The following is a 54864-nucleotide window of genomic DNA, read 5'->3' as shown; positions in this document are numbered from 1 at the left end:
GCATGGACACAGACGATCGCAGGCTTGAGCCGGCCGAGTGCCGCGTAATCGAGCCCGAGTTTCGCTGGCTGGTCGCCGCGGGCATTGTTGGTGACGGCGTCCGCGGTTGCGACCAGCCGGTGGAGGATCTCCTGGCCTTCCGCGGTTTTGAGATCGAGGGTGAGCGAGCGCTTGCAGAGATTGAAGCTCTGGTAGAACAGGCTGTCGTCAGGCCCGAGGAAGAAGGGCCCGGTTGCCCGGCTGGAGTCGCCGCCCTTCGGCGGCTCGAGCTTGATGACCTCCGCCCCCATCTGGGCCAAGCACATGGTGCCATAGGGTCCGGCGCCATATTGCTCGAGGCTGAGGATGCGTAGCCCCGCAAGCGGCAGGTTCACGGACACGCCCCTCTATCGCCCTTTGCCCCGGCCGCGATCACACGGGGTTGCGCCGGAGCCACTGGCGCGCGACGATTATCCGCTGCATCTCGTTGGTGCCCTCGCCGATGCACATGAGAAGCGCGTCGCGGTAGAAGCGCTCGATCTCATATTCCTTGGAATAGGAATAGCCACCGAAGATGCGCATCGCCTCTTCGGCATTCCGGACTGCGGCTTCGCTTGCGAAATATTTGGCCATCCCGGCTTCCATGTCGCAGCGTTCGCCGCGGTCATAGGCCTGTGCTGCGTCGAAGGTGAGGAGCCGCGCGGCGCGGGCTCGCGTCACCATCTCGCCAAGCTTCAGCTGGATCGCCTGGTGCTCGGCGATCGGCTTGCCGAAGGTCCTCCGGACCTGGGCATATTCGGTTGCAAGCCGGAGCGCGCCTTCGGCCAGCCCGACCCCGCGCGCAGCGACATTGATCCGCCCGAGCTCAAGCCCGCCAGTTGCCTGCAAGAAGCCCTGGCCTTCCACGCCGCCGATCAGCTGGTCCGCCGGGATCCGGCAGTCCTCGAACACGAGTTCCGCCGAGTCGATTGCCTTGTAGCCCAGCTTCTCGATCTTCTTGCCAACGCGAAAGCCGGGCAGGGACTTGTCAGCGATGAACAAGCTCATGCCCTTGTAGCGCGGGTTGGCCTCGGGGTCGGTCTTGACCAGCAGGGCAAAGACATGGCCCTTGATGCCATTGGAAATCCAGGTCTTGGTGCCGTTGACGAGATAATGGTCGCCATCGCGCCGCCCAGTCATGCGGATGCCCTGGAGGTCGGTGCCGGCATCGGGCTCGGTGAGCGCCAGGCCGCCGCGCAGCTCGCCTGACGCCATCTTCGGCAGCCATTTCGCCTTCTGTGCGGCCGTGCCAAACTTCTCGATGGCCATGGCGCAGATGAGGTGCGAGTTGAAGATGCCGGTCGGTGCCATCCAGAAGGAGGCAATACGAGCAACGATGTTGGCATAGGTCGTTGCCGGCAGCCCAAGGCCGCCCCATTCCTGGCTGATGGTCGCGCCAAAGAGGCCAAGCTCGGTCATCTGCCGGACTGTCTCTTCGGGCCAGATGTCGCCATGGTCGTGCGCCATGATGACCGGCTTCAGGTCGCGTTCGATCCACTTGTCGATTGCGTCCATGAGCTGGTTCTCGAACGCGGAGTCGATGGGCCTTCTGTCGGTGGGCCTCATGTCATGCGCCGTTGCCATCGCCACTCCTCTCAGCTCTCGGACGGGCCGAAGCCCTTCTTCCAGATCAGCATCGTGCGCAGGAACTCGCACACCACGACGCCATGCTGGTTCTTGCCCACCGTCTTGATGGTGACAATGCCCTGCTCGGGCCGCGTGGCGCTCTCGCGCTTCTCGATGACTTCGCTTTCGGCATAGAGCGTGTCGCCAGCAAAGACAGGGGCAGTCAGCCGGATTTCCTTCCAGCCGAGATTGGCGACCGCCTTCTGGCTGACATCCGAGACACTCATGCCAACGAGGATGGCAACCGTCAGCGGCGAGGCAACCAGCGGCTTTCCGAACTCGGTCTTCTTCGCATATTCAGCATCAAAATGCGCCGGGTGCGTGTTCATGGTAAGAAGGGTGAACCAGATATTGTCGGTCTCGGTGATGGTCCGCCCCGGGCGATGCTCATAGACATCGCCCACGGTGAACTCCTCATAGTAGCGCCCGAACGTCTCCCGGTAGCGCTGCGGCCCGACTTCAATGACTCCAGGGCGCATCCTTGCTCCTTTCCGGCTTGACCCACCGGCTATTTGTCCGGACAAATTGGCTGTCAAGCGCAGGTCGGGAGAAAGCGATGCGGCTCTTGGTCATTGCAGCCATGTTGGCAGGCGTGGGCGGGGCAGCCGATGCCCAACGCCTGCGGCTGGACAATCCCGACCAGGCGGTCGCCATGTTCCGCAAGATCCAGTGTTCAACCCGCGACAATGAGCCCATCGTCTTCCACTGGTCGGGCCGGGTTTGGTCGAGAGTTCAGGGCGAGCCCGATCGCCATCTCTGGAATGTCGAGGGCATGAACATCCGCCAGTGCGTGACGGTCACAGATCCGGTGCGCGGGATGGGCGTGCGCATGGTCAGCCGCGAGCTCATGTTCTATCTCGACCCGAAGACCGGCACCGTGCTCGATGAATGGACCAATCCGTGGACCGGCAAGGTGAACCGCATCTTCCATGTCGCGAACGATCCCGTGAACCAGCGCCCCATCTTCCCGCGTGGCGCCGACGGCACGCCCTATCGCCTTCCGCTCCGGGTGGAGGACGGCCGCGCCTTCTGGAACATCGAAGTGCCCCTCTTCTATGAGAACCCGCTCGGCGGCGATTTCCAAGCCTATGCCGGCAACCACTATCATGCGATGGAGATCTTCAATTTCGTCGTCGATGCAAACGCGCTGATGGACCCGAAGCGCCGCAACGCCAAGGCCGCTGTCTCCTGGGTCAGGATTTCGGGCTGGATGCCCTTCATGGAGATGGGCTCGCGCCCCGGCTCCCTCGTCTTCAATGCAACTGGCCAGGTGGTTGCGGGAATCGCGGCCTTGCCCAAGGTGGTGCAGGACCAGATCGCCCGCCGCTACCCCGAGTATCGCGTCCCGCCCCCGGGCGACGACAGCCGCCCCAACGCCACCACCTGGACCGAGTTCCGCCGCTTCATCGAGGCCGAGCGGCGGGCAAAATGATCGCAGCGCTCCTGCTGCTTTCCGGCATCTGGACCAACGAGGAGCAGGTCCGTTTCGCCGAGGAGGCCGGAAGGGTGCCGCCGCCATGGGTCGCACTCCGGGTCCTCGATGGCAGGGTCCACCCCATCGACGCCTATGGCGCGGCGGTCGGGGAGGGGAGGGCGCTGACGGCAGACGAGGTGAAGGCCGGCCGGCCCCTCGTCCCCGGCGCCGAGCTTCGCAAGGCCCGGCCCTTCGCCTGCTGGGCGGCGATCCCGAAGGCGGATGGCGGCTGGTGGGGTGGGCGCGACCTCGCCCTCCACGACCAGGGTGGCATGGCGCGCTTGGCAACCGACGAGCCGGTCCCGCAGCGCTTCGAGCTTCGGCTGCGCAACGTCGTGTGGCCCTCCGGGCCCAACCGCCCCAGCCTCGTCCTCTATGTCCATGAGCCCGGCAACCCCAGGGCCATCGCCTATGCCTGGGCCAACCCGGAGGCAACGCGCGTCGGCCTCAACCTCCGCGCCGTGCAGGCGAGCTGCACCCTGGCCGAACCCTAGAAGAAGGCCTCGAGCGCGCTTGCGACATAGATGCTCGACCGGCCTGGTGCGGCGCCTTCGAGCACGCCGCGCCGGGCGAGCCCGGTCACATTGAGGTCAGCGCGGAGCGTTCGCGGCACCAGCCACAGGCGCAGCCTGCTGTCCACCTGCACGCCGGCGAATCGCCCGGAGGCGCCATCGGCATCGCGAACACCGCACGCTGAAAAGAAGTCGGTCGCGCTCGCCGCCCAGAGACCCCGGGCGATGATCCAGCCATCGGCACGGCCGCTTTGGTTGATCGAAAGCCGGATCCCTGGGGATGTCAAATTGGCCCGCCCCAGCACGCCATAGACCGACGATGGCCCGAACTCGAACCGTCGCGCTCCAAACAGCTGGTCGAACCGGCCGTAGCGGGCGCCTGGCCCGTCGCCCGAGACATGGTCGAACTCGAGAGCAAGCCGCGGCGACAGCTCGCCGCGCCAGCTGTAGCCAATGAGTGCGCGCACCATGCCAGCACGCACGGGCACGGCTTCGCCGAGCGGCTGGTCGAGCGGTGCGGCGTGCCCGCCCTGGACAAAGGCCTCCACATCAAAATCCACTTCGCCTGCAGCTGGCTGCTTCAGGAAGCGCGGGCCAAGGGTCCAGAGTCGGCGGTCCCTGGTCGCAAATCCCGGCCGGTCCCGCTCGGAAAGACCCACGACCGTCAGGCCGAGCTCGACACCGCGCCCGCCAACGGGCCCGAGCACGGAAAGACCGAAGATCTGCTGCGCCAGCCGTTCGCGGTCGAGCGCCGGCTTGTTCGCCAGCACTGCTGCCCGACGGTCGGGTGCACGGGTCTGCGGCAGCATCCAGAATAGCTCGAGGTCGGTGCCGCCGCGGCTCTCGAGGGTTGCATCAATGCCCGTGAAGAAGAAGGCAGCGTTGCGATAGTCCCCGGTTGCCAGCAGCCGGCGCGAGCCGAACTGCATCTCGGTGCGCCCCATCGTGAGCCGCAGCCTGGTGCCCTCGCCGGCAAGGTCGCCGAGATCGAGGCTGGCGCGAAGCTGCACTGGCTCGAGCGTGTTCACGTCCCCTGCCACCAGCGCGGTGTCCGAAGGCTTGCCATAGGCGCGGCTGTCGCGCAGTTCGGCAAAAAGGGTGGCAGGGCCCGACGTTAGGGTTGCGTTGACAATCGTGCGCAGCTCGAGGACTGCTTCCGAGGTCGCAGCACCAGGCCGCACTTGCCCGTCGACGAGTCCAGGCCGGACCCGGATCGCACCCGTGACCTCTATGGCTGCGGCTGCAGGCGCGCCACAGGGCAGGACAAGGGCGAAGACCGCAAGGATGACCTGCTGCTGCATCTTGCCCCGCGCCGGGGGTCAGTCAGTGAGCGAGAGATCGCCGGTCAGGATGGTGAGGCCCGCCTCGTTCACCTCGGCAAGGCCGCCGTCCACCTCGATCCGCTCCGGTTGCGCACCGGCCTCGCGGAACACCTCGATGATGCCGGGGCGAATGGTCGAAAGCACCGGCGCGTGGCCTGCGAGCACGCCGAAATCACCTTCGGTCCCCGGCACCACCACCATGTGCACGGAGCCCGAGTCGATCCGCGTAACAGGGGTCACAATGTCGAGATGGAACTTCGCCATCATGCACCGTCCATGAGTTTGCGGCCCTTTTCAACTGCGTCCTCGATGGTGCCCACCATGTAGAAGGCAGCTTCGGGCAGATGGTCGTATTCGCCATCCACGATGGCCTTGAAGCCCTTGATGGTGTCTGCAAGCTCGACGAACACACCAGGCGTGCCTGTGAAGACCTCAGCAACATGGAAGGGCTGCGAGAGGAAGCGCTGGATCTTGCGCGCCCTTGCCACCACCAGCTTGTCGTCTTCGGAAAGCTCGTCCATCCCGAGAATGGCGATAATGTCCTGGAGCGACTTGTAGCGCTGCAGCGTCTTCTGGACCGCGCGGGCGGTTTCATAATGTTCCTTGCCCACGGTTCCGGGCTCGAGCACACGGCTGGTCGAATCGAGCGGATCGACCGCCGGGTAGATGCCAAGCTCGGCGATCTGCCGGCTGAGCACGGTTGTTGCGTCGAGGTGGGCGAAGCTCGTTGCCGGCGCTGGGTCGGTCAAGTCGTCGGCGGGCACGTAGATCGCCTGCACCGAGGTGATCGAGCCCTTCCGGGTCGAGGTAATGCGCTCCTGGAGCGCGCCCATGTCGGTCGCAAGCGTGGGCTGGTAGCCGACGGCAGACGGAATGCGGCCAAGAAGGGCCGACACTTCCGAGCCGGCCTGGGTGAAACGGAAGATATTGTCGATGAAGAAGAGCACATCCTGGCCTTCCACATCACGGAAATATTCCGCAATCGTCAGGCCTGAGAGGGCAACGCGCGCCCGCGCGCCGGGAGGCTCGTTCATCTGCCCATAGACGAGTGCCACCTTCGAGCCTTCGGAAATGGCATTGCCCTCAGCATCCGACGCAATCACACCGGCTTCCAGAAACTCGTGGTAAAGGTCATTGCCTTCCCGTGTCCGCTCGCCCACGCCAGCGAAGACCGAGAAGCCGCCATGGCCCTTGGCGACATTGTTGATGAGCTCTTGGATGAGCACGGTCTTGCCAACGCCGGCACCGCCAAAGAGGCCGATCTTGCCTCCCTTCGCATAAGGCGCGAGGAGATCGATCACCTTGATGCCCGTCACCAGGATCGAACTTTCGGTCGACTGGTCGACAAACTCCGGCGCCTTGGCGTGGATGGGGGCAGTGGTCGCAGCCCCGATGGGGCCACGCTCGTCAATGGGCTCGCCCACCACATTCATGATGCGGCCCAGCGTCTCGCGCCCGACTGGCATGCGGATCTGGCCGCCAGTGTCCACCACTTCCTGGCCACGCACGAGGCCGTCGGTTGAGTCCATGGCAATCGTGCGGACCACATTCTCACCCGTGTGCTGCGCCACTTCAAGGACCAGGCGGCGGTCTTCGACGCGGGTTTCAAGGGCAGTCAGGATCTCGGGCAGCTCGGTCTCGAAGGCGACATCGACGACAGCGCCGATGACCTGCGTCACGCGGCCGATATTGTTGGTGGTGGTGGCCATTGCGGTGTTCCTCTAGCTTATCACGCCAAAGTGACGGAGGGCGTCTTCAATTGCAGGACGCTTTTCGGGTGGACAAGGGACCATCCGAGTCTGCGGCGATGCACGGTTGGGCGCTGTGCGCATCGGCAACCCATGCAGGGATTTCACATGGGCAATCCAGCAGGTCTTCGGGACGAACCCATGAGTCTGCTTCACATAGGTCTGGATGGCCGCGTAAGTAGACATGCTACAGTGCCTCCGCGCCCGAGATGATCTCGATGAGTTCCTTGGTGATCGCTGCCTGCCGGGTGCGGTTGTAGGTGAGCGTCAGGCGCCCGATCATGTCGCCAGCGTTGCGGCTTGCCGCATCCATCGCCGTCATCCGCGCTCCTTCCTCGGAGGCCCGGCTCTCGAGCAGCGACTGGTAGACATGGACGGCGACCGCGCGCGGCAGAAGCTCGGTCAGGATCGCTTCGGCCGAAGGCTCGAAAGTGATCGCAGCCGGAAGCCGCGCCGTATCCGCCATCTCGGGCCGCCTGACCGGGATGAGCCGCTCATCGGTTGGGATTTGCGTCAGCGCTGACTGGTAGCGCGCAAAGAGAATGTGCGCGACATCGAATGCACCAGCGTGGAATCGCGCCACCACATCATCGGATACGGCCTTCGCTTCCTCGAAGGTCAGCATCTTCCGCCCCTCGAGCGAGCGGGTCTCGACGATGTGCTTGCCATGGCTGCGGATAAGCTGGGCCCGGCCCTTTTTGCCGATGATGTAGAGCTTGACCGTCTTGCCCTCGGCCAGCAGGGAATCGGCCTTGCGCCGGGCAAGCTTCACGATGTTGGAATTATAGGCTCCGCACAGCCCTCGCTCGGAAGTGATGACAAGGAGCAGATGGGTCTGGTCGCGCCCAGTTCCCGTGAGCAGCTTCGGTGCCTCGGGCCCCACCATGTTGAGAGCAAGATTGCCGATGACTCGCGCCGCGCCTTCGGCGAACGGCCGGCCGGAGATGGCAGCCGCTTGAGCGCCGCGCAGCTTGGCGGTCGCGACCAGGTTCATCGCTTTCGTGATCTTCTGGGTCGACTTGACCGAGGAGATCCGCGTTTTCAGAGACTTCAAGGAGGGCATTGCAAAAGCGTCCGAGCCTCAGGCAACAAAGGTGCGGGCATAGCCCTCGATCGCGGCCCTGAGCTTGTCGCGGGTTGCATCGCCAAGGTCGCGGGTGTCGCGGATCTCGGCCAAAATGTCAGCGTGCTTCGAGCGGAAGGTCTCAAGCAGCCCGGCCTCGAACCGCACCACGTCAGGAACAGCCACGGGATCGAGATAGCCGTTGACGCCAGCGAAGATGGCAACGACTTGCTCTTCAAACGGCAGCGGCTGGTACTGCGGCTGCTTCAAGAGCTCGGTCAGCCGCTGGCCGCGGGCCAAGAGCTTCTGGGTTGCGGCATCGAGGTCGGAGCCGAACTGGGCGAAGGCCGCCATCTCGCGATATTGCGCAAGCTCGAGCTTGATCGAGCCTGCCACCTTCTTCATCGCCTTGGTCTGTGCTGCTGAGCCCACGCGGGAAACCGAGAGGCCGACATTGATGGCAGGCCGGATGCCCTGGTAGAAGAGCTCGCTTTCAAGGAAGATCTGCCCGTCGGTAATCGAGATGACGTTGGTCGGAATATAGGCGGAGACGTCGCCGGCCTGCGTTTCGATGACTGGGAGCGCGGTCAGCGAGCCGCCGCCATTGGCATCGTTGAGCTTGGCTGCGCGCTCGAGCAGGCGCGAGTGGAGGTAGAAGACGTCGCCGGGATAGGCCTCACGGCCCGGCGGGCGCCGCAGCAGCAGCGACATCTGCCGGTAAGCGACTGCCTGCTTGGAAAGATCGTCATAGGCGATGACGGCGTGCATGCCATTGTCGCGGAAGTATTCGCCCATGGTGCAGCCCGTGTAGGGCGCCAGATACTGGAGCGGCGCCGGGTCGGAAGCAGTTGCCGCTACCACGATCGTATATTCCATCGCGCCTGCTTCTTCGAGCTTCCTGACCAGCTGGGCAACCGTCGAGCGCTTCTGGCCGATGGCGACATAGATGCAGTAAAGCTTCACCTTCTCGTCGCCGCTGGCATTTATCCCCTTCTGGTTGATGAAGGTGTCGAGGATGACGGCGGTCTTGCCCGTCTGGCGGTCACCGATGATGAGCTCACGCTGGCCGCGGCCGATCGGGACCAGGGCATCAAGGGCCTTCAGTCCCGTCTGCATCGGCTCGCTCACGGACTTCCTTGGAATGATGCCCGGCGCTTTCACTTCCACCCGGCGGCGCTCGGTTGACTCGATTGGGCCCTTGCCGTCGAGCGGGTTGCCGAGCGCGTCGACCACCCGGCCAAGCAGGCCCTTGCCAACAGGTACGTCGACAATCGCATTGGTGCGGCGCACGGTGTCGCCTTCGCGCACAGCAGTATCATCGCCAAAGATGACGACCCCGACATTGTCGACTTCGAGGTTCAGGGCCATGCCCTTGAGGCCGCCGGCGAATTCGACCATTTCGCCGGCTTGCACACGGTCGAGGCCATGCACTCGGGCGATGCCATCCCCCACCGAGAGCACCTGGCCAACTTCCGAGACTTCCACCTCGGTGCCAAAGCCCGCGATCTGCTCGCGGATGACGCGCGAAATTTCCGCTGCGCGAATGTCCATCAGGTGAGGCCTTTCATCCTGGCGCCCAGCCGCTCGAGCCGGGTCTTCACAGACGTATCGATTTGTTCAGAGCCAAGCCGCACGATCAGCCCGCCGAGGATGGCAGGATCCACCGTCACGTCGAGCGCCATGTCGCGGCCGGTTCGGGCCTTCAGCTTGGCAGCGAGCGCTTTTTCCTGCGCAGCGGTCAGCTTGTGGGCAGCGATGACCTTGGCGGTTGCTTCGCCCCTGTGGCTTGCCAGCCGCTCGCGGAAGGCGCGGATGACGTCAGGCAAAAGCGCAGCACGGCCATTGGCGGCGAGCACGCCAAGAAAATTGGCGACAAGCTTCGGCAAATCGAGCTCGGCTGCCACTGCGGCAAGCCCGGCACCGACGTCGGCGCGGCGCATCAGGCGATTGCCGATGAGCGCCTTCAGCTCTGCAGACGTCGCAAGCAGGGCTTCCAGCCCGGCGAGCGCTTCCATCACGGCATCGAGCGTCTTGTCGCTCTCGGCGAGATCGAACAGCGCGGCCGCATAGCGCCCGGCAAGGCTGTTGGCTGTTCCCACGCGCACCTCGACTGCCCTGCCGGCGGCACTCCGGGGCAAGGCCCGTGCGCAGCGTGCCGGCACATTGCGGAAACCCACGGCGGAAATCCCACCCGCGGTGGAAGGGGCGCTAGCATGGGGGTTTCGCCCACGCAAGGCCAGGCGGGCGCGCATCCTTTGTGCATTGCCGGCATGAGATCGCGGCATGGATGCGCGCATCCGCTCTCAGCTGCTGTTGGTTCGGCTCCGCTTGAGCACCAAATAGACGGCACCGGCGCCGCCGTGGCGCGGGTGCGCGCGGCGGACGGCGGCGATGCGCGATGAAAGCGAAGGTAAAGCAAGCCAGCGTGGCAGCTCGGCGCGAATGGCGCCGCGCCCGGGCCTTTCGCCCATGAGGTCTGCGGGCGCTGGCCCGGGCATGTTCCCCTTGCCAGTGATCACCAGTAGCAGCCGTTCCCCGCGGTCGGCCGCAGCGAGGATGCTCCGCTCAAGATAGTGGCGCGCTGCCTCCCGCGCGAAGCCATGCAGGTCGATCACCCGGTCCGGCCTCGCCTTGCCCGATGCCAGCCGCTTGTCCCAGGTCGAATCGAGCGTTTCCCTCGGGCTTGCCGAGGCATGCACTGGAGCGCGGGGAGGCAGCCGGGCTTTCCTTGCCCCAACGCCAGTCCGGTCCGGCCGTGGGTCCAGTGCCGGCGGCCGAGCTTCCGGTGTGTCCGGGATTTCGGGTAGCGGCTTGAAGGCCTTGACCGTTGCTGCCACTTGCTGCCACAGCGCAATCTCTGCCGCCGTCAGACGCCGGTTCATGGCATGCTGCGGGGCAGCAGCAGAACGGCTCTTGCCCTGGCTTGCTGGCCTCCAGCCAGCCGGCCTGCTGCGGCACCCTCCCCGAAATAGATGTCAAATCGGTTCGCGCCCCGGATCGCTGCACCGGTATCCGCCGCCACCAGCACCCGGCGGAATGGTGTGCCGTCGGCCAGCTGTGTCTCCAGCCGGACGAGGGCGCCCATCGGCACATGCGCCGGGTCCACCGCGACGCTGGCTCCTGCCACCAGCCGGGCGCCGAGCGCCCCCACCGGAAAGGGCGCGTCCTGCGCCAGCCGGCGGAAAAAAATGTAGCGCGGGTTGGCAGCAAGAAGCTGCTCCCGCTCGGCCGGGTGGGAAGCAAGCCAGGCGCGGATCTCCGCCATGCCAGCACCGGCGGCCAGCGCCCCCCGCGCTCGGAGCAACTGGCCGATTGCGACATAGGGATGACCATTGTGGCCAGCGAAGGCGAGTTTTGCGCGTGCGCCATTGGGCAGGCGGGCAATCCCCGAGCCCTGCACCTGCAGGAAGAAGAGATCGACTGGGTCCATCCACAAGAGCGTCTCGGCCCGTCCCGCGAGAGCACCACCCATGATCTCGGCCCGGGTGGGGCAGGGCGCTTGGCTGCAGTCGCGCCCCGAAGGCGGCGCCAGCACGGGCACGAGGCCAGGCGCTGCTTTTGCTTGTGCCTGATATTCGGGCAGGAAATAGCCGGTCGCAAAGCCCTGACCGTCGCCGAGCCGGACTTCGCGAAAATGGGTGCGCTGGAAGGTTTCGAAGCTGGCCGCCGTGGTCGTTTCTGCGGCGGCGCAGGGCGCCACCCAGTCCGCTGCGGTTGTCAGCCCGGAGGCGTCGCGCCAGGCCGGCAGCCTCGTACAGGCAGCGCGGAAGGCCTCGAGCGCGGCCGCGGCGCCCGCTTGGGCATCAGCGAGGACGGGGAGCGGCTCCCGGTTCCCGGCGCAGCCGGCGAGCGCCAGGCCGAGCATGACGGCAATTGCCAGCACAGGCACGGCCGGCGCAACTCCAGCCTATTCGGCGACGTCGGTCCCGACGATCAGCCAGGCTGGATCGGGCGAGGTCACATGCCGGCTGAAAGTCCACACATCGTGGGTCTCGACACTTGCCTCCGGATTTCCGTCCACAAGGGCGCCGGTGGAATCGCGAGTGGCAGCCACGATCTCGGCGTCGAACTGGACTGTCACTTCGGCCATGGAGCCGTTCATGCGTGCACCGACAATCTGCACCTGGTCGACTTCGAGCAGGCGGTTCTCCAGCCGCAGGCCGGCGGCCCGCCGCTCGGCAAGTGCATGGCGGAAATTCTCCATAACCTCATCCGAGACGAGCTCAGCCAGCTCCTCCTCGTCGCCGCGCCAGAAGGCTTCCAGGACCATCTGATAGGCGCCACGCGCGCCGGCGATGAAGCGGTCGATATCAAAGCTGCGGTCCGCGTTGCGGATGGCATCCAGGCCCTGGCGCACGCTTGGGCCGATGTTGGCCGGAAGCTCGGGAAGTGGCACAGGCTCGGCTTCGCGCAACGTGCCAGAAGCGGTGGGCCTGGCCACTTCCGCGCCAGCGCCGCGGAATGGGTCGGCAACCGGCTTCTCATGCCCGGTGCGCCGGCCCAGCACCTGATAGAGCCTGAGCCCAATGAAGCCGGCAAGCATCGCCAGGAAGACAATCTCGATCAGTCCGTTCTGCATCACATCCCGCGCCTTGCTGCCTGCCCATGGCATGCTGCCTGCCCATCATGACGGAGGCCGGCCCTGCCGATTGAACGCCAATATCAACCTTGGCACAAGATAGGGCTTCGGGCGAGGGAGAAAAGAGTGAGACCTGCGCCTTGCCCGCAAAGCTGCTTCTTGCCGCACGCGGGCCCGGCTGCTAGCCGCCCGGACGGTCCCCGAACTCCGTGTCCGAACCGAAAGTCCGCTCATGGCCAGCATCACCCCGGAAGACGCCGAAGCCCTTGCCAATGGCGCTGATCTTGCGCCGCAGGCCGGAATCCTCGCCCAATATGTGAAGGACCTTTCCTTCGAGAACCCGAACGCGCCGGGTTCGCTCCAGGGCCAGGGCCAGCCCAAGCTCGAAATTGCCGTCAATGTGAATGCGCGCGCCGGCGAGAACGACATGTTCGAAGTCGAGCTCAAGATTTCCGCCAACGCCAAGAACCAGGAGGACAAGGCGCTGTTCGCTGTCGAGCTCCTCTACGCCGGTCTGTTCCGCCTTGCCGGCGCTCCGCGCGAGGCCATCGAACCCTTCCTGCTGGTCGAGGCGCCGCGCATCCTCTTCCCCTTTGCGCGCCGAGTGATTGCCGATGCCGTGCGCGATGGCGGCTTTCCACCGCTCATGCTTGACCCGATCGACTTTGGCGGCCTTTATGTCCAGCAGCTTGAGGCCCGCCGCAGCGGCTCCGGCGAGGGCAACATCGTCGGCAACGCCTGAGTAGCGCGCGGACCAGCGGATAAGGTCCGGCAGTGGCCCTGATACGCGCCGCCTCGACAGTCGGGTCCTTGACCCTCGTCTCCCGCATTCTCGGATTTACGCGCGATCTCCTGATGGCGCGCTACCTCGGCGCTGGCCTTGCTGCGGATGCCTTCCTTGTTGCCTTCCGCCTGCCCAACCTGTTCCGCTCGCTGTTTGCGGAAGGAGCGTTCGCTGCCGCCTTTGTGCCCATGGCCGCCGAACGCCTCGGGCAGCCGGATGGCCGCACCGCCGCCCGCCGCTTCACGGAGCAGGCACTCGCCTTTTTGCTTCCCATCCTCCTGGCCTTTACGGCCCTCATGCTGATTGCGGCCGGGCCCGTGGTTCTGGCGATGACGGGCGGTTTCCGCGATGCCGGCCCGGAAAAACTTGCCCTCACCGTCGAGCTCACCCGGCTGACCTTCCCCTATCTCATGCTCATTTCCCTCGTCGCCCTTCTTGGCGGCGTCCTCAATGCGATTGGCCGCTTCGCTGCCATGGCTGCTGCCCCCGTGCTCCTCAACATCGCCCTCATTACCGCCCTTCTTGCCTTCCGCGGGGACACAAGTGTTGCAACAGCCCGCGCGCTCGCCGTTGCCGTCACCGTCGCTGGCCTCGCCCAGTTCCTCTGGCTTCTCGCCTTCGTCCGCCGGGCCGGCATGGCGCCACGCCTCGTCTTTCCCCGCTTCTCGCCGGAAATCCGCACCCTTTTGCGCCGCATCGGGCCAGCGGCCATTGGCGCCGGTGCAACGCAGCTCAACCTGCTGGTCTCGACCATCCTTGCTGCGCGTCTCCTCCCGGAGGGATCGGTCAGCTACCTCTACTATGCCGACCGCCTGAACCAGCTTCCCCTCGGCCTCATCGGCGTCGGCGTTGGCGTTGCTCTTCTGCCCACCCTTGCCCGCCTCATCGGTGCCGGCCGCGAAGACGCCGCGCTTCACCAGCAGAACCGCGCGCTTGAATTCGCCCTGTTCCTTGCCATCCCGGCGGCAACCGCGCTCGTCGTTGCTGCCCATCCCATCATCACAGCGCTGTTCCAGCATGGCCGCTTCACAGCCGAGAACAGCGCCATGGCGGCCCGCGCGCTCATGGCCTTCTCGCTTGGTCTTCCAGCCTATATCCTCGTCAAGGTTCTCACGCCGGGCTACCATGCCCGTGGCGACACGCGCACGCCCATGCATTTCGCGCTGGTGGCAATTGCCGCCAATCTTGTCGGCAATGTCCTTCTCATCTGGCCGCTCCAGCATGTCGGCATTGCGCTTGCGACTGCGCTTTCGGCCTGGCTCAATGTTGCACTTCTTGCCCGCGGCCTTGCGCGCAGGGGCCGGCTTGTGCCCGATGCTGCGCTCCGCCGCGCCGTCCCGCGCATGCTGGTGGCAGCGATCGCCGTTGTCGCCGTGCTGCTTGTGCTCCACCCCCTGGTCCTCCCGCTTGCAGCTGGGTCGGGTCTTGCGCGGGTGGCAGCGATGGTTGCCCTGGTGGGCAGCGGCGCAGCCGTCTACCTCGGACTTGCCACTCTCATCGGGGCCTGGCAGCCACGCATGCTCCTTGCCGCGCTCCGCCGCCCGGCTGCCACCTGAGAAGGCCCGCCATGACGGCCCCGACAGCCCCTCTTGCCGGCAAGCGAATCGTCTCAGGGATCCAGCCCACGGGCCAGCTCCACCTTGGCAACTGGCTCGGCGCCATCCGGAACTGGGTTCGCATGCAGGACGCGCTCGGCCCGGATGACCAGGCCTTCTTCTTCATTGCCGACCTGCACGCCATCACGCTTGCCCAGGATCCCGCCGAGCTTCGCTGCTCCACCCGCGAGATTGCCGCTGCGCTGATGGCCGCCGGGATCGATCCTGCGCGTTCGGTCCTCTTCAACCAGGCCCAGGTTCCCGAACATGCAGAGCTTGCCTGGGTGCTTTCCTGCACGGCCCGCATGGGCTGGCTCAACCGCATGACCCAGTTCAAGGAAAAGTCGGGCAAGGACCGCGAGGGGGCCTCGGTCGGCCTGTTCACCTACCCCGTGCTCCAGGCCGCTGATGTCCTTGTCTACAAGGCCACCCATGTCCCCGTCGGCGAGGACCAGAAGCAGCATCTCGAACTCGCCCGCGACATCGCCATCAAGTTCAATACCGACCACGGAGTCGAGCTGCTCATTCCGCCCGATCCCATCATCCCGCCAGAAGCGCCGCGCATCCGCTCGCTTCGTGACGGCACGGCCAAGATGTCGAAGTCCGACCCTTCCGACCAGTCGCGCATCAACCTGACCGATACGGCCGACGCAATCCGCCAGAAGATCCGCCGCGCCAAGACGGACCCGGAGCCGCTGCCGGAGTCAGCCGAAGGGCTCGCTGGCCGGCCCGAAGCACAGAACCTGGTGCAAATCTTCGCTGCCCTGACAGGCAGGTCTGTCGATTCGATTTGCACCGAGTTCGCGGGCCAGGGCTTTGCCCGCTTCAAGCCTGCGCTGGCCGACCTTCTGGTCGCAAGCCTGGAGCCGATCTCCGCCCGTCTGCGCGCCCTTCTTGCCGAGCCGCAGGCAATCGATGCCGCGCTTGCGACGGGTGCTGCCCGGGCGCGCCAATTGGCCGCACAGACGGTTGCGCAAGTGCACGAGGCGGTCGGCTTCCTGAAGCCATGAGCGAGAGCACAGACTCCTGGCTTGCCGGCCTTGCCGTTGGCCACGCCCAGTGCGCGATGGTCCGCACTGGTGTGACCGTCATCCTTCCCGAGGCGCCGGCAGTGATGGCCGTTGATATCCGCGGCGGCGGCCCCGGCACGCGCGAGACCGACGCGCTTGCCCCCGAAAATCTCGTCGAGCGGGCCCACGCCATCGTTCTCGCCGGTGGCAGTGTCTTCGGCCTTGCTGCAGCAGATGAAGTGGCGCTTGCGCTCGCGCGAGCGGGCAGGGGCCTTGCCCTTGGCACCGGTGCGGCAGCGCTCCATGTTCCCATCGTGCCGGCGGCCATCCTGTTCGACCTTCTCAATGGCGGCGACAAGGGCTTCCTCCGCGCCAATGGCCCCGAGCCGCCCTATCGTCGCCTCGCCCGCGAGGCGCTCGCCGCAGCCGGCCCGGCACCCTTGACGGGCCAGGTCGGCGCGGCTTTCGGTGCCCGCGCCGGCAGCCGCGCTGGCGGCTTCGGCTGGGCCTCGGTACCCCTCGACGATGGCGGCCTCGTCCTCGCGCTCGTCGCCGTCAACTGCTTCGGCGAAGTCGAGCCTGGTGCGCCTCCCACATCGGGACCAGTGCCCATGCCCAAGCACCACCCCATGGCTGGGCTTGCGCCTTCTGATGCCCTCGCCAACACCACGCTTGCCGTCGTTGCAACGGATGCCCCGCTCACCCGCGCTGCGGCCCGCCGCCTTGCGCTCATGGCCCACGATGGTCTTGCGCGCGCAATCCGCCCCATCCATACGCCCTTCGATGGCGACACGGTGTTTGCGCTGTCGGTTGCCCCGCAAATGCCTGCTGCCGTCAGCCCCGTCCTCTTGGCCGAACTTGGCACACGCGCTGCCGATTGCCTTGCGCGTGCCATCCGCCGCGCTGTCCCTCACCCTTGAAGCGCAGGCCCTTCTCAGCCAAATGACCAGGGGAGAGGCGCGCCATGCTCATTGAGACCGAATCCACACCCAATCCTGCCACCCTCAAGTTCCTGCCCGGCCGGACTGTGGCTGGACCTGCGACCTATGATTTTGCCGATCCCGACGCTGCCGAAGCTTCCCCGCTTGCTCGCGCCCTGTTCGCGCTTGGTGATGTGGAGCGGGTCTTCTTCGGCCGGGATTTCGTGGCGGTCACGCTCGCCTCGGGCGGGGCGGACTGGGCCAGCCTCAAGCCCGACGTGCTCGCCATCATCGCCGACCATTTCGCAAGTGGCGCGCCGCTTGTCACCTCTGCCCTCACCGAGGCCGAGACCTTCGACAACCCCGAAGATGCCGAAATTGTCGCCCAGATCCGCGATCTCCTCGACACCCGAGTCCGCCCTGCGGTCGCCAGTGACGGCGGCGACATCATCTATCGCGGCTTTGATCGTGGCATCGTCTATCTCCACCTGCAGGGAAGCTGCGCTGGCTGCCCCTCGTCGACAGCAACGCTCAAGGGCGGGATCGAGAATCTGCTCCGCCACTATGTGCCCGAAGTGGTGGAAGTCCGCGCCATCTGATGGCCGATCCCCCACCCGCCGCTCTCGCCGGAGCTGCTCTCGACCAGCTGTTCCGGGAGGCCCGAACCCAGTATGACTGGGACTGTCGGCCACTGCCAGAAGGCACCATTGAAGCGCTCTACGATCTTCTGAAGCTCGGCCCCACGTCGGCCAATTGCTCGCCGGCCCGCTTCCTGTTCTGCGCCAGCGCGGAGGCCAGGGCGCGTCTTGCTGCCTGCGTTGCCGAAGGCAATCGTGCCAAGGTGCTGGCCGCCCCCGTCACCGTCATCATCGGCATGGACATGGCCTTTCCAGAACACCTTCCCTTCCTTTTCCCCCATGCGGATGCGAAAAGCTGGTTTGAAGGCAATGCCGCGCTCATCCGTGATACCGCCTTCCGCAATGCTTCGCTCCAGGGCGGCTATCTGATCCTTGCTGCGCGCGCGCTTGGCCTTGACTGCGGGCCGATGTCAGGTTTCGACAAGGCCGCCGTCGATGCCGCCTTCTGGGCCGGCACCTCGGTTGAGACCAACTTCCTCTGTTCCCTCGGCTATGGCACGGGGAAGAATGTCTTCCCGCGCGCGCCCCGCCTGCCGTTTGACGAGGCATGCCAGATCCTCTGACCGGGGAGGCTGACGCAAGCGCGCCTTCGCGCCGGACAACGCTTGCCGTTGCCACCGGTCACGCCCTGTCGCTGGCGCTGCTGCAAGGGCCAACGCTTTGCGCCTTCCACCACGAACCCATGGCCCGAGGCCATGCCGAAGCACTCATCCCGGTGCTTCGCACCCTCCTTGCCGGCCAGCCGCGCCCGGCCGAAATCCGAGTCGAAACCGGCCCTGGCAGCTTCACGGGATTGCGCGTGGGCATTGCCGCTGCGCGCGCACTTGCGCTCGCCTGGAATTGCCCTGTCCATGGGGTGACATCGATGCAGCTCGTCGCCGCCGCCGCCAAGGCCCGTGGCCATCAGGGCCCCCTCCTGGTCCTACTTGCGGCACCCCGGGGCCAGCTTTGGGTCCAGCCACTTGATGACTGCGATGCCCTCGCCCCGCCAGTCGCCCTTGATCCCGCCCAGGCCCGCGCGCGCATGTTGGCATGGAAGGGTGCGGCAACTGGCTCGGGCCTTACTCTGCTTGGCCTTCCGGCCCTGGAGCAGGAGCCAGATGCCCGCTTTGCCGGCATGGTCGCGCCTCCAAGGCTCGGCCCGCCACTCCCACTCTATATTCGGCCGCAGCCAGACCGGCAGGCTGCCTGATGGCAACGGCGCGTGACCAATCCTGGCAGCTGCTGCAGGGCTCCGCAGCCGATGCGACAGCCGTTGAGAAGCTCTCGGCGACTGCGTTTGATCCGGCCTTCCGCGAGGCGTGGAGCGCACAGCAGCTGGTGCGCGGCCTTGAAGATCCTGGCGCTTTCCTGCTGCTCGCCAGCACCATGGAGGGTGAACTTCTCGGCTTTGCCCTGACCCGCGCAACGGCCGGCGAGGCAGAACTCCTCTTGTGTGCCATCGCGCCCGGCTGGCGCCGCCGTGGGCTTGCCTCAGGTCTCGTGGCAGCCGCCATGGCCGAGGCCCGCAACCGCGGTGCCCGCCGGCTCTATCTCGAGGTGCGCGAGAACAATGTTGGGGCACGCAGTCTCTATGAAAGCCTCGGGTTTCGGCCGGTTGGGTCAAGGCCCGGCTATTACAAATCTGTAACTGGAGGTACTGCAACCGCGATTACCCTCAGTCGTTCGCTCGACTGACATCGACCGAACATTGCCCGAGATCAGGGTTTCGGTGTCTGCATCCAAGTTTCGGCTTGCATCTCTTCTCACATTTCGGGCATTAGGGAAGGGGGGGTCGCTGAATGGCATGTTGCCCAACGGTGCGTGCCCACCCCGGAGCGCATTCCGCGCCAAAATAGGAAAGCAACAAATGTCTGAGTCCATAGCTGAGAATGATCTGCTGGCGCTCACGTCCGACATCGTGTCGAGCCATGTCGCCAACAACAGTGTGGCGGTCGGCGATGTGCCGCAACTGATCCAGAGCGTCTATGCGGCACTTGCTGCTCTCGCCCGGCCGGAGGCCGCGCCTGCGCCCCGGCCCGAACCCGCCGTTCCAATCCGCTCCTCGGTCAAGCCCGATTACATCGTCTGCCTCGAGGACGGGAAGAAGCTGAAGATGCTGAAGCGGCACTTGATGACCGCCTATGGCATGACGCCCGAGCAGTATCGGGCCAAGTGGGGCCTGCCGGCAGACTATCCGATGGTCGCACCCAACTATGCCGAGGCCCGGCGTGCGCTTGCCAAGCAGATCGGGCTTGGCACGTCGCGGACCTCGCGGCGCAAGAAGTAGCCAAGGCAGCGCTGCCCGCTTTCAGCTGCGCCTTGCCGGTTTGGTGTGCAGCAGCTATCAAAAAGCCTGGCTCTGGTTGTTCCGGAGCCAGGCTTTATCGGGAACCGGCGTGCCAGGAACCATCGATATCGAGGCCTTGTGCCAGGCCAAGGGTCTTCGCATCACCGAGCAGCGTCGGGTCATTGCCCGCGTCTTGTCAGACGCAACTGACCATCCCGATGTCGAAGAACTGCATCGCCGCGCCTCGGCCATTGACAAGGGCATATCGATTGCGACTGTCTATCGCACAGTGCGCTTGTTTGAGGATGCTGGCATTCTTGAGCGGCATGATTTCCGCGATGGCCGCGCGCGCTATGAACCAACACCCGATGAGCATCACGACCATCTGATCGATATCGAATCGGGTGAGGTCATCGAATTCAGCGATCCGCGCATCGAGGCACTGCAGGCCGAGATCGCCGAACGACTCGGCTATCGCCTTGTCGATCACCGGCTAGAGCTCTACGGCGTGCGGCAAAAGGGGCAGGACTAAACTCGGCATGCCGCGCCGTGCTTTGCCGTTGCGCGCCCATGCGGGCGCTCGCGCGTCCTTGAATGCGCCGCACGCCACCGGGATGCGGGGCGAGCTCTTGGCGCCGGGGCGCAACCTGGTGCGCAGCAGCAGCCTGCGCCGGCCGCGCGCCTTTCGGCCAAGTGGACCAGTCACGTCGATGGCAAGTGCGATTGCCGCAACCGGCACGCTCGTTCCTGCCTTTGTTGCTTTGCGCACCCTTGCGCCTGCTGCCAGCGTCCGGATCCCCGAGCTCTACTGTGCCATTGTCGCCCGTGCTCTTGGTGTAGAGGTCAGGCTGCGTGGCGAGCTTGCCAAGGGCTCTGTCCTCTACGTTGCCAACCATCTGTCCTGGCTTGATATACTTGTGCTCGGTGCGCGCCTTGAAGGGGCCTTCGTGGCAAAACACGAAGTCCGCCAGATGGCGCTCGTCAACACGCTCGCCCGGCTGCGCGAGACCATCTTTGTCGAGCGCGAGCGGCGCAGCCGCGCTGCCTCCCAGGCAAGCGAGGTGGCAACCCGGCTGCAGCGCGGCGGCAATGTCATCCTGTTTCCCGAAGGCACCTCAAACGACGGGGTGCGCATCCTGCCCTTCAAGTCCACCCTGTTTGCAGGGCTCGACGCTGCGCCGGGAGCTCGGGTCCAGCCGTTGACGCTTGCCTACACGCAGTTGAACGGCCTGCCGCTGACGCGCAGCCGACTTCTGGAGCTTGCCTGGATTGGCGACATGGACCTTGCCCCCCATGCGCTTGACATGAGCCGGATCGGCCGGGTCCGGGCCGAAATCGTCTGTCATCCCCCAGTCAGGCCGTCTGATTTTGGCGACCGCAAGGCTCTTGCCCGCCACTGCCATCAGGCCATTGCGACCAGCTACCGCCGCCTTGTCCGCGGCGAGCGGGAGCTTCCGGCATGAGCCACCACAGCTTTACCATCCGCTCCTATGGCTGCCAGATGAATGTCTATGACAGCGAGCGGATGGCCGAGCTCTTGCAGGCCTGTGGCCTGGTCGAGGCTGCAGACAATGCCACAGCCGACATCGCGATCCTCAACACCTGCCACATTCGCGAGAAGGCAACCGAGAAGCTCTACTCCGACATCGGCCGGATCCGTGCTGCTGCCCGCGCCGAAGGCCGCCGCCCGACCGTCGTCGTCGCCGGCTGCGTTGCCCAGGCCGAAGGCGAGGAAATCCGCACACGCGCGCCTGTCGATGTCGTCGTCGGTCCGCAGGCCTACCACCGCCTGCCGCAGCTTCTTGCACAGGCGGCATCGGGCGACGGGCTGGTCCTTGATACCGACATGCCCGCGGTTGCGAAATTCGTCCATCTCCCGCCGCGGGAGGCGCGCCGGCGGGCCTCCGCCTTCCTCACCATCCAGGAAGGGTGCGACAAATTCTGCACCTTCTGTGTCGTCCCCTATACCCGCGGGGCTGAAGCATCGCGGCCGGCGGCCGACATCCTCGCCGAGGCAAGGAGGTTGCTCCAGGCTGGCGCCGTCGAGCTCACCCTTCTTGGACAGAATGTGAATGGCTGGGTTGAGCCCACGGATTCTTCACACGACTTCGCCTGGCTTTTGGAAGAGGTCGGGGCGCTTCCGGGCCTTCGTCGCCTCCGCTACACGACCAGCCACCCGCGCGATGTGAGTGATGCCATGATCAAGGCCCACGCGCGCGTCGAAGCGCTGATGCCCTTCGTCCATCTTCCAGTCCAGTCCGGCTCGGACCGGATCCTTGCTGCGATGAACCGCCGTCACACGCGCGCCCAATATCTCGATCTCGTCGCCCGGTTCCGCGCCGCCCGGCCCGATCTTGCCCTCTCTTCCGACTTCATCACCGGGTTTCCTGGCGAGACGGAGGCGGATTTTGCGGAGACCCTCGCCCTTGTCGAGGAGGTCGGCTTTGCCCAGGCCTACAGCTTCCGCTATTCGCCCCGGCCGGGAACGCCTGCTGCAGACCGGCGAGATCAAGTGCCAGCCGCGATCGGTGCCGAGCGTCTCGCCCGGCTGCAAGCGCTTCTTGCCAGCCAGCAGCTTGCCTTCAATCGCGCCCACCTCGGCACCGAGACGGATATTCTCGTGGAGAAGCCCGGCCGTCATCCCGGCCAGTGGATTGGCAAGTCGCCCTGGCTGCAGTCTGTCGTGGTCGAGGAGCCGGGGCTTGCGCCCGGCCGCCTCGTCCGGGTTGCCATCACTGCTGCCGGGCCCAACAGCCTTGCCGGCCGCCTTGTCGGCGCCCGCGCAGCGTGAAGAAGCCGCCTGGCAGGCCTGTTGCCCCGCCCATGCGCGAGCCCGCCCTGCCGCGCGCGCGCGTCGAGCTGGAATTCGAGCGCGCCAACTTGCTCGGCACCCTCTTCGGCCAGTTTGACCAGAACCTCATCACGATTGAGAACCGGCTTGGAGTCTATATTGCCGCCCGCGGCACCCGGGTTGCCGTCGAAGGCGAGCCAACTGCGATTGCGCGCGCCCGTGACGTCCTCTTGCTGCTCTATGGCCGGCTTGAACGCGGCCAGCCGCTCGAGCCAGCCGATGTCGAAGCTGCGATTGGTGCGACCGAGACTGCCGCACTCGATGGCTTGCTTCCCGGTCCCAGCGGCGAAACGCCAGCAATCCGCACTCGGCGCAAGACCATCTTTGCGCGCAATGCCGCCCAAGCCCGCTATATCGAAGCGCTCGCGGCCACGGACATCATCTTCGCCCTTGGTCCGGCTGGCACTGGCAAGACCTATCTCGCCGTCGCCCAGGCCGTCTCGCAGCTCATCTCCGGGTCGGTCGACCGGCTCATCCTCTCCCGCCCCGCGGTTGAGGCCGGTGAGCGGCTTGGCTTCCTTCCTGGCGACATGCGCGAGAAGGTTGATCCCTATCTGCGGCCACTCTATGATGCCCTTTACGACATGCTGCCGTCGGAGCAGGTCGAGCGTCGTATCGCTTCAGGCGAGATCGAGATTGCGCCGCTTGCCTTCATGCGTGGCCGGACGCTTTCGTCGGCCTTCATCATCCTTGATGAAGCCCAGAACACCACGCCCTTGCAGATGAAGATGTTCCTGACCCGCTTCGGCGAGGGCAGCCGCATGGTCATCTGCGGGGATCCGAACCAAGTCGATCTTCCCGAGCCCGAACGCAGCGGCCTTGCCGATGCCGTCCATCGGCTCGAGGCCATCAAGGGTATCGGCACCATCCGCTTTGGCGCACGCGACGTCGTCCGCCATCCGCTCGTTGGCCGTATCGTCGAGGCGTATGAGGGACCCCAGTCCTGAGTTTCATGTCCATCGCCATGCTTGAGGTCGCAGTCGAAGTCACGACCCCCGAGTGGGATGAGCGGATCGCCCCAGAGGCGCTTGCGCGCTGTGCCGTTGCAGCCGCGCTCGAAGGGGCTGGCGCAGCGCCGCTCATCACAGCCCCTGCACTCGACCTTGAAGTCTCGATTTTATTTACCGACGATGCCGAGCTCCAGCGCCTCAATCGCGACTATCGCGGCTGTGACCGGCCAACCAACATACTCTCCTTCCCCATGCTTGACACCCAGGGCCTTGCGGCCTTGCGCGCGCGCCCGGAAGGCGCCCATCTCTTGGGGGATCTCGCGCTCGGCCTTGAGACCATTGCAAGCGAGGCCGCCACGCAGCGCAAACCCTTCGCCGACCATGTGACCCACCTGCTGGTCCACGGCACGCTGCATCTTCTCGGCCACGACCATGCCGAGGATCATGCTGCGGAAGCGATGGAAGCTCTCGAATGCGCCATTCTTGCCAAACTGGGGATTGCAGATCCCTATCGTCGGGAGGCGGCCGGCTGATGGGAGACCCGTCGAGTCCGGCGCCGCCGCGGCTGTGGCAGGCACTTCGCGCGCTCCTGCCCCTTCGCACCCGTGAGGCAAGTCTTCGAGAAAGCCTCGAGGAAGCCATCGAGGAGCATGAGGAGGAACGGGCTGCGGCGGATGATCTCGACGCGGAAGAGCGCGAGATGCTGAAAAACATGCTCGATGCCGGTGACCGCACGGCAGCCGACATCGCCACACCCCGCGCCGACATCCAGGCGCTGCCCGAGGACTGCCCGTTCGCAGAAGCCGTCGCCTATCTCCGCGATTCGGGCCACAGCCGAATCCCGCTCTATCGCGGCTCACTCGACAATGTGTCGGGCATGATCCACATGAAGGACCTGTTCATGATCCTCGCTGGCGCTGGCACACCTCCGGAAACGGTTGCGCCCCTGTGCCGCCCGGTCCTGTTCGTGCCGCCGGGCAAGCCTGCCCTCGACTTGCTGACCGACATGCGCAAGTCGCGCACCCACTTGGCCATCGTCGTCGACGAATTCGGTGGCACCGACGGCCTCGTCACCATCGAGGACATCGTCGAGGAAATCGTCGGCGAGATCGAAGACGAGCATGACGAGGACGCAGCCGAGTTGCTGCGCGCGACGCCCGAAGGCTTCGAGGCCGATGCCCGCCTGCTGCTTGAGGAACTCGAGGCACGGCTTGCGGTCTCCTTCACCGACGCCGATCTGGCCGACGAAGTTGACACCTTGGGCGGCCTTGCCGTTCTCCTTGCCGGCAAGGTTCCAGCACCAGGCGAGACGATCACCCATCCCAATGGCTGGATGCTCGAGATCCGCGCTGGCGATGACCGGAAGCTCGAGCGGCTCCTGCTCCGCCCGCCGCCATCGGCAGAGCCATGACTCGTCTCCTGTGGGGATGCTGGCCAGGGCAGCCGAGCTCCTGCCGGCTGCTAGGCGGGCGCGTCAGCGGTCTCGCCGAGCATCCCGTGCCGGCGCAGGGCATGGCGCAGCTGGTCGTAGGAGAGGCCGAGAAGAACGGCTGCCCGCCGCTGGTTGTGCCGCGCCCGTTCCATCGCTGCGGCAAGCAGCCACCGCTCATGCTCGCGCACAGAGGCGCGGAAATCGGCCGGAAGCATCGGCGCCACAGGATCCGCAGCATCAGCGTTCGAGACCACAAGTCCGCCGGGCCCCTGCGGCCGCCACGGGCTTGCAAACGGGTCGATTGCGATTGCCCCCACCGGCCGGTTGGGGTCTCCTGAGCGATAGACCGACCGTTCGACGACATTGCGCAGCTCGCGCACATTGCCTGGCCAGTCATGGGCAAGCAGCGCATCCATCGCCTCTTTCGTGAAGCCGGGAAAGCCTTGCCAGCCCACTTCGCTTGCCATCCGCCGGCCGAAGAAGTCGGCGAGCAGCGGAATGTCCTCACGCCGGTGCCGCAACGGCGGCAAGGTGATCACTTCGAACGACAGCCGGTCAAGAAGGTCAGCACGGAACTGGCCGCGCGCGACGAGGGCCGGCAAATCCGCATTCGTCGCTGCCACGACCCGCACATCGACAGAAATGGCCCGGCTGCTCCCCAGCCGCACAAGCTCGCCATATTCGATCACGCGCAAAAGCCGCTCTTGCCCAGCTGCAGTCAGGGTTGCGATCTCGTCCAGGAACAGCGTGCCGCCATCCGCTTCCTCAAACCGGCCAGCTCGCGCACGACCGGCGCCAGTGAAAGCCCCCGCCTCATGGCCGAACAGTTCAGCATCAAGAAGCGATTCCGGGAGTGCAGCGCAATTGACGGCTACCAGCGGCTCCTCCCAGCGCGGCGACAGGCGATGCAGCCGCTCGGCGATCATCTCCTTGCCGGTGCCCCGCTCGCCCACCACCAGCACCGGCCGGTTGAGCGCTGCAACTGCGCTTGCCCGCTCGACCGCATCAAGAAAGGCCGAGGCCTGCCCGACAAGCTGGGTTGGTTTCGCGACCACATTCTGCCCCTAGCAGGCCTGGCAGATTTTGCCAACTCTTAGGAAAATCTTCGAAGCAGTCCCTCGATATCGCCAGGCAAGGGCTTGAATCGCCATCATGCGCCAATCTGGCACAGCATTTGCAAAGCGCCATTGGCATCCCATGACCAACGCTTCCTTTCCCCCCTCGCTTGCAAACGCGCCTGAGGCCCTGACTGGGCCGGAGGCAGGTGAAGCTGTGGGCGGTGTCTGCTGCCAGTCCTCGGAGCATGCTCCGTTGTGGATGCCGCCTCAAGCCCGGGCAGCGTCTAAGCCCCTCAGGGTGCGGAGACCTGCCGCCGCTGCCCGGGCCCCCTTTTCGTCCCTGCGCGAAGTGCGCACCTTCGTGCCAACCACCAAGGAGACCATTTCCATGGGCATCTTCTCCCGCGCCCGCGACATTATCCAGGCCAATGTGTCCGACTTGCTCGAGCGCGCCGAGGATCCGGCCAAGACCATCCGCCTTGCCATCATGGAGATGGAGGAAACGCTCGTTGAAGTCCGCGCTTCGGCTGCGCGCACCATCGCTGACCAGAAAGAGATGCGCCGCACCATCTTGAAGATCGAGCAGGCCCAGGAAGGCTGGGCAGAGAAAGCCGAGCTTGCGCTTTCCAAGGGTCGCGAGGATCTTGCAGCTGCAGCGCTTGCTGAAAAGCAGAAGGTCAAGGCGATCGCCGAGCAGATGCACGAGGAATTGGACCTGCTCACCAATCAGCTGGCTGGCTACGAGGATGATATTCTAAAGCTCGAGGCCAAGCTGCGCGAAGCGCGCGCTCGCCAGGCCTCGCTCCTTGCGCGGCTGGAGACGGCGCAGAAGCGCGCGCGGGTCCGTGCCATGACGCAGGGGCAGCGAGTCGAGGATGCCTTCTCCCGCTTCGAGATCCTCGAGCGGCGGGTCGACCTCGCGGAAGGCCGCGCCGAGAGCTATGATCTCGGCACGCCCCGCAAGTCGCTCGAAGAGGAGATCGCCGAGCTGCGTGCGTCAGATGCTGTCCGGGCCGAACTTGAAGCAATGAAGCGTCGCCTGACATCTGCAAAGGAGGGCTGAGCCTTGGAAGATTTCCTCATCCCGCTGATCGCCATCCTTGCCCTCTTCGTCGGGCTGCCATGGCTTGTCTTGCATTATATCACCAAGTGGAAGCAGGCCTCAACGCTCACGCTTGAAGACGAGAATCTGCTCGACGAGCTGCACGAGCTTGCCCGCAAGCTCGATGAGCGCGTGACGGTCATTGAGCGGATCCACGCTGCCGACCGCGCGCTCGAAGCGCCCGACGAGACCCCGCGCATTGCAGCCATCCGGCCCCGCGCGCTTGGAAAGGATGTCTGACATGGCTCGCCGCACTGGCTTTTATCTCGACAAGCGCAACGCGAAGTTCCTGGGCGTGTGTGCCGGCATTGCGGACTACACGGGCATTGACGTGCTCTGGATCCGAGTCGCCATGGTCTCTGGCACCTTGCTCGGCGCTGGCTTCCTGGTCCTCCTCTATCTTGTCATCGGCTTCATGGCGGAAGCGAAGCCCGCCGAGCTCTACGCTGGCGAAGTAAACCCCGAAGACCGCGCCTTCTGGCAGAAGACCCGCGTTGCCCCGGGCCGCAGCATCCGCGAAGTCCGCTCCTCCTTCCGCGACATCGACCGGCGGCTGCGCGATATCGAAGCCTCGGTCACTTCAAAGAACAACCGGCTTGCGCAAGAGATCGACGAGCTTCGCCACAGCTGAACCGCAGAATCACATGAACAAGAGGAACTGCCACCATGGTCCGCGAACTCGGGGTCTTGGTCCCCATCCTTGCCCTCATGATCCCGATCGTCGCCATCATCATGCGGTTTTGGAAAAGCGTGAAGATGCGTGAGCTCGATCTTCTCGAGAAATCCCGCACCACCCTGGATGGCGAGTCCCGCCAGCGCCTTGCGCGGCTTGAGGAACGAGTCCAGGTCCTCGAGCGGATTGTGACCGACCGCCAGCATGATCTGGCCGACGAAATCCGGCGCCTGGACGAAAGGTAAGCCGCCGAACTCTCAGCGATCAAGGAGCGGCTCGTCACCCTCGAGCGGATCGCAACCGACAGCGGCTTGCGGCTTGCGCGCGAAATCGACAAGCTCCGGCACTGAACCCTGCCACGGGGGAGACATCCGTGGACATCAACGTCTTCGGAGCCGTCATCATTGCGATTGCCTGGATGGTCTGGAACGTGATGAAGGGCAGCCGCTGGAACCGCGAGACCTGCCGCTGGGAGCGCCACTCGCCAGACAATCCTTACGTCAAGGCCGGGACTGCCATCGGCGAGGACTTGCGCGCCAGGAAGGAGCTGGAGGATCTCCGCCGGCGGGTGGCAACCCTCGAGCGTCTTGCCACCGACCCGACGACCAGACTCGATGCCGAGATTGCGAAGCTTAGCGACACCCCGGAGCGCCGCCCGGGGGCCTGACCCCTTCCCCCCGACTGCCGGGAGAGGCTAGGGCAGGCCGCATGTCCTTTGCCGACTTCGAAGCCGAGTGGGCCGCAGCGCTCGACACCGAAGACCGCTACCGGGCGCTGATCGCCTTTGGCGAAACGCTTCCGCCAATGGACCCGGCGCTCAAGACATCGGCGACCAAGGTGCCTGGCTGCTCCGCCAATGTCTGGGTCTATCCTCTTGCCGAAGGCGGCACCCTGCGCTTCCAGGCCGACAGCGATGCCGCGATCACCAAGGGGATCGTCGCCGTCATCGTCGCACTGGCCGACGGTCGCACGCCTCAAGATGTGCTCACGACCGACTTTGAGGGTGCCATCGCCCGCCTCGGGCTTCGCGCCCACCTCTCGTCCAACCGGACGCAGGGACTCCCCAACATGATCGCGCGCGTTCGCGAGGCTGCCACCCGGCTTGCTGCATGAGAAGCCCTGCTGAAGCAGCGGAGCGCCAGAAGGCCTTCATCGGCCGTTTCCTCGGCCATGTGCCCCACCTTGCCGCACTTGGGATCCGCTATCGCGCCCACGGGCCCGACTGGGCCGAGCTGGAGATGCCCTATGCCCCCCAGCTCGTCGCCTATCCGGAGTCGGGGGTCATCGCCTCGGGTGCCATCTTCTCGCTCATGGACACGGCCTCGGGCCTTGCAGTTGTCATGCGCATGGCCGAGCTCCAGCCCCATGCGACACTCGATTTGCGGTGCGATTATCTGCGCCCCGCCGAGCCAGGCAAGACGGTGGTCGGGCGCGCCGAGTGCTACAAGATGACTCGTCGCGTCGCCTTTGTCCGCGGCATCGCCCATGATGGCGACGAGGGCCATCCGGTTGCCCATGTTGCTGGCACCTTCATGCTGACGGCTGCCGCCTGAGCCATGCTGCCTGCGCTTCCCCCCTATGCCATCACACTTGGCCTCGTTGCCAATGCCGATGGCAGCTTCACCATGCCATTTGCGCCTTCGCTCATCGGCGCACCCGGCCGGCTCCACGGCGGTGCTCTTGCAGGCCTGCTTGAGCTTGCAGCGCTGCGCGCTGTCCTTGCCGCACTCGAGCTTGGTGCGACAGCGAAGCCCATCAATGTCACGGTCGATTATCTCCGCGAAGGCCGCATGGAAGATACGCATGCCAAGGCCACCATCACGCGCCTTGGGCGCCGGGTCGCCAATGTCCGTGCGGAGGCCTGGCAGGAAAGCCCGGACCGACTCGTCGTTGCTGCCCGCCTCAACATCCTGCTCGACCGCCCCCCGCCCCCCGGCAATTGAAGCCCGGCCTCTTGCTGCCTATGACCCCGGCGCATGAAAAGGGTCGAACTGGAATTGAAGGCGGGGCTTGCGCCTGCGGACTTTGCGCAGCTGTCGCGCCGGCTTGCGCGCACGCATGGCACATCTTCCCCGGCGATGCTGACAACCCGCTACCTCGACACTGCTGACGGCCGGCTTGCGCAGGCAGGTGTGGCGCTCCGGCTGCGGAGCATGGCGGGAACGCATCTCCTCTCCGTCAAATCGGCGCGCACCACAGTCGGCGGTTTCCAGCAGGCCCGCGAGATCGAAGTGCCACTCCCTGGGGCTCGAGTGGAGCTTGCAACACTGCCAGAGCGCGCGCTTGCTGCCGAACTCGCAGCCCTCTCCGGCTCGGCCGCGCTTGCACCCCGCTTCGAGACCCGGGTCCGACGCAAGCTTATCCGGATTGCCCGTCCCCATGGCATGGTCGACGTCGCGCTCGACCGCGGCCAAATCCGCGCTGGTGCAAGCTCTGAACCCGTTTGCGAAGCCGAGTTCGAACTCGCCGCCGGTTCGCCCGAGGCCATCTTCGAAGTGGCGGAATCGCTCCTGGCCAGGATTCCAGCCCGGCTTGATCTCCCAAGCAAGGCGGCACGGGGCGAAGCTCTTGCCAGACACGCTCCCCTGCTGCCCCCGCCGCTTGTCGACAAGCCCCTGGCGCCCGCGCGCGGCACGCCGGCGGCTGAGGCCTTCGAGAGCCGCCTTGCCCATCTTGCGCCTGTCATCGCTCGTACCGTCTTTGCAACGCTCACCGACGATGCTCCCGAAGGCCCACATCAGCTCCGGGTTGCGCTCCGCCGCCTGCGGGTGGCCCTTCGCCTGTTCCGCCCCATCCTCGCGCCTGAGGATGCCCGCGCGCTTGCTGCAACTGCGCGCACGCTTGGTCGCCTTGTCTCCCCCTTGCGCGATGCAGACGTGCTCGTGGGCGATCTTCTCCTTCCCTTGGCCACAAGCGAGGATCCGGAGCTCGCGCAAGCACTTGCGAGCTGGCATGGGCAAACCCGCGCGAATGTGCGCGCCCAACTCCGCGCGGCCGGCGCCACGGGCTTTGCCATCCGCTTGCTCCGGCTTGCCTCCCTCGGCGGCTGGCAGCGCCCGGGCGCACGTGCCCGCCTTGCCATGCCGTTTGAGACCGTACTCGCACCTGGGCTTGAGCGGCTGTGGAAGACCATCCGCCACCGCGGCCGCCGCCTCGCCGAGCTTGATCCAGAGACACGCCACGAGCTCAGGAAAGACCTGAAGAAACTCCGCTACGGGACGGAATATGCAGGGGAAAGGGAAGAGGCAAAGGCATTCCTTTCGGCCTTGAAGCGGCTTCAGGAGGATCTTGGTGCGATCAACGATCTCGCCGTTCTTGTCGGGTTCGCGCCCGAGCTGCCAGCCGAAGTGGCCGCGCGATTTGCAGCGCTTGCCGAGCGCTTGCACAAGCGCGACAAGGCCCGTGCGGACACTCTCATGGGCCGCGCCTGCCGCCACTGGAGGGCGCTCGCTTCGACCGAGCCCTGGTGGCGGCATGCAGCGACTCCAGCGCCTCCCGCGCTGGCGGCACCGAGTCCGTAAAGAGCCCGTCGATCCCAGCAGCCAGAAACACGCGGATCTCGCCTGCCAAATCGCCGCGCGCCGCCGGTTGACCGGCGCCCTTCAATCCTTCGGGGAGAAAAAAGTTCTCCGGCCGGAAGGTCCAGACGTGGAGGCGCAGCCCCGCCTTGCGGGCGCGGGCGGCAAGATTGGTCGGCGCTTGCAGCCGGCCGTCAGCGCCGCGTGGCACGACAAGCGGTTTCTCCACGCCGATCGCGTCGGCATAGGTCGAGATTGTCCGAAGCCCGGAGTCGGTCAGCATGTCGGCATAGGTCGTGCCGGGCCGGTCAGCTGGGCCTCCGGCCGAGGCGATGAGCTGCACCAGCGGCAGTCGAGTCTTTTCCCTCAGGGCCTGAAGATTTCCCACTTCGAAGCTCTGGATGAACACGCGCGCAGCCGAGAAACCATGGCGCTTGAGCACGGCAAGGAGCGCATCCTCCATCGGCAGCCCGAGGCTCCGGAAATAGGACGGATGCTTGGTTTCAGGATAGACTCCAACCGCCCGCGGTGCCGCCTTAGCGAGTGCGACCACTTCATCAAAGGTCGGGATGGTCTCGGTGCCATCGAACGCCTGGTTTGCTGGCCGCAGCTGCGGCAAGCGCTCGCGCGCACGCAGAGTCTTGAGCTCGGCAAGCGTGAAATCCTCGGTGAACCAGCCAGTGACCGGCTTGCCGTCGATAACCTTGGTCGCCTTGCGCGCTGCGAACTCCGGCCGGTCGGCGACATCGGTCGTCTCGGAAATCTCGTTCTCGTGCCGGGCAACCAGCACGCCGTCCTTCGTCATCACGAGATCGGGCTCGATGAAATCCGCGCCTTGTTCAATGGCAAGTCGATAGGCAGCGAGCGTGTGCTCGGGCCGTTCGGCCGAGGCACCGCGATGGGCAATGACAAGCGGCGCATCGGGTTGGGGAAGGGCAGGCTGGGCGTTCGCCATGGCTCCTTGTGCCAGCAGCAGCACGAGGAAGCGAGGCACGGGTGCCATCAGGGAAAGCGCTTGCGCACGGTCAGGAACCACTGGCGCGGCGCGCCAGCAAGAAGCGTCTGGTTGTCGCCACTGTTCCCGAAGCCGTTGGAGCCGATGGTCGCCACATACTCCTCGTCGAACAGGTTGGTGACCGAAACCTGCGCTTCAAAGCCGGAAAAAGGTCCGGCCTGGGCTCCAAAGCGATAGCCGGCTGTTGCATCGACAAGAACCCGCCCCGGGACCGACTGGTCGTTGGTGAAGGTGAAGAAGCGCCGGGAAGCATAGTTGAGACCGACTTGGCCGAACAGTCCTTCGGCGGCATCCCATGCCATATCGACCTTGAACAGATGCTTGGGCGTGTCGACGGTCTGCTTGCCCTCGATCCGCGCCAGCACCACGCCGGCGGCGTTCACCACATCATCCTCGTATGTCGAGCGGTTGAAGCTGTAGCTGCCAGCAATGCTCAGGTCGCCGATGGGCTGCCAGACAGCACCCGTCTCGAACCCGACCGAGCGGACTGCACCCACATTCTGCAACACCACGGGGTTGCCGACGATCCCGGCGCCAGTCGTAATCCCGAGCAGCCGGTCGCGGAACTTGACGTGGTAGAGCGCAAGCACGCCCTGCAACTCGCCAAAGCCGAAGCGCCAGCCGCCCTCGAGCGTCTTTGACGTCTCAGGGGCGAGCGTATCCCGGATTGCATCGAACCCGGCCTGGGTGGTTGCAAAAGGCGACACACCGGTCGCCGCAGACGTGAAGGCCCTGCGGTTCTCCGTGTAGCTCAAGAACAGTTCCTGCCGCTCCCCGGCCCGGAACAGGAGGCCTGCCTGCGGCATGAACCAGTCCGCACTCTCGATGTCCCCTTCAGCTGGCGACGTTCCTGGCACCAGCCGGCGGGCGCTGTTCTCTACGCGGTTGCCCTTGAACCCGAGGTTGAGCACGAGCGACTCGCTCACTTCGATCCGGTCCTGGAGATAGGCTTGGATGGTCCGGGTGTTGAAGTCGAACCGCCACTGGGTGAAGAAGGGGTCGCGCTTGAACTTGAGACTCTGCCGCGACGGGCGGTCAGCCGTGTTGGCAAGGCCGTAGAAACGCCGCGCCTGAATGAAATCATTGTCTTCAAACCAGAGCCCGAAGGCGATGTCGTGGCGGCCAAGGTCGAGGCCAGTGTCAACCAGAAGCCCGCCGCGCTGGATGTCATATTCGGTGGTCCTGACCGAGATCGGTGCGCCACCTGGCGTGCGGCGGTACGGCGTGTACCAGATGCCTTGGCCATCGTTCTGGTGCCAGTAGGGTGTGAGTTTCAGGGTAAGCGGGTCCGCCGCGAAGGCAAGGGTGGCCCCCGCGAGCCAATCCCGCCGCAGTCCGGAGGCATCATAATAGGCATCATCGACCGATGTGATCGGCGCGGGATAGACTGTCCCGGCGGCCGGGTTCGAAGGCCCGCCACCAACATCACCCCGGTTCTGGGCAATCTGTGCAACGAGCACTGCAAGCGGCCAGTCAGGCGCGAAATTGTCCCACTTGTAGCCAAGCCGCCGGATCATCTCGAGCGAGAGATCCTGATAGTCATTCTCACGGCGGTCCGAGAAGTTGAGAAATCCGGAAGCGACCAGTCGCTCACCAACATTGGCAGCCAGGCGGAGATTGGCCTGGTGATGGCGCTGGGCGCCATCGCCTTTCCACTTGCCGGCATCGAGCAATGCGTAGGAGAGCGAGGCGGCAACTGGCCCGATCCGGCCGGTTTCGGCGCGGGCGAACAGGCGAAGCGTGTTGGAAGCGCCGTAGGTCGCGTTGGCGTCGAGCATCGCTGACTCGGCGGGGCTGCGCGAGAGAAACTCGATGGTGCCGCCAAGGTTTGACGTGCTCGCCGTAGCAAGCGCGCCTGCCCCCTGGGAAACGCGTGTGACAGCGATGTTGTCGGAGATGATCGCCCGGCTGATGTGGAGGCCATTGGTATTGCCATAGCTCATGTCGCCGAGCGGAATTCCATCAAGGGTGAAGCCGAGCTGGTTCTGGTTGAAGCCGCGCAGAGTGATCCGGGTCGACCATTCATAGGCACCGAACGGGTCGGCGGAATGGAAATTCACACCCGGCAGCCGGTCGATCGCCTTGAAGGGGGAGGAGCCTGGAACCTCGAGCCGCAGCGCCTCCTGCCCCACTTCGGTGACTTGCCGCACCTGGCCAATCCCGAAGACGAGGATTTCCTCTGTCTCCGGACCAGGCTCGGCAATGGCAGCAGGGGGCTGCTGGGCCGCAACCGACCCTGCCGCGCACAGAAGGCCGAAGGCAGAATAACGAAGCCGCATGGATGATGCCCCCTTTTGGAATCGGAACCCTGTCCCTTGCGCTGCTGCCAACGACTTGTGACACGCCCATGATTGAATTGTGAAACGGTGCTGACAGGAAGCCGGGCGCCCGGGGGCAAGGGCTCAGCTGCGGCCGGTCTCGACCATCGATTGTGCGGCCTTGCTGAAGGCTTCGGCGGCCTTCGCATCCATCACGTCTGGCATGGGCGCCGGCACGGCAAGTCCGCGCACCACCGCGGGCCGCGCCTTGATGGCCTCGTGCCAGCGGCGCATGTGGGCATAGGGTTCCGGATCCACGCCTGACCAGCGCGCCGTTCGGGTCCAGCACCAGGTCGCAATATCGGCAATCGAATAGTCGCCGGCCAGATATTCGTTCCTTTCGAGCTGCCGATCGAGCACGCCGAACAGCCGCCGGACCTCGCCTTGATAGCGATCGATTGCCGGCTTTATCTTTTCAGGAAAGTAGCGGAAGAAGACATTGGCTTGGCCCATCATCGGCCCGATGCCGCCCATCTGGAACATGAGCCACTGGACGACGCGGCTGCGGCCCTTGGAGTCGGTCGGGCACAGCATTCCCGTCTTCTCCGCAAGATAAAGGAGGATGGCGCCGCTCTCAAAGACGGCAAAGCCATCGTCCTCGATGGCCGGGATCCGCCCATTGGGGCAGATCTTCAGGAACCATTCCGCCTTCTGCTCGCCTTTCAGGAGATCAAGTGCTCGCACCTCATAGGCAAGCCCCATTTCCTCGAGCGCAACCGAGACTTTGTGGCCATTGGGGGTGGCGGCGGTATAGAGCGTGATCACGGGCGACTCCGGCGTTTGCCTGCCGCCTCTAGCGCAACTGGTCGAGGCCGCCACCCTTGGCGCGTGGGCCTTGGGCTTCAGGCGGGAAGAGTGTGAGTCTTGCGCCGCATGGCAAGTCCCATGACGCCAAAGCCCAGAACCAGCGTGGCCCAGGTGCTGGGCTCGGGCACGGCGCTGGGCCCCAGCACCAGCTGGAACCGGTCCCCTGCGTCAAGCGTTCCCGGTGCGATGAGAAAATCGGTCCCGCCGCCGAAGACATTGCCGAGCAGCAAGCCGACACCCTCGCCGGCTGGCCGGAACAGGATCCGCAGCGAGGAAGCCCCGGCGCTGCCGCCGACCACCGGGCTCGAGAAGAAAGCCGAGACGTCGCCGATGACCGCAAAAGTCGGCCCGCCAAGAAGCGTCACATCAAGTGCACCCAGGGTCTGCCCAAGGGTGACGCCAGTGAACACCTCGAGCAGGCTGTTGAAGTGGATCCCGCCCTCGTCACCGGCTTCGAGCGCAAGATCAACCGTGATGGGCGAAAACGCATTCAAGGTGAAATCGACCTGGAGCCGCCCCGGACCAGTTGCAAAGACGGTGCCAGCATTGCCTCCGGGAGCCATGATCCCAGTGACATGCACGGCAGCTGCAGGCGCAGCCGCCGTCAGGGCAGCGACGGCGAGAAGGGCAGGAAGTTTCCGCATGTTCGATCCCCTTGTTGAACAGGCGGGGCAGCGCCCTGCCGCCCCGCCCGCTGTGGTTTAGAGGTTGCCAAGACCCCAGGGCCCGGTGATCGCGAACGTGATGCCGGGCGTGTAATTGTTCACATAGAGCACGCGGCCCGTCGGGTCGAAAGTCGCGCCTGCGAATTCGGCCCCGCGATAGTCGCCAGGAGCGAACTGGCCCGTACGGCCGATCGCAGCGATGTCGGAAGCTGTGAAGAGGACGTTCGACTTGGCGAAGATGTAGGCCAAGCCCTGGGCATTATAGCCCATCAGCCGCTGGCCCGGGCCAAAGGCATCAACCACCGCCGAGCCATCGTCGCAAGTCAGGACTCCGCCGCGCGGGCTGATCGTCACATTGTCGATATTGTTGCCGGCAATCCGCGCCGCACCTGCATAGACGAGGGTGAGCGTGCCACGATCCGGATTGCTCCGGCTCGGCGCATAGCGCCAGATGCAGCCGAGGCCCCGGCCGGCCCGGCGGCTGCCGCCGGCCTCGTAGCCAAAGCTCGTGTCCGCAATGAAGAAGGACTGGGTGCGGTTGTCCCACCAGATGCCTTCGCCCCGGCTCATCCGGAGCGCACCCGCCTCGCGCGCCTGGCGGAACGGGCCCGAGACATTGCGGGTGCCGGTATCCGGATTGTCAGGGCCGACTTCCGTGTAGTTCACCGGGCTGGCATCCGGGTCGGGGATGTCAACCCACTCGATCGGGAGTGTCTGGCCCACCCGCTGCACTTGGCTCGGCCGGATTCCCTCGAGCGCGAGCAGGTTGGCGCGGTCAACGCCCACCACCTTGGCGGCCTGGAGGCGCCCGCCGGCCAAGAGGGCGCCGTAGCGGCGCGAGCGGTCATTGGGGAGAAAGCGGTAGAAGCCGGCTTCGTTGCGGACATCCTCGGTCTCATAGATGTAGCCAGTTACCGGATCGAAGGCGATTGCCTCGTGGGCGAAGCGGCCCATGTCGCGGATGGGCTCGGCAATTGTCTGCAGCGGGTCGGCTGCAACATCGAACACATAGCCATGGCGCTTGCCGCCCGATGATCCCAGATCGACTTCGGTTTCCTCGCAGGTCAGCCAGCTGCCCCAGGGTGTCGCACCGCCTGCGCAGTTCACGAGCGTTCCGCCAATATTGGCCTTGTGCTCGACCAGCTGGCCATTGCGCACCCGAAGCACCGTGCAGCCGCCTGCCGGCCGCCCCATCGGGGTCGTCACGCGGTCATAGACGGCACCGGCATTGCCAGGCACGGACAGCAGGGAGCCAGCGCCGAGCTCATGGTTGCGGATGAGAAGATGCTCAACCGTCCGGCCAGACGCAACCGTTGCCACGACCGCCATTCCGTCATGGCTGGCCGGGACACGCTGGCCATCGTCCATCAGGTCCCCGCGGAAGGAGAAGCTTGTATAGCTGAACCCTCTTGGAAGCTGGAGCAGGAAGAGGCCCGTTGTCAGGCATTTGACTGGCGCAATCGGCCCATAGGGGCTTGCGGCTGGCGCCGTCTGTTCGCCAAGCCCAGTGGTTGTGGCATGGGCTTCATTCGCCAGAAAAGCAGAGAAGGGCCCAGCCATTGCGGCAGTGACTGCACTTCCCTTCAAGAGACCCCGGCGATTGAGCGCTATCATGGCGTTCATCTGGCAACCTCCCAACTGAGAATGGCCGGCGATCCCGGCCTTTCGACCCGCACCGGACTAGGGAGGTCACGTGACAGCGGCACGAAGCTCAGGTGACGATCTGGTGAACACAGCAGAATACCGGGAATAGGCGCGCATCGGCCATGCCGGGCACTTCAGCGCCAGGCATGCAACTAGTAATCGTTCTCATTTATTCATCCAGCCGTCCCGGGTTCGTCGGGTGAAAATGGGCCCAGACGGCTTGCGCTGTTGCGCGGTTGATGCCGGGGGCATTGAGGAGGTCTTCGAGGCTTGCTCCCTTGACTGCCCGCGTGGTCCCGAAATGCATGAGAAGCGCCTTTTTCCGTGCCGGCCCAACGCCTGGCACTTCGTCAAGCGTGGAGACCGTCATCGCCCTTGCCCGTTTGGCGCGATGGGCTCCGATTGCGAAGCGATGCGCTTCGTCGCGCAGCCGCTGGAGGTAGAACAGCAAGGGATCATTGGGTGGCAGGGTCAGTTCGCGCCCGTCGGCCAAATGGAACACCTCCCGCCCGGCATTGCGGTCTGGCCCCTTGGCAATGCCCACCACGGGCACATTCTCAACACCGAGTTCGCCAAGCACGGCCACTGCCGCCGAAACTTGCCCCTTGCCGCCATCCACAAGCAGGAGATCAGGCCAGTCTGCGCCAGCGCCGTCCGGATCCTCCTCCAGTGTCCGCCGAAACCGCCGCCCAAGCATGGCCCGCATCATGGCGAAATCATCTCCGGCCGGGACTTCGCCCGGCTTCATGTTGAACTTGCGGTAGCCTCCCTTCACAAATCCCTCCGGGCCCGCCACCACCATTGCGCCAAGTGCGTTCGTCCCCATCACATGGCTGTTGTCGTAGATTTCAATGCGCTGCGGCGGCGCTGGAAGCGCGAACAGCTCCGCAAGTCGGGCGAGGTTGGTGACAGCTGTGCTGCGCTCAGCCAGCCGCCGGGCGACTGCATCCTCAGCGTTGCGGCGCGCTTGGTTGACGAGCGCCTTGAGCCGCCCGCGCCTCGGCGCTGCCAGAACCACCCGCTGTCCAGCGCGGGCCGAAAGGGCGTCCGCCAGTACATCGGCATCAGCGAGCGTTCGGTCAAGCAGGATCCGCCGCGGTGGAACAAGCTCGCCATAGAATTGGCCAAGAAAGGCGGAAAGCACTTCCTCCTCCGCCACGTCGCTCGCCTGCGCGGGAAACACTGCACGATGACCCCAGTTCTGCCCGCTGCGGATGAAAAACACCTGGACGCTTGTCACGCCCCGGTCGCGCGCGAGCGCGATCACATCGGCATCAAGCCGTGAGTCCCCAGCATGAATCGCCTGGCTGCCCTGGACATAGGTGAGCGCCTTCAGCCGGTCGCGATAGACGGCAGCGCGCTCATAGTCCCTGATGGCTGCTGCTCTCTGCATTGCAGCGCCAAGCCGGGCCTGCACTTCGGCCGAGCGGCCGGAAAGAAACGCCTTTGCATCTGCGACAAGAGAAGCATAGCTCGCCTTGTCGATCCGTCCAACACAGGGAGCCGAGCAGCGGCGGATCTGGTAGAGAAGGCAGGGCCGGCTGCGGTTGGCCATGAAGCTGTCAGTACAGCTTCTGAGCAGGAAGACCTTCTGGAGCGCGTTCAGCGTTGCGTTGACTGCGCCCGCACCAGCAAATGGCCCAAAATAAAGGACACCCTCTTGGCGCGCACCCCGATGCTTTGCCAGCCGCGGGAAATCATGCGCCTGGTTCAATGCAATGAAGGGGAAGCTCTTGTCATCGCGCAGCAGCACATTGAAGGGGGGCCGGTGCCGCTTGATGAGCTGGCTTTCGAGAAGCAGCGCTTCCGCTTCGGATGCTGTCGTCACCACCACCAGGCCCCGGGTGAGCGCGACCATCCGTTTCAGGCGCTGCGGCAGACGCTCCACCTGCGCATAGGTTGCAACGCGGCTGCGGAGGGCGCGGGCCTTGCCGATGTAGAGGATGTCGCCATTGGCATCGACCATCCGGTAGACTCCTGGCTCGCGGCCGAGCGTTCTGACCGTATCCCGGATGGCAGCCACACCCGCCTCGAGATCAGGCTCCCCCCGCGCCAACATTGCCGTCTGGGCGGCCTCAGCAAAGCGGTCGGAGCTGGCGAGCATATCGGGCACGGGCCTTCATCTGGCGCGCCAGCTCGCGTCCCTCAAGATGTCTTCAGCACGGTCACTGACATGCGCCGGTTCCTCGGATCGGCCGGATTGTCCGGGACAAGCGGCTCGGTATCGGCAAGCCCCTCCAGCCGGCTGAACCGCTCCTCGCCAAGGCCGGCGCGCGCCAGCACGGCCCGTGTCGCTTCTGCCCGAAAGGTCGAAAGGGTCCAGTTGTTCATGCCATTGGCCCCCGAGAAGGGACGGCTGTCGGTATGGCCGCGCACGGCAAGCCGGTTGGGCATGTCCCTGACCGCCTCAGCCACGACCGCCAGCACCGCCTTGGCGCGCGGGTCCATCTCTGCTGTGCCAGAGCGGAACATCGAATAATCCTGCCGGTCGATGAGCTCGATGCGAAGACCCTCGTCTGTCACCGTCATCCGCAGCTGGTCACCAAGATCAGAAAGCCCGGGGTCGCTTTCTACGCGCGCACGGATCTGCTGCGCCACTTTCTGCAACGCCTCCAGATCCGACGACCGCTTAGCCCTTCCGGTCTGGAACGGTGTTGCCGGCTGCACGCCCGAGAGCTGCGGGTAAGGGGCATTGCCTTCCGGCTCCGCAAGCGAGCGTCCGCCCAGCACTCCATTCGAGCCGCCAGACCGCTCCATGGGAATGATGGTGGGTGCGAAATAGTCGGCAATCCCTTTGCGCTTCTCTTCGTCCGTTGCGCCGAGCAGCCACATCAGCAGGAAGAAGGCCATCATCGCTGTCACGAAATCCGCATAGGCCACCTTCCACGCCCCGCCATGATGATGGGCGTGCTTCTTGCCCCGCACCTTCTTGACGAGAATCTCCGGCTCTGGCGCCGGGCCCATCGCGCTCACTTGGCGCGCGCCCCCTCGAACACTTCCGTGAAACTCGGCTGGAGATCAGGCGAAATCGCTGTGCGCGCCTGCTCCAGCACAATCGGTTGCGGCTGGTTCCGCAGCGATGCAAGGATCACGCGCCGCACCACCTGATAGATTTGCGCATCTGCCTCCTCGATCTGCCGAAGACGGTTCGACAGCGGGCCAACGAGGCCATAGGCGAGGAAGACACCGAGGAAGGTGCCAACCAGCGCTGCCCCGATCATGCTGCCAAGGATCGCTGGCGGCTGGTCGATTGCGCCCATCGTCTTGATGACTCCGAGCACTGCCGCCACGATGCCAAGCGCTGGCAAAGCGTCAGCGAGCGTCTGCAAGGCCTCCGCTGGCTTCGAGGCGTGGTGGTGGTGAGTCTCGATCGCAGTATCAAGCACATCCTCAATGGCAACGCTTGAGACCGTGCCCGTGGAGACAACCAGCAGCCGGAGCGTGTCCGTTACCAGATGGACAAAGAACTCATCGCTTCTGAGTTTTGGATATTCGCTCCAGATCGAAGAGCTTTCCGGAGTCTCGACATGCGGCTCCACGGCCACTGCCCCCTCGCTCTTCAAGAGCCGCATCAGCTTGACTGTGAGCGCAATCGCACCAAGATAGTCTTGCTTGCCAAAGCGCGGACCCTTCAGCACGCGCACAACGCCCTTGCCCACTTCCTTGATGAGCCCCATTGAATTGCCAATGATGAGCGCACCCGCGGCCGCGCCACCGATGATCATCAATTCGGCCGGAAGTGCTGCCAGCACGGGCACGAGATTTCCCCCGGCGAGAAGAAAACCGCCGAAGACCATCACCAGCAGCACGACCAATCCAACGATGGCCATCATGCGGCCGGCACTCCTTCGGGCGCAAGGGGACTGCCGGCATTTACGCTGTCCAGCCGCTCCCCTTTAGTCTTGCCACAGTTGCCGTCGCTTCACCCCAGCCGGTCGAACAGGCTCCTCCCGTGCACCCGTTGGAAGATTTCCTGGGCGGCATTGAGGGTCAGCCGCAGCGCCTCCAGCTCGGAAATGGCCGCTGCGAGATCGAGCCCCTTCACGCGTGCAAACCCGCGCGCAACTTCCAGCCGCTCGGCCGCCACGCGCTCGGTCTCGCTCTCGAGCCGCGCCATGGCTGTCCCGATCAGGGCCTGGCCTGTCATCAGCCGGTCATGCCCCGAAACCAGCCCCGCCACCGCCGCATCGAGGCTCTCGTGGCGCAGCTCCTCGTCCGGCTCGGCGAGCGCTGCCAAGAGCCGGTCGAGCACGGCAAAGGCGCCGTCCTCATCCGTGCCGAACAGGGCCGGCCCCGACGGTGGCGAAAGGCCTTCGAGTCCGGCCGCCTCGGCACCGGACCCGGCGCCGAACCCGGCGAAGGAAACCCGCCCTTCTGCATCTGCCGCATAGGCGGGAAGCCCGTCCCGCGCACCAGCAAACAGGAAGCGCCCGGCCTCGTCGCGGGCGTTGGCCAGCCCCAGAAGCTGCTCTTTGAGACCCCGCACCTCGGTCGCAATCACCGCCCGGTCAGAGGGGCTCGTCGTCCCGTTCCGGGCAAGCAGCGCCAGTTCACGCGCGCGAATGAGCACCCGCCCGGCATCCGCGACCGCCGTCTCGGCCGAGGCAAGCCGCCCGGCTGCCCGGTCGATGCCCCGCTGCTCGGCAAGGAGGCGCGCATCCAGCCGGGCCAGTGCCGAGGCCCGGAGCTGCCCGGCCGGGTCCTCCGCCGGCTCGGTGAACCGCTCGCCCCGCGCGATCTTGCCTTCCAGCCGCTCGATCTGGTTGTCGATCGCCACCATCCGCTCGGCCGCCGTCGAGGCCACCTGCCGCCCGCTGACCAGAACGAACATCGCTCCTCCTATCCGCCGACCGACTGCAGCAGCGCGGCAAAGGTCTCGCGCGCCGTCTGGATGATCCGGGAATTGGCCTGGTAGGCCTGCTGGAACAGCAGCATCTCCGCCGCCTCCCGGTTGAGATCGACTCCACTCGCCTGCGCCAGCGCCTCAGCGGCGGCGTCGCGATTGGCGCGCGCTGCCTCAGAGCGCATCCGCGTCTCGGACAGAGGCACGGCAATGCCGGCCACCAGCCGATCGTGGCTGTCCTCGATTGTCCCCAGCGGCCCCTCCACGTCCCTCAGTGCCAGCATGGCAACAGCATTGCCATTGCCACCCTGGCCTGGCTCGGTCAGGCGAACGCGGAACCGGTCCTCGTCTGCCGGCCGCCCAGTCACGCGGATCGCAAAGCCATCGCCGGCCAGCCAGTCCCCGACTGCGCCGCTTGCCACCAAGGTGTCGGCAGCATCGCGAAGCTCCAGGAGACCAGCGCGCACATGGACGGCAAAGGGCGGCACCAGCGGTGGCACTGGTGGCGGGTCGAGCGGGCTCCCACGGCGGATCTCGGCCCGCGCGACGCCCTGATTGCCTGGCGCTGGGTCTGCAAGCCAGCGCGGCGCTGCCGCAACCTCGGCAGGCGCAAGCGGCCGGAGCGCAATCCCCGCAGCCCCGGCCTTTGGCACCAGCTGGAACAGATCCCCGCCACGCGCGGTGCCCGCGGCCTCGACCGTAACCCCGTCGAGTGCGAGCGGCATGGAGCCAGTGACGGCAGCGCTGTTGTCGGCCCGCGCGAGAGTCCATTCGCTGGTCACGCCGTTGAACGAGAGCGTGAGCGGCCCCGGCGCCGCACCGTCGGCCACTTTGACGAATATGCGCGCATCCCCGGCATTGCCGCGCGCTGGCTCGGGAATGACCCGCAGCGTCGCAAATAGTGGCTGCCCGTCGGCACCGAAGCTGTCGGCACCTGCCGTGTGCGCAGCGTTCATGTCGGCAGCGATCCGGTCAGCGAGCGCGTCGAGCCGGCTGCCCGCCTCGATGAGAAGCGTGCGGGCCACCGAAAGCCCGGCCAGCGAGCCGCCCAGCAGAGGCGCCACCTCGTCGCTCCCCTGCGGCCCCAGCCGCAGCATGAGCCCGCCATCGGGAGCCCGCTCCACCCGCGCCGCCTCAGACCGCGGCCCATCGACGAGCAATGGCCCGCCGGCGTCGCCTACCCTGACGATTGCCATCCCCCGCGCTTCGAAGCGGACATCGATGGTCGCGATCTGGGTCATTTCCAGCAGGAGCTTGTCTCGCCGGTCCGCAAGTCCGGCTGCTGCTCCGCTTCCTGGCGTGGCGCGGCGGATCTGCAAGTTCACGTCGGCAAGCGCCCGGCCGAGCGAGGTCAGGCGAGTCGCTTCGACATCGGCATCGGCCTTGAGGTCGCTCTCCAGCCGCCTGAGATCGGCCGCGCTCGCGTTGAACCGGTCCGCGAGCGCGTCAGCGCGGGCGAGGAAGGTCGCCCGGACTGCAATCGAGGTCGGATCTGAAGCAAGGTCGGAAAGGCTTGCGAACAGGTCGGAAATCGGCTGTGCCAGCGAGGCGGGCCCTGTCAGGCTCGACTGCACCAGCGAAAGCCAGCGTTCGGAAGCGCCCAGCATCGCGACATCGCCTTCGGTCCGCCTGAGGCTGTCCTGGCGGATGAGATCGGCAGCGCGGACAATTCCGCGCACATCCACCCCGCCTGCGCCCACCCGGTCGAGCGCAAAAGGAGAAAGCGAGGCCGGCGGCAACAGCGAGGCCACCTGCACGCTGCGGCGCACATGGCCGGGAGTCGCGGCATTGGCCACATTGTCGGCAATTTGCTCAAGCGCCATCCGCGTGGCCCGAACGCCCGAAAGCGCAACACCGAGCATGTCACTCAAGGCCGGCCTCCGCGCTTGCAATTGACGCTTCCAACTGCTGCGCCAGGCCAAAGGGAGCACGTGCTGCCACCAGCCGCGCCAGGTGGCGGTCGATGAGGTCCTGCCAGTCGCCCGCGCCCGAAAGCGCGCCCGCAAGGCCATCGGCCTGCAGCCCCTGTGGCCGGCTCGCCTTCAGCATGGCCTCAACCACCAGCGCTTCAAAGTGGGCCAGCACCTCTTTCGCTGTGCGCGGTACTGGCTCCAGCGCCTTAGCAGCAAGCACAGGTTGTACCGCGGAGCCGACCATCAGATGACCACAAGCTCGGCCCGCAGCGCACCGGCCTCGCGCAGCGCCTCGAGGATGGCGACGAGATCGCCAGGGGCGGCACCCAGTGTATTGATCGCATCCACCAGGTCCTGCAGCCGCGGTCCCGGCTGGAGCAGCGCCATGCGCGTCTTCTCTTGCGCTACCGAAACATCCGATTGCGCCGTCACCACCGTCTGCCCGCGCCGGGCAAAGGGCGCAGGCTGCGAGACCGTGTAGGTCTCGGTCACGGCAACCGTCAGATTGCCATGGGCAATGCCGGCGGGAAGCAGCCGGACATTGCCGCCGATCACAACCGTGCCGGTCCTCGCATTGACGATGACCCGCGCCGCCGGCGCACTCCCCTCGACTTCGAGCGCCTCGATTCGCGAGGCGAGCCGCACCCGCGCTGCCGGATCCGCTGGCGCACGGACGGTAATGGAGACGGCATCAATCGCCTGGGCTACGCCCCCGCCCTCTTGCGCATTGATGGCATCTGCGACCGCTTGCGCCATTGAGAAGCTCGGCGTCAGAAGATCGAGCACCAGGGGCGTTGGCGCACTGCCGGAGCCAGTGCCGGCGAAGGGTATGGGCACTCCGCGCTCGACCACGGCACCACCGGGAATCCGCCCCGAAGTCGGCGTGTTGACAACGATCTTCGAGCCATCTGCGCCCTCGGCGCCGAAACCGCTGACCGAAACTTGGCCTTGCGCCAGCGCATAGGTCTCACCATCGGGCCCCTTGAGCTCGGAGAGCACCAGCGTGCCACCGCGCAGCGACTTGGTCCGGCCGAGTGCCGCCACTGTCACATCGATCCGCTGCCCTGGCTTCGCAAAAGGAGGCAGCTCGGCCGTGATCATCACGGCCGCGGCATTTTTGAGCTGGGCATTGGCCCGTGCTGGAATGACGACTCCAAGCGCGGCGAGTGCCGAGCGCATCGACTGCAAGGTGAAGACGAGGTTGTCATCCCCAGTGCCAGGAAGCCCGACCACGAGGCCATAGCCGACGAGGGCATTGCCTCTGACGCCTTGGAAGCGGGCAACATCCTTGACCCGCTCGGCAAGCGCTGGGCCAGCGAGCAGCAGCAGAAGGGCCAGGAGCACGCGCATCAGTAGGGGGTGATCCTGTCGAAGAAGCGCGCGAACCAGCCCTGGCGTGCTTGTGCTGCCACTTCCCCCGTGCCTGCATAGCGGATGACGGCATCCGCCACCCGCGTTGAGAGCACCCGGTTGTCCGGCCCTACATCCTCGGGCCGCACCAGCCCGGTCAGCTGCACTTGCTCTTCGCCGCGTGTGAGCCACAGCCGCCGGTCGCCTGCGACCCGCAACGTCCCATTGGCCAGCACGTCCGTGACCGTCACTGTGAACTCACCGGAAAGCCGGTTCGACTGCTGCGTCGCCCCACGCCCCTCAAAGCTTGACTCCGAGCCGCCGGAGAGCGCGCGCTCGAACGCATCGGTCTGAGGCAAGCCGGTGAGGTCAATCGTCCGCTGCGCATTGCGCTGGCCAGTCTGGGAGGCCGCCTTCTCGGCAATGGTCCGTTCCACGAGCACGATGGTAAGCAGATCCCCAACGCGTGCCGCCTTGCGGTCGGTGCCGAGCGCCATCCGGTAGGCAGAACTCGCCCAGATGCTTCCAGTCACGGCGCGCGCTTCAGGTGCCGGCTGCGGCGCCGGCAGGGCAGGGCGGATGTGGGCCACCCGCTCAGGCCGCTGCGCAAGCGCGCAGGCACTGAGCATCAAAAAGAGAATAAGGCAGTTAGACGGACTGGTTGACATAGCGCATCATCTCGTCGGCGGCCTGGAGCACCTTGGCGTTGATCTCGTAGGCGCGCTGGGTCTCGATCATGTCGACAAGCTCTTGCACGGTGGAGACATTGGAGGCTTCCAGCGCGCCCTGGCGGATCCGCCCCACACCAGCTTCACCTGGGCCGCCGATGGTCGGCGCACCCGAAGCAAGGGTCTCGCGGAACAGGTTCTCGCCCACTGGCTCGAGGCCTGCTGGGTTGATAAAGGTCGCAAGGGTGATCCGCCCAAGCTCGGCCGGCTCGGTCTCGCCTGGGTTGCGCGCAGAGACCGTCCCGTCGGGTGCGACGGTGATACCCGTTGCCCCCTCAGGGATCTGGATTTCGGGCACCAGCCGGTAGCCCTGCGGAGTCACAAGCCGACCCTCGCCATCCCGCGTGAGGGCCCCGGCCCGCGTGTAGGCCGAGGTTCCATCGGGCAGCTCCACCTCGAACAGACCCTCGCCATCGATGGCGAGATCAAGCGCATTTCCCGTGAGTGTGAAGCTGCCTTGCGCATGCACCCGCTCAGTGCCTGCCACGCGCACGCCAGCACCCGTTGCAAGCCCCATGCCAAAGCGGTTGTCGGCCCCGGCGGGTGCGCCGGCCGGCCGTTCGGTCTGGTAGAGCAGGGTTTCGAACGCTGCCCGATCGCGCTTGAAGCCAACCGTGTTGGCATTGGCGAGGTTGTTTGCGATGGTCCGCAACCGCGCATCGAGCGCTTCAAGGCCCGAGCGGGCGATGTGCAGGGATCCGGGCATTGTCCTCTCCTAGCTCTCGATCCGCATGAGGCGCGCCGTGCTCTCGTCCATGTCCTTGGCTGCGGTCAGCAGCTTGGTCTGGATCTCGAACCCGCGCGACTGCTCGATGAGCTCGACCAGCACGGCGGCGGCCTCGACATTGCTCAATTCCAGGGTGCCAGCAGCCACGCGCGCCAGCGGGTCAGCATCCAGCGGCGTTGCAGTGCGGAACAGCCCATCCACACCTCGTGCCAGTTCGGCCGGTGCGGGGGAGACGAGCTTCAGTCTTGCCACTTCCACCCAGGGTTGGTCCGCAGCGAGCTGGGTTTCGATGGCGCCGTCCGTTGCTACCCGCACAGCACCCGCGCCGGCGGTCACCACCACAGGTGTACCGTCCACACCCAAGACTGGCTCTCCGGCACCCGTCCGCAGCCGCCCCTCGGAATCGAAGCGGAGATCGCCACGCCGGGTATAGGCCTCCGCACCGGATGCATCGGCAACAGCAAGCCAGGCCCCGCCCTCCATCATCAGGTCGAGCGGCCGGTTGGTCATGACCGCGCGGCCGGTCCGCATCAGGTCGTGCAGCATCTCGCCGCCAGCCTGCACCCGGGTCGAAAGCGCTGCGCCATCAGCCGGCGCCACAAGATAGCCCTGCTGCATCACCGCCATCTCGGCCCGGAACCCTGGCGTCTCGATATTGGCGAGATTATTGGCAGTCACCGCCTGCCGCTCACTCGAGCGCTGCATGGCAGAAAGCGCTGTATAGATGAGGCGATCCATCAGCTGTTCCGCAGGTTGACGATTGTCTGCAGCAAGGAGGAGGCCGTATCGATTGCCTTGGCATTGGCCTGGAAGGTCCGCTGGGCGTTGATGAGGCCCACGAGCTCCTCCGTCAGGTCGACATTGGAGCGCTCCAGCGATCCTGCCGAGATCGTCCCGAAGCCATCCTGCCCGGCCTGGCCCACTTCGAGCGCGCCTGAGGACTGGGAAAGCGTCCAGCTCGAATTGCCGTTCTGCTTGAGCCCCTGCGGATTGGGCACATTGCCCATGGCGAGCTTGCCGATTGCAAGGACTTCCCCGTTCGAGAAGCTTGCCCGCACGACGCCGCGCAGGTCCACGCCCACGCCTTCGAGCCGGCCAGGCGCATAGCCATTCTGCTCCGTGAAAGAGACGTTGAATGGCTCTGCAAGCTGGGTCGTCCCTGCATGGTCGATCGAAAACCCGCCCGAGAAACCGACGGGCCCGAGCGGGGATATGAGAACGCCATCGGCATTGAACACCAGCTGCAGCGGCGCAGGCGAGGGCACGATTTCGGCGTCACCACGAAAGGCGCGGACTTCCCAGATCTTGTCCGTGGAAGTCGGCACCGGGTTCTCCACCCGCCGGTAATAGAGGGTGACAGCGCTCGCTCGCCCCGCCGAGTCATAGACCGTTGTCGAAGTCGCAGCGTTGAAACTTGCCGGATTGTCGCGCGCAAAGCTCGGCACCGGGATGGCTGCCGTTGCCGGCAGGTTGGCGATGAACCTGACCGCAGTGGTCGCCTGCGGCACGCCCGAAGTGGTCGGAATCCGGAGCGCTTGCAGGGCCGAAAGCCCGATTGCCGTCGGCGAGCCATCGGGCGTGACCGGGAGCACCTGCAGCCGCCGTCCCTCATTGTCGACGACAAAGCGCTCGGCATCCACCTGGAAGGCGCCGTTCCTGGAAAGGGCAAGCGAATCCGCCTGGTCTCCCCCCCCCTTCACCAGGAAGAAGCCGGGCCCGCCGATGGCGAGATCGAGCGCCGACGAGGTGGTCTGGATCCCGCCCTGTGCGAACTGCTGGGTGACGGCGCCGATCGCAACCCCGGCGCCATTGGCGCGGTTTGCCGCTTGCGTTGGCGAGCGGTTGACGATGTCGGCGAACTCGACGCGCGAACGCTTGAAGCCCGTCGTGTTCACGTTTGCAATGTTGTTGGAGAGCGCTGAAAGCTCGGTCTGCGCGGCATTGAGCCCGGTCAGCGAAATGAAGAAGGACATGGGCTTTCTCCTTTCCTGGGGACGCGTTCAGGCGACGAACCGAGCATCGCGAAGGGCAAGCCGGCGACCGTTGCTCATGATGAGGATATGGTCGCCCTTCGGGTCCAGCATCACCTGGTCGACGAGCCCCTCGGCACCATCGGGCCCGGCCACCACCCGGCCGAGCCACAGCGGTGCTGAGCTCCTTGTGTCCCCCTCGAGCGTGGTCGCCAGCCGATTGAGGCCGACGGATATCTCGGTCACGCCCGCGACGGTTGCGAACTGGGCAAGCTGGGCGACGAACTGGCTGTTGTCCATTGGCGAGAGCGGGTCCTGCGCCTTCAGCTGCGTCGTCAGCAGCAGCAAGAAATCCTCTTGACGAAGCTCACGCGGGCCAGTGGTCTTGGCTATCGCTGGCGCCGGCGCCGCCAGGCCTGGGATTGCAAGCCCCGTCACCGGCCGAGCCTCAGCGTCTCGAGGGTCAAGGACTTGCCAGTCTCGAGCACCTCGATGTTGTTCTGATACTGCCGCGCCGTCTCGACAAGCTCGACCAGCTCGGCATGGGGATCGACAGCGGCGACATGGACATAGCCCTCGGCATCGGCCAGCGGATGGCCAGGCGCGTGCCGCCGCCCAGGTTCGAGCGCTGCCGTCACGACGCCTGCGATCGCGACGGTCGCCTTGCCGCTCGCGCCTTCATAGATTGTCTGGAACACGGGCTTGAGCGGCCGGAAGGCGCCTTCCTTCGTGGCAGCGACCGAGCCGGCATTGGCGAGGTTGGAGGCCGTCGTGTTCATCCTGACCATGAGGGCGCCCATGGCGCGGCCAGCGATATCGAAGAGGCTGAGCGGCTGGGACATCGACATGTACTCCTCACTCAACGCGCATGGCCGCCTTCAGCGTGCCGATGCGGGCATCGAGGAAGGCAAGGCTGGTGCGGTAGGCGAGCGCGGTCTCGGCGAACTTGACCTGCTCGGTTGCAAGCTCCACCGTGTTGCCATCCATCGCAGCTTGGACAGGCTGACGGTAGCGCAGCAGCGCCTCAGCTGGAGCCGCGCCAGGGTCAAGGTGCGCGGCCGCGGTGCGCTTGAGCGGCAGGCGCCCATCCGTGCCGCGGTCCGCCAGCACGGCGGCGAAATCGAGATCGCGCGCCCGATAGCCGGGGGTTGCCGCATTGGCGATGTTTGACGCAAGCACCGCCAGGCGCTGGCTGCGCACCGCAAGCGCTTGAGCTGAAATTCCGAAGAAGCGGTCGAGGCGATCCATCGGCATTCCTTCGCGCGGCCAGCCTGCCCCCAGGCTTTTGCTTGGGCTGGCCCAGTTGCAGCACAGGTCCGAAGCCCGAACGGCCACGGAGCGCACCGCTCGATGATGAGCAAGAAACGTGCCAACCATGGCGCAGAGAGCACCAAGGGCAGCAGCCGGCACACGGGTGCCGCTGCCGTGCCGCCAGACCGGAACTTGTGTGCCGGCCACTGCTTGGGCGATGACGTCGTGAGGCGCCCGCTGCCGAAGAGAAGGGTCGCCTGGCACAAGGCTTGCATGGGCGTGCATGAGCGATAGCCGTTGCATCCATCGCTTGGGAGACTTCCGTGCCCCTCGCCCCGACCCGCACTTCCCGCCCAAGTCACGCCGGCCTGCTTGCGGCTTTCGTACTGCTTGCCCTTCCCGGCCTTGCTGTTGCGGGCAGTGGCGCGCGTGCGCTGCGCGCTGCTGCTGAAACTGCGGTCGGTGCGCCGGTTGCCATCGATCCCCGGCTGCAGGTGCCCGATTGCCCAGGCGGCTTCCAGTTCACGCCCGCCGCCGGTGCTCGAAGCTTGCACATCACTTGCCCGGCCAGGGGCTGGCAGGCCGTTGTCCCCATTGCAGCTGCAGCAGGGCGGGGCGTGCCGGCCGGGACTGCGGCCCGGCAAACGCCGGCCATCCGCCGCGGCGACATGGTCACAGTCAGCTATGATGGCCCGGGCTTTCGCGTGACCGTGGAAGCGATTGCCGAGGCGAGCGCCGCGCCGGGCGAGCGGGTGATGCTCCGCAACCGCGTCACCGGCCAGCGCTTCCCGGCAACAGTTGCAGAGGATGGCACGCGCGCCTTCATCCGCCGCTAAATCCCCTCATCTTCCAGCCGTATCGGGTTTTGGCGGGGTTCGCGGACAGGCCCTGCACGCAATCGTGTATCTGACCGATACACATGTTGGCGAGACGAACGATGGTTGACGGGGTCAAGGGGAAAGGCCAGTTATTCCAGCGTGTTGCCGGGAGTGACTCGGCGCGCACGGTCGGCAGTGCAGGCAGTACGGCGCCTGTGCGCCAGGCTGTGCCTGCTGGCCGGCTGCCCCTTGCCGACGGGCGCGAAGCCTTCGATCTCTCCGGCATCAAGGGCCTGGCGCGCGATCTGGCGATCCGCCCGCCAGTCGATGCCCAGCGCATCGCAGACGTCCGGCTTGCCATTGCTGCTGGCACCTATAAGCCAGATGCGGAGTCGATCGCTGCTGCCATGATCGCGGAGGAAGTCTCCTGGCTTGCCAGCCGCGGCAGCTGAGCCTCTGGCTCAGCCGGCGGCGAAGCCCAATGTTCGAAAGCGCCCGGGAAGCGGGGCGACGACCTCGATGCGCCGCCCGGCAATATCCGGGAACCCGAGCCGCCAGGCGTGCAGCATAAGCCCGCCCGGCTCGCCCCGGCCATAGACGGCATCGCCCACAATCGCTGCCCCTTGTGCGAGCGCCGTTGCATGCACGCGCAGCTGATGCGTCCGGCCGGTCACAGGCTCCAGCTGCACCAGCGCCGTTGCTTGTGCTCGCGCGAGTACCTGCCAGCGGGTGCGCGCTGGCTGGCCATCCGCGCCCGCCTCCATCCACCATCCCCGCCTCGGTGCGGAGCGCTTGGCAAGCGCGAAGTCCACCACTCCCGCATCCCCCGGCGGCGGCGGTGCCACCACGGCCAGATAGGTCTTTGCCACCTGGCGCGCTGCAAAGGCCTGCATGAGCCGCCTGCGCGCTGCTGGTCGCTTTGCAAGCAGCAGGCAGCCGCTGGTGTCGCGATCGAGCCGGTGCGCCGGCTGCCACTTGGCCCCTGCCGCCTTCAGCCGCGTCTCAAGTGAATCCGCCGTCTTCGGGCCCGGATGCACGGCGAGCCCAGCTGGCTTGTCGATGACGAGACAGTCCGCGTCTTCAAAGAGAATCACCATGTCGGCAAATGGTCGAAGCGGCATGTCAAGACCCAGCCTTAAGCGAATCCCTGTCAAGCCGTGAACGGCGCCGAGGCTTCGCGTCCTGCGGGCCCGACCATGGACAAGGGAACGGAATATGAGCGTCATCAACACCAATCTCGGTGCACTGAAGGCCCAGAACGGTGGCCGGATGGCCCAGTTGGATCTCGGTCGTGCCATGGAGCGTCTCTCCACTGGCCTCCGGATCAACAGCGCCAAGGACGACGCCGCGGGCCTCGCCATCGCCCAGAGGATGACTGCCGATGTGCGCGGTCTTGCCATGGCGATGCGCAACGCCGGAGACGGCATCAGCCTTGCCCAGACGGCGGAAACCGCCATGGGCGAAATCACCAACATGCTCCAGCGCATGCGCGAGCTCGCAGTGCAGTCGGCCAACGCCACCTTCTCCGCCCAGGACCGGGCAGCACTGCAGGCCGAAGTCACGCAGCTGGTCGGTGAGATCGAGAATGTCGCAACCCGCACCAGTTTCAATGGCATCCGCCTCCTCGACGGCTCCTCGAAATCCCTGACGTTGCAGACTGGCGCGCGCGCTGGCGAAATCGTGCGCCTTGGCATCAACTCGACGCGCACGAGTGATCTTGGCACTGGCGAGGTGCCTGGTCTTTCTGCAACTGGCGCCTTTGCTGCCACGGGCTTCGCGGCCGCTCAGGCCCTCCAGGCGAACGATCTTGTCATCAACGGGGTGGCCATCGGTGCATCGCGCGCAGCAGATGACAATCTCTCGTCCACCGCCAAGGAAGCCTCGGCTATTGCCAAGGCGGCTGCCATCAACGCGCGGACGGCAGAGACCGGCGTGCGCGCCGTTGTCGGCCAGACGGTGATGACGGGAACCGCAATGACGGCCGCTGCCTTGACGGGCACCGTCACGATCAACGGCGTCACCACCGGCTCCATCACCACCACGACCAATGCCGCCGCCAGCCGCACTGCCGTTGTCGATGCGATCAACCTCATCTCTGGCCAGACCGGCGTGACAGCGATCGACACGGGGGACTCGAACCTTGGCATCAAGCTGGTTGCCGCCGACGGCCGCAATATCAATGTCGCGCTGACAACGCTGACGGAAGCGGCCACTGGCCTCAAGGTCGGAACGCAGTCGGGCACCTTCTCGCTGGTGTCCACCAATGGTGGCCCGATTACGGTCAGCACCGTCGGTGCCGGCCAGCTGAGCCGTGCCGGGCTTGCCGCTGGCACCTTCGAGCGTGGCGTCTCCGCTACGACCACAGACCAGCGCGCAGTCGCTGCTGGGGCCGGCGCCGCCCGTGTCCTCAACACGGGGGACCTGGTCGTCAACGGCATCGCCATCCGCGCCTCCAAGGCAGCAGACGACACGGTCTCCGACACCCGCGCCTCCAACAGCCAGAAGGCAGCCTCAGCGATCGCCATTGCGGCTGCCATCAACGAGGCATCGGCGCAGACCGGTGTGACTGCGCGGGCGCTCGGCGTTCGGATCGACGGCACCTCGACAGACCTTTCCACCTTCTCCGGCACGGCGGAACTCTATGTGAACGGTGTCCAGATCAATGTGGTGATGGCAACCACCGACTCCGCCTCGCAGCGGCGCGAGAATGTGGCAGCGGCCATCAACAACAACAGCGGGGCAACGGGTGTGACGGCGGTTGACAACGGCCGCGGTGGCATTTCGCTCATTGGCGCGGATGGCCGCAATGTCTCGGTCTGGTTTGAGACCGCCGCTGGTCTCACCGCTGCCCACTTCGGGCTGGGTTCTGCCACCATCAATGGGACGGCGACGACCTATACTGTCACGTCAGCTGTCAATGGCGCGGCGCTGACCACGGCAGAAGCCGACGCCGTCAACGTGGCGTTCGGCAAGATCGCGCTCGAGAGCGCCAAGTCCTTCTCCGTCTCGGCGGGGAGTCTCGGCTTTTCTGCCGGCGGCAACTTCACCGTTCTCGGCTTCGAGGAAGGCACCTATGGCGCCGAAACCGGTGGCCTCAAGATCAAGGATGTGAACATCGCAACGCAGCAGGGCGCGCAGGAAGCCCTGGCCTCGATTGACGAGGCGCTGCAGTCGGTTGCCATCAACCGCGCCGAACTGGGGGCAGTCCAGAACCGGCTTGAGGCCACCATCAGCAACCTGACCTCAACCAGCACCAATACGGTGGCGAGCCGCAGCCGGATCCAGGATGCGGACTTCGCAGCCGAAACCACCAACCTCGCCCGCAGCCAAATCCTCCAGCAGGCAGCGCAGGCGATGCTGGCCCAGGCCAACCAGCAGCAGCAAAGCGTCCTCCAGCTGCTCCGCTAGACCTGACGGGGACCAGCCCGGCTGGTCCCCGCCCTTGCGAAACCTGAACCAATTCGTTGCCAGACGCGTGTAGGAAAATGTTCCACGTGGAACATTTTCCTACAAGGACGAGGGGAGCCAGCGCGGCGATAATTAAGGCTCGGTCACAGGCGTTTCGGCGATCAGCGTTCGTCGCCAGGGCTTGGCATATCTGGCAGCACATCAGCCCGCCGCAGCGCTGCAAGCCCCCGCTCTCGCACTTCGGCCTGCAAGGCGCGATCAAGGG

The 54864-nt window shown here is 65.7% G+C and carries 62 protein-coding genes (1 of these 62 only partly in view); 29 read left to right on the top strand and 33 right to left on the bottom strand.

The genetic code is table 11. The annotated features are described in order from the left end of the window. The 3 genes in view from ACWIQA_RS00665 to ACWIQA_RS00655 are tightly spaced (at most 37 nt apart) and all read right to left on the bottom strand, a layout consistent with a single transcriptional unit that may run on beyond the window. On the bottom strand, positions 1–374 hold the 5' end (the start) of the coding sequence (locus tag ACWIQA_RS00665) for a CaiB/BaiF CoA transferase family protein (protein WP_448581136.1). It extends 814 nt beyond the left edge of the window; the window shows 374 of its 1188 coding nt (coding positions 1–374); it begins with the start codon at positions 372–374; its stop codon lies off the left edge, out of view. A gap of 37 nt (positions 375–411) precedes the next feature. Then, positions 412–1584 carry an acyl-CoA dehydrogenase family protein gene (locus ACWIQA_RS00660; RefSeq protein WP_448581135.1) on the bottom strand — a complete coding sequence of 391 codons (1173 nt, stop codon included), beginning with the start codon at positions 1582–1584 and terminating at the stop codon, positions 412–414. A gap of 29 nt (positions 1585–1613) precedes the next feature. Next, positions 1614–2123 carry a MaoC family dehydratase gene (locus ACWIQA_RS00655; protein WP_448581134.1) on the bottom strand — a complete coding sequence of 170 codons (510 nt, stop codon included), beginning with the start codon at positions 2121–2123 and terminating at the stop codon, positions 1614–1616. Between the two features lie 77 nt (positions 2124–2200). Here ACWIQA_RS00655 and ACWIQA_RS00650 point away from each other — a divergent pair, with 77 nt between their 5' ends. Next, positions 2201–3076: a DUF1838 family protein gene (locus ACWIQA_RS00650; protein WP_448581133.1), complete on the top strand. Its 876-nt coding sequence runs from the start codon at positions 2201–2203 to the stop codon at positions 3074–3076. Further along, positions 3073–3612 carry a hypothetical protein gene (locus tag ACWIQA_RS00645; protein ID WP_448581132.1) on the top strand — a complete coding sequence of 180 codons (540 nt, stop codon included), beginning with the start codon at positions 3073–3075 and terminating at the stop codon, positions 3610–3612. Before ACWIQA_RS00650 ends, ACWIQA_RS00645 begins: the two co-directional genes overlap by 4 nt. Here the strand turns inward: ACWIQA_RS00645 and ACWIQA_RS00640 are convergent. From ACWIQA_RS00640 to ACWIQA_RS00600, 9 genes are all read right to left on the bottom strand, one after another. Further along, positions 3609–4931 (bottom strand): alginate export family protein, encoded by a 1323-nt coding sequence (locus ACWIQA_RS00640; protein WP_448581131.1) that lies wholly within the window; start codon positions 4929–4931, stop codon positions 3609–3611. The genes ACWIQA_RS00645 and ACWIQA_RS00640 overlap by 4 nt on opposite strands. An 18-nt stretch (positions 4932–4949) precedes the next feature. Beyond that, positions 4950–5219: an ATP synthase F1 subunit epsilon gene (locus ACWIQA_RS00635; RefSeq protein ID WP_448581130.1), complete on the bottom strand. Its 270-nt coding sequence runs from the start codon at positions 5217–5219 to the stop codon at positions 4950–4952. Beyond that, complete coding sequence (gene atpD / locus ACWIQA_RS00630) at positions 5216–6661, bottom strand: F0F1 ATP synthase subunit beta (protein ID WP_448581129.1); 1446 nt, start codon at positions 6659–6661, stop codon at positions 5216–5218. The genes ACWIQA_RS00635 and atpD overlap by 4 nt, the downstream gene beginning before the upstream one ends. A 226-nt stretch (positions 6662–6887) precedes the next feature. Further along, the gene (locus tag ACWIQA_RS00625) at positions 6888–7763 is read right to left on the bottom strand and encodes a F0F1 ATP synthase subunit gamma (protein ID WP_448581128.1); all 876 of its coding nucleotides are present in this window, start codon (positions 7761–7763) and stop codon (positions 6888–6890) included. Between the two features lie 18 nt (positions 7764–7781). Further along, positions 7782–9314, bottom strand: coding sequence for a F0F1 ATP synthase subunit alpha (gene atpA, locus ACWIQA_RS00620; RefSeq protein WP_448581127.1), 1533 nt, complete (start codon positions 9312–9314; stop codon positions 7782–7784). Next, positions 9314–9868, bottom strand: coding sequence for a F0F1 ATP synthase subunit delta (locus tag ACWIQA_RS00615; protein ID WP_448581126.1), 555 nt, complete (start codon positions 9866–9868; stop codon positions 9314–9316). Before ACWIQA_RS00615 ends, atpA begins: the two co-directional genes overlap by 1 nt. Positions 9869–10066: 198 nt before the next feature. After that, entirely contained in the window at positions 10067–10645 is a 579-nt protein-coding gene (locus ACWIQA_RS00610) for a Smr/MutS family protein (protein ID WP_448581125.1), read from the bottom strand. Further along, positions 10642–11628 (bottom strand): MltA domain-containing protein, encoded by a 987-nt coding sequence (locus ACWIQA_RS00605; protein ID WP_448581124.1) that lies wholly within the window; start codon positions 11626–11628, stop codon positions 10642–10644. Before ACWIQA_RS00605 ends, ACWIQA_RS00610 begins: the two co-directional genes overlap by 4 nt. 42 nt (positions 11629–11670) lie before the next feature. Beyond that, the gene (locus ACWIQA_RS00600) at positions 11671–12342 is read right to left on the bottom strand and encodes a Tim44/TimA family putative adaptor protein (protein WP_448581168.1); all 672 of its coding nucleotides are present in this window, start codon (positions 12340–12342) and stop codon (positions 11671–11673) included. Positions 12343–12574: 232 nt separating this feature from the next. Between ACWIQA_RS00600 and secB the strand changes: the two genes are divergently transcribed. From secB to ACWIQA_RS00525, 15 genes are all read left to right on the top strand, one after another. Then, positions 12575–13084: a protein-export chaperone SecB gene (secB, locus tag ACWIQA_RS00595; RefSeq protein ID WP_448581123.1), complete on the top strand. Its 510-nt coding sequence runs from the start codon at positions 12575–12577 to the stop codon at positions 13082–13084. A 32-nt stretch (positions 13085–13116) separates the two neighbouring features. Next, positions 13117–14682: a murein biosynthesis integral membrane protein MurJ gene (gene murJ, locus ACWIQA_RS00590; protein WP_448581122.1), complete on the top strand. Its 1566-nt coding sequence runs from the start codon at positions 13117–13119 to the stop codon at positions 14680–14682. 11 nt (positions 14683–14693) lie between these two features. Next, a complete protein-coding gene (gene trpS, locus ACWIQA_RS00585) occupies positions 14694–15731 on the top strand; it encodes a tryptophan--tRNA ligase (protein ID WP_448581121.1) in 1038 nt (345 codons plus the stop codon). Further along, a complete protein-coding gene (locus ACWIQA_RS00580; protein WP_448581120.1) occupies positions 15728–16651 on the top strand; it encodes a P1 family peptidase in 924 nt (307 codons plus the stop codon). The genes trpS and ACWIQA_RS00580 overlap by 4 nt, the downstream gene beginning before the upstream one ends. Positions 16652–16695: 44 nt before the next feature. Beyond that, positions 16696–17250, top strand: coding sequence for a NifU family protein (locus ACWIQA_RS00575; RefSeq protein ID WP_448581119.1), 555 nt, complete (start codon positions 16696–16698; stop codon positions 17248–17250). Continuing rightward, on the top strand, positions 17250–17852 hold the full coding sequence (locus tag ACWIQA_RS00570) for a malonic semialdehyde reductase (RefSeq protein WP_448581118.1): 603 nt from the start codon (positions 17250–17252) through the stop codon (positions 17850–17852). Before ACWIQA_RS00575 ends, ACWIQA_RS00570 begins: the two co-directional genes overlap by 1 nt. After that, complete coding sequence (gene tsaB, locus ACWIQA_RS00565) at positions 17837–18481, top strand: tRNA (adenosine(37)-N6)-threonylcarbamoyltransferase complex dimerization subunit type 1 TsaB (RefSeq protein WP_448581117.1); 645 nt, start codon at positions 17837–17839, stop codon at positions 18479–18481. Before ACWIQA_RS00570 ends, tsaB begins: the two co-directional genes overlap by 16 nt. After that, positions 18481–18966, top strand: coding sequence for a GNAT family N-acetyltransferase (locus ACWIQA_RS00560; protein WP_448581116.1), 486 nt, complete (start codon positions 18481–18483; stop codon positions 18964–18966). Before tsaB ends, ACWIQA_RS00560 begins: the two co-directional genes overlap by 1 nt. Before the next feature lie 172 nt (positions 18967–19138). After that, positions 19139–19558: a MucR family transcriptional regulator gene (locus ACWIQA_RS00555; RefSeq protein ID WP_448581115.1), complete on the top strand. Its 420-nt coding sequence runs from the start codon at positions 19139–19141 to the stop codon at positions 19556–19558. Between the two features lie 109 nt (positions 19559–19667). Continuing rightward, complete coding sequence (locus ACWIQA_RS00550; protein ID WP_448581114.1) at positions 19668–20090, top strand: Fur family transcriptional regulator; 423 nt, start codon at positions 19668–19670, stop codon at positions 20088–20090. Between the two features lie 58 nt (positions 20091–20148). Continuing rightward, a complete protein-coding gene (locus ACWIQA_RS00545) occupies positions 20149–21021 on the top strand; it encodes a lysophospholipid acyltransferase family protein (RefSeq protein WP_448581113.1) in 873 nt (290 codons plus the stop codon). Then, positions 21018–22349, top strand: coding sequence for a tRNA (N6-isopentenyl adenosine(37)-C2)-methylthiotransferase MiaB (gene miaB / locus ACWIQA_RS00540; protein ID WP_448581112.1), 1332 nt, complete (start codon positions 21018–21020; stop codon positions 22347–22349). Before ACWIQA_RS00545 ends, miaB begins: the two co-directional genes overlap by 4 nt. Before the next feature lie 32 nt (positions 22350–22381). Then, on the top strand, positions 22382–23356 hold the full coding sequence (locus tag ACWIQA_RS00535; protein WP_448581111.1) for a PhoH family protein: 975 nt from the start codon (positions 22382–22384) through the stop codon (positions 23354–23356). A 17-nt stretch (positions 23357–23373) separates the two neighbouring features. Then, positions 23374–23892, top strand: a complete 519-nt coding sequence (gene ybeY / locus ACWIQA_RS00530; RefSeq protein ID WP_448581110.1) for an rRNA maturation RNase YbeY — start codon at positions 23374–23376, stop codon at positions 23890–23892. After that, the gene (locus tag ACWIQA_RS00525) at positions 23892–24770 is read left to right on the top strand and encodes a hemolysin family protein (RefSeq protein ID WP_448581109.1); all 879 of its coding nucleotides are present in this window, start codon (positions 23892–23894) and stop codon (positions 24768–24770) included. Before ybeY ends, ACWIQA_RS00525 begins: the two co-directional genes overlap by 1 nt. Positions 24771–24820: 50 nt before the next feature. Here the strand turns inward: ACWIQA_RS00525 and pspF are convergent, their stop codons facing one another. Continuing rightward, positions 24821–25846: a phage shock protein operon transcriptional activator gene (gene pspF / locus ACWIQA_RS00520; protein ID WP_448581108.1), complete on the bottom strand. Its 1026-nt coding sequence runs from the start codon at positions 25844–25846 to the stop codon at positions 24821–24823. A 391-nt stretch (positions 25847–26237) separates the two neighbouring features. On the opposite strand from pspF, the gene pspA reads away from it, so the two are divergent. The 9 genes from pspA (at position 26238) to ACWIQA_RS00475 (ending at position 31145) form a co-directional block, all read left to right on the top strand. After that, positions 26238–26912 (top strand): phage shock protein PspA, encoded by a 675-nt coding sequence (gene pspA / locus ACWIQA_RS00515; RefSeq protein WP_448581107.1) that lies wholly within the window; start codon positions 26238–26240, stop codon positions 26910–26912. Between the two features lie 3 nt (positions 26913–26915). After that, positions 26916–27191: an envelope stress response membrane protein PspB gene (gene pspB / locus ACWIQA_RS00510; protein WP_448581106.1), complete on the top strand. Its 276-nt coding sequence runs from the start codon at positions 26916–26918 to the stop codon at positions 27189–27191. 1 nt (position 27192) lies between these two features. Then, positions 27193–27582, top strand: a complete 390-nt coding sequence (gene pspC, locus ACWIQA_RS00505; protein WP_448581105.1) for an envelope stress response membrane protein PspC — start codon at positions 27193–27195, stop codon at positions 27580–27582. Between the two features lie 35 nt (positions 27583–27617). Continuing rightward, a complete protein-coding gene (locus tag ACWIQA_RS00500; RefSeq protein WP_448581104.1) occupies positions 27618–27869 on the top strand; it encodes a hypothetical protein in 252 nt (83 codons plus the stop codon). A 128-nt stretch (positions 27870–27997) separates the two neighbouring features. After that, the gene (locus tag ACWIQA_RS00495) at positions 27998–28291 is read left to right on the top strand and encodes a hypothetical protein (RefSeq protein WP_448581103.1); all 294 of its coding nucleotides are present in this window, start codon (positions 27998–28000) and stop codon (positions 28289–28291) included. Positions 28292–28332: 41 nt separating this feature from the next. Then, positions 28333–28737, top strand: a complete 405-nt coding sequence (locus ACWIQA_RS00490) for a SufE family protein (protein WP_448581102.1) — start codon at positions 28333–28335, stop codon at positions 28735–28737. After that, positions 28734–29177, top strand: coding sequence for a PaaI family thioesterase (locus tag ACWIQA_RS00485; RefSeq protein ID WP_448581101.1), 444 nt, complete (start codon positions 28734–28736; stop codon positions 29175–29177). The genes ACWIQA_RS00490 and ACWIQA_RS00485 overlap by 4 nt, the downstream gene beginning before the upstream one ends. A gap of 3 nt (positions 29178–29180) precedes the next feature. Then, on the top strand, positions 29181–29567 hold the full coding sequence (locus tag ACWIQA_RS00480) for a PaaI family thioesterase (protein ID WP_448581100.1): 387 nt from the start codon (positions 29181–29183) through the stop codon (positions 29565–29567). A 33-nt stretch (positions 29568–29600) separates the two neighbouring features. Beyond that, entirely contained in the window at positions 29601–31145 is a 1545-nt protein-coding gene (locus ACWIQA_RS00475) for a CYTH and CHAD domain-containing protein (protein WP_448581099.1), read from the top strand. Here ACWIQA_RS00475 and ACWIQA_RS00470 read toward each other — a convergent pair. The 19 genes from ACWIQA_RS00470 to flgB all read right to left on the bottom strand — a co-directional run bounded on the left by ACWIQA_RS00470 (position 31039) and on the right by flgB (position 50370). Beyond that, a complete protein-coding gene (locus tag ACWIQA_RS00470; protein ID WP_448581098.1) occupies positions 31039–32145 on the bottom strand; it encodes a glycerophosphodiester phosphodiesterase in 1107 nt (368 codons plus the stop codon). The genes ACWIQA_RS00475 and ACWIQA_RS00470 overlap by 107 nt on opposite strands. Next, positions 32145–34436 carry a TonB-dependent receptor gene (locus tag ACWIQA_RS00465; protein ID WP_448581097.1) on the bottom strand — a complete coding sequence of 764 codons (2292 nt, stop codon included), beginning with the start codon at positions 34434–34436 and terminating at the stop codon, positions 32145–32147. The genes ACWIQA_RS00470 and ACWIQA_RS00465 overlap by 1 nt, the downstream gene beginning before the upstream one ends. Before the next feature lie 123 nt (positions 34437–34559). Then, the gene (locus tag ACWIQA_RS00460) at positions 34560–35240 is read right to left on the bottom strand and encodes a glutathione S-transferase family protein (protein WP_448581096.1); all 681 of its coding nucleotides are present in this window, start codon (positions 35238–35240) and stop codon (positions 34560–34562) included. A gap of 77 nt (positions 35241–35317) precedes the next feature. Beyond that, positions 35318–35926 (bottom strand): PEPxxWA-CTERM sorting domain-containing protein, encoded by a 609-nt coding sequence (locus ACWIQA_RS00455; protein ID WP_448581095.1) that lies wholly within the window; start codon positions 35924–35926, stop codon positions 35318–35320. A gap of 57 nt (positions 35927–35983) precedes the next feature. Continuing rightward, the gene (locus ACWIQA_RS00450; RefSeq protein ID WP_448581094.1) at positions 35984–37570 is read right to left on the bottom strand and encodes an alkaline phosphatase PhoX; all 1587 of its coding nucleotides are present in this window, start codon (positions 37568–37570) and stop codon (positions 35984–35986) included. Between the two features lie 190 nt (positions 37571–37760). Then, a complete protein-coding gene (uvrC, locus tag ACWIQA_RS00445; protein ID WP_448581167.1) occupies positions 37761–39695 on the bottom strand; it encodes an excinuclease ABC subunit UvrC in 1935 nt (644 codons plus the stop codon). Between the two features lie 41 nt (positions 39696–39736). After that, positions 39737–40555 (bottom strand): flagellar motor protein MotB, encoded by an 819-nt coding sequence (locus ACWIQA_RS00440; protein ID WP_448581166.1) that lies wholly within the window; start codon positions 40553–40555, stop codon positions 39737–39739. A 5-nt stretch (positions 40556–40560) separates the two neighbouring features. Beyond that, positions 40561–41424, bottom strand: coding sequence for a flagellar motor stator protein MotA (gene motA / locus ACWIQA_RS00435; RefSeq protein ID WP_448581093.1), 864 nt, complete (start codon positions 41422–41424; stop codon positions 40561–40563). 89 nt (positions 41425–41513) lie between these two features. Further along, entirely contained in the window at positions 41514–42422 is a 909-nt protein-coding gene (locus tag ACWIQA_RS00430) for a flagellin N-terminal helical domain-containing protein (RefSeq protein ID WP_448581092.1), read from the bottom strand. Between the two features lie 8 nt (positions 42423–42430). Then, positions 42431–44296 (bottom strand): flagellar hook-associated protein FlgK, encoded by a 1866-nt coding sequence (locus tag ACWIQA_RS00425; RefSeq protein WP_448581165.1) that lies wholly within the window; start codon positions 44294–44296, stop codon positions 42431–42433. Position 44297: 1 nt separating this feature from the next. Beyond that, positions 44298–44591 carry a hypothetical protein gene (locus tag ACWIQA_RS00420; protein WP_448581091.1) on the bottom strand — a complete coding sequence of 98 codons (294 nt, stop codon included), beginning with the start codon at positions 44589–44591 and terminating at the stop codon, positions 44298–44300. After that, positions 44591–45697, bottom strand: coding sequence for a flagellar basal body P-ring protein FlgI (locus ACWIQA_RS00415; RefSeq protein WP_448581090.1), 1107 nt, complete (start codon positions 45695–45697; stop codon positions 44591–44593). The genes ACWIQA_RS00420 and ACWIQA_RS00415 overlap by 1 nt, the downstream gene beginning before the upstream one ends. Further along, positions 45697–46230, bottom strand: coding sequence for a flagellar basal body L-ring protein FlgH (locus tag ACWIQA_RS00410; RefSeq protein WP_448581089.1), 534 nt, complete (start codon positions 46228–46230; stop codon positions 45697–45699). The genes ACWIQA_RS00415 and ACWIQA_RS00410 overlap by 1 nt, the downstream gene beginning before the upstream one ends. Positions 46231–46345: 115 nt before the next feature. Next, entirely contained in the window at positions 46346–47131 is a 786-nt protein-coding gene (flgG, locus tag ACWIQA_RS00405) for a flagellar basal-body rod protein FlgG (protein ID WP_448581088.1), read from the bottom strand. Between the two features lie 9 nt (positions 47132–47140). Then, on the bottom strand, positions 47141–47890 hold the full coding sequence (locus ACWIQA_RS00400; protein ID WP_448581087.1) for a flagellar basal body rod protein FlgF: 750 nt from the start codon (positions 47888–47890) through the stop codon (positions 47141–47143). Next, positions 47890–49125, bottom strand: coding sequence for a flagellar hook protein FlgE (locus tag ACWIQA_RS00395; RefSeq protein ID WP_448581086.1), 1236 nt, complete (start codon positions 49123–49125; stop codon positions 47890–47892). The genes ACWIQA_RS00400 and ACWIQA_RS00395 overlap by 1 nt, the downstream gene beginning before the upstream one ends. 27 nt (positions 49126–49152) lie before the next feature. Next, positions 49153–49560, bottom strand: a complete 408-nt coding sequence (locus ACWIQA_RS00390) for a flagellar hook assembly protein FlgD (RefSeq protein ID WP_448581085.1) — start codon at positions 49558–49560, stop codon at positions 49153–49155. After that, positions 49557–49970, bottom strand: coding sequence for a flagellar basal body rod protein FlgC (flgC, locus tag ACWIQA_RS00385; protein ID WP_448581084.1), 414 nt, complete (start codon positions 49968–49970; stop codon positions 49557–49559). The genes ACWIQA_RS00390 and flgC overlap by 4 nt, the downstream gene beginning before the upstream one ends. 7 nt (positions 49971–49977) lie before the next feature. Beyond that, positions 49978–50370 carry a flagellar basal body rod protein FlgB gene (flgB, locus tag ACWIQA_RS00380; RefSeq protein WP_448581083.1) on the bottom strand — a complete coding sequence of 131 codons (393 nt, stop codon included), beginning with the start codon at positions 50368–50370 and terminating at the stop codon, positions 49978–49980. Between the two features lie 326 nt (positions 50371–50696). On the opposite strand from flgB, the gene ACWIQA_RS00375 reads away from it, so the two are divergent. Both ACWIQA_RS00375 and ACWIQA_RS00370 read left to right on the top strand, forming a co-directional pair. After that, positions 50697–51209 carry a flagella basal body P-ring formation protein FlgA gene (locus ACWIQA_RS00375; RefSeq protein ID WP_448581082.1) on the top strand — a complete coding sequence of 171 codons (513 nt, stop codon included), beginning with the start codon at positions 50697–50699 and terminating at the stop codon, positions 51207–51209. A gap of 101 nt (positions 51210–51310) precedes the next feature. After that, positions 51311–51643 (top strand): flagellar biosynthesis anti-sigma factor FlgM, encoded by a 333-nt coding sequence (locus ACWIQA_RS00370; protein WP_448581081.1) that lies wholly within the window; start codon positions 51311–51313, stop codon positions 51641–51643. Between the two features lie 9 nt (positions 51644–51652). Here the strand turns inward: ACWIQA_RS00370 and ACWIQA_RS00365 are convergent, their stop codons facing one another. Beyond that, complete coding sequence (locus tag ACWIQA_RS00365) at positions 51653–52312, bottom strand: RluA family pseudouridine synthase (RefSeq protein WP_448581080.1); 660 nt, start codon at positions 52310–52312, stop codon at positions 51653–51655. A gap of 94 nt (positions 52313–52406) precedes the next feature. On the opposite strand from ACWIQA_RS00365, the gene ACWIQA_RS00360 reads away from it, so the two are divergent. Then, positions 52407–54599: a flagellin N-terminal helical domain-containing protein gene (locus ACWIQA_RS00360; protein ID WP_448581079.1), complete on the top strand. Its 2193-nt coding sequence runs from the start codon at positions 52407–52409 to the stop codon at positions 54597–54599. Positions 54600–54864: the final 265 nt, after the last annotated feature.

The sequence above is a fragment of the Thermaurantiacus sp. genome (assembly GCF_053487655.1).
Note: the sequence above shows the minus strand (reverse complement) of the source record. Positions and strands in the feature narration are given on the sequence as shown.

Bases quoted from the DNA above. Each gene is read 5' to 3' on its own strand.
- ACWIQA_RS00660 (WP_448581135.1), bottom strand. From the start codon at position 1,584: ATGAGGCCCACCGACAGAAGGCCCATCGACTCCGCGTTCGAGAACCAG.
- ACWIQA_RS00655 (WP_448581134.1), bottom strand. From the start codon at position 2,123: ATGCGCCCTGGAGTCATTGAAGTCGGGCCGCAGCGCTACCGGGAGACG.
- ACWIQA_RS00650 (WP_448581133.1), top strand. From the start codon at position 2,201: ATGCGGCTCTTGGTCATTGCAGCCATGTTGGCAGGCGTGGGCGGGGCA.
- ACWIQA_RS00645 (WP_448581132.1), top strand. From the start codon at position 3,073: ATGATCGCAGCGCTCCTGCTGCTTTCCGGCATCTGGACCAACGAGGAG.
- ACWIQA_RS00640 (WP_448581131.1), bottom strand. From the start codon at position 4,931: ATGCAGCAGCAGGTCATCCTTGCGGTCTTCGCCCTTGTCCTGCCCTGT.
- ACWIQA_RS00635 (WP_448581130.1), bottom strand. From the start codon at position 5,219: ATGATGGCGAAGTTCCATCTCGACATTGTGACCCCTGTTACGCGGATC.
- atpD (WP_448581129.1), bottom strand. From the start codon at position 6,661: ATGGCCACCACCACCAACAATATCGGCCGCGTGACGCAGGTCATCGGC.
- ACWIQA_RS00625 (WP_448581128.1), bottom strand. From the start codon at position 7,763: ATGCCCTCCTTGAAGTCTCTGAAAACGCGGATCTCCTCGGTCAAGTCG.
- atpA (WP_448581127.1), bottom strand. From the start codon at position 9,314: ATGGACATTCGCGCAGCGGAAATTTCGCGCGTCATCCGCGAGCAGATC.
- ACWIQA_RS00610 (WP_448581125.1), bottom strand. From the start codon at position 10,645: ATGAACCGGCGTCTGACGGCGGCAGAGATTGCGCTGTGGCAGCAAGTG.
- ACWIQA_RS00605 (WP_448581124.1), bottom strand. From the start codon at position 11,628: ATGCTCGGCCTGGCGCTCGCCGGCTGCGCCGGGAACCGGGAGCCGCTC.
- ACWIQA_RS00600 (WP_448581168.1), bottom strand. From the start codon at position 12,342: ATGCAGAACGGACTGATCGAGATTGTCTTCCTGGCGATGCTTGCCGGC.
- secB (WP_448581123.1), top strand. From the start codon at position 12,575: ATGGCCAGCATCACCCCGGAAGACGCCGAAGCCCTTGCCAATGGCGCT.
- trpS (WP_448581121.1), top strand. From the start codon at position 14,694: ATGACGGCCCCGACAGCCCCTCTTGCCGGCAAGCGAATCGTCTCAGGG.
- ACWIQA_RS00580 (WP_448581120.1), top strand. From the start codon at position 15,728: ATGAGCGAGAGCACAGACTCCTGGCTTGCCGGCCTTGCCGTTGGCCAC.
- ACWIQA_RS00575 (WP_448581119.1), top strand. From the start codon at position 16,696: ATGCTCATTGAGACCGAATCCACACCCAATCCTGCCACCCTCAAGTTC.
- ACWIQA_RS00570 (WP_448581118.1), top strand. From the start codon at position 17,250: ATGGCCGATCCCCCACCCGCCGCTCTCGCCGGAGCTGCTCTCGACCAG.
- tsaB (WP_448581117.1), top strand. From the start codon at position 17,837: ATGCCAGATCCTCTGACCGGGGAGGCTGACGCAAGCGCGCCTTCGCGC.
- ACWIQA_RS00560 (WP_448581116.1), top strand. From the start codon at position 18,481: ATGGCAACGGCGCGTGACCAATCCTGGCAGCTGCTGCAGGGCTCCGCA.
- ACWIQA_RS00555 (WP_448581115.1), top strand. From the start codon at position 19,139: ATGTCTGAGTCCATAGCTGAGAATGATCTGCTGGCGCTCACGTCCGAC.
- miaB (WP_448581112.1), top strand. From the start codon at position 21,018: ATGAGCCACCACAGCTTTACCATCCGCTCCTATGGCTGCCAGATGAAT.
- ACWIQA_RS00535 (WP_448581111.1), top strand. From the start codon at position 22,382: ATGCGCGAGCCCGCCCTGCCGCGCGCGCGCGTCGAGCTGGAATTCGAG.
- ybeY (WP_448581110.1), top strand. From the start codon at position 23,374: ATGCTTGAGGTCGCAGTCGAAGTCACGACCCCCGAGTGGGATGAGCGG.
- ACWIQA_RS00525 (WP_448581109.1), top strand. From the start codon at position 23,892: ATGGGAGACCCGTCGAGTCCGGCGCCGCCGCGGCTGTGGCAGGCACTT.
- pspA (WP_448581107.1), top strand. From the start codon at position 26,238: ATGGGCATCTTCTCCCGCGCCCGCGACATTATCCAGGCCAATGTGTCC.
- pspC (WP_448581105.1), top strand. From the start codon at position 27,193: ATGGCTCGCCGCACTGGCTTTTATCTCGACAAGCGCAACGCGAAGTTC.
- ACWIQA_RS00500 (WP_448581104.1), top strand. From the start codon at position 27,618: ATGGTCCGCGAACTCGGGGTCTTGGTCCCCATCCTTGCCCTCATGATC.
- ACWIQA_RS00490 (WP_448581102.1), top strand. From the start codon at position 28,333: ATGTCCTTTGCCGACTTCGAAGCCGAGTGGGCCGCAGCGCTCGACACC.
- ACWIQA_RS00485 (WP_448581101.1), top strand. From the start codon at position 28,734: ATGAGAAGCCCTGCTGAAGCAGCGGAGCGCCAGAAGGCCTTCATCGGC.
- ACWIQA_RS00480 (WP_448581100.1), top strand. From the start codon at position 29,181: ATGCTGCCTGCGCTTCCCCCCTATGCCATCACACTTGGCCTCGTTGCC.
- ACWIQA_RS00475 (WP_448581099.1), top strand. From the start codon at position 29,601: ATGAAAAGGGTCGAACTGGAATTGAAGGCGGGGCTTGCGCCTGCGGAC.
- ACWIQA_RS00470 (WP_448581098.1), bottom strand. From the start codon at position 32,145: ATGGCACCCGTGCCTCGCTTCCTCGTGCTGCTGCTGGCACAAGGAGCC.
- ACWIQA_RS00465 (WP_448581097.1), bottom strand. From the start codon at position 34,436: ATGCGGCTTCGTTATTCTGCCTTCGGCCTTCTGTGCGCGGCAGGGTCG.
- ACWIQA_RS00455 (WP_448581095.1), bottom strand. From the start codon at position 35,926: ATGCGGAAACTTCCTGCCCTTCTCGCCGTCGCTGCCCTGACGGCGGCT.
- ACWIQA_RS00450 (WP_448581094.1), bottom strand. From the start codon at position 37,570: ATGAACGCCATGATAGCGCTCAATCGCCGGGGTCTCTTGAAGGGAAGT.
- uvrC (WP_448581167.1), bottom strand. From the start codon at position 39,695: ATGCTCGCCAGCTCCGACCGCTTTGCTGAGGCCGCCCAGACGGCAATG.
- ACWIQA_RS00440 (WP_448581166.1), bottom strand. From the start codon at position 40,555: ATGGGCCCGGCGCCAGAGCCGGAGATTCTCGTCAAGAAGGTGCGGGGC.
- motA (WP_448581093.1), bottom strand. From the start codon at position 41,424: ATGATGGCCATCGTTGGATTGGTCGTGCTGCTGGTGATGGTCTTCGGC.
- ACWIQA_RS00430 (WP_448581092.1), bottom strand. From the start codon at position 42,422: ATGTTCGTTCTGGTCAGCGGGCGGCAGGTGGCCTCGACGGCGGCCGAG.
- ACWIQA_RS00425 (WP_448581165.1), bottom strand. From the start codon at position 44,296: ATGCTCGGTGTTGCGCTTTCGGGCGTTCGGGCCACGCGGATGGCGCTT.
- ACWIQA_RS00420 (WP_448581091.1), bottom strand. From the start codon at position 44,591: ATGGTCGGCTCCGCGGTACAACCTGTGCTTGCTGCTAAGGCGCTGGAG.
- ACWIQA_RS00415 (WP_448581090.1), bottom strand. From the start codon at position 45,697: ATGCGCGTGCTCCTGGCCCTTCTGCTGCTGCTCGCTGGCCCAGCGCTT.
- flgG (WP_448581088.1), bottom strand. From the start codon at position 47,131: ATGCCCGGATCCCTGCACATCGCCCGCTCGGGCCTTGAAGCGCTCGAT.
- ACWIQA_RS00400 (WP_448581087.1), bottom strand. From the start codon at position 47,890: ATGGATCGCCTCATCTATACAGCGCTTTCTGCCATGCAGCGCTCGAGT.
- ACWIQA_RS00395 (WP_448581086.1), bottom strand. From the start codon at position 49,125: ATGTCCTTCTTCATTTCGCTGACCGGGCTCAATGCCGCGCAGACCGAG.
- flgC (WP_448581084.1), bottom strand. From the start codon at position 49,970: ATGTCGATGTCCCAGCCGCTCAGCCTCTTCGATATCGCTGGCCGCGCC.
- flgB (WP_448581083.1), bottom strand. From the start codon at position 50,370: ATGGATCGCCTCGACCGCTTCTTCGGAATTTCAGCTCAAGCGCTTGCG.
- ACWIQA_RS00370 (WP_448581081.1), top strand. From the start codon at position 51,311: ATGGTTGACGGGGTCAAGGGGAAAGGCCAGTTATTCCAGCGTGTTGCC.
- ACWIQA_RS00365 (WP_448581080.1), bottom strand. From the start codon at position 52,312: ATGCCGCTTCGACCATTTGCCGACATGGTGATTCTCTTTGAAGACGCG.
- ACWIQA_RS00360 (WP_448581079.1), top strand. From the start codon at position 52,407: ATGAGCGTCATCAACACCAATCTCGGTGCACTGAAGGCCCAGAACGGT.